Raw genomic sequence first — 51,212 nt, 5'->3', positions numbered from 1 at the left:
GCCGGCGGTGGCCATGCTGACGACGTTCGACATCGACGAGTACGTCAGCCTCGCGCTCCGGTTCGGCGCGAACGGCTTCCTCCTCAAGGACATCGAACCCATCATGCTGGTGCGCGCCATCCGCGACCTCGCGCGCGGCGGCGCGGTGCTCGATCCCGGCGTGGCCGCGCGCATGGTGAACGCCCACCGCGACGGACAACGCGCCTCGGCGCCCGCACGCGAGCTCATCGCGTCGCTGTCGGAACGGGAACGGGAAGTCGTCACGCTCATCGGGCAAGGGCTGTCCAACGCCGAGATCGGTGGACGGTTGCACCTGTCCGAGGCCACGGTCAAGGGCTACGTCTCGGCGGTGCTGTCCAAGATCGGCGCGGCGAACCGGGTGCAGGCCGCGCTGCTCGCCTACCGGGGCGGATTGGTCGACTGACCCCGACCGGGCTGCCTCGTTAAGGACGGTCTCAGCTGCACGGGCCAGACTGGGACCCATGCGCATACTCGTTGTGGACGACGACCGAGCCGTCCGGGAGTCTCTGCGGCGCTCTCTGCAGTTCAACGGCTACCAGGTCGACCTCGCCAGCGACGGCGCGCAGGCCCTGGAGAAAGTGGCCACGGAACGTCCCGACGCCATGGTTCTCGACGTCATGATGCCCCGCCTCGACGGGCTGGAAGTGGCGCGTCGACTGCGTGGCGTCGGCGACGACTTGCCGATTCTCGTGTTGACCGCGCGCGACGCCGTGTCCGATCGGGTGGCCGGACTCGACGCCGGGGCCGACGACTACCTGCCCAAACCGTTCGCCCTGGAAGAACTGCTCGCCAGGCTGCGGGCCCTACTGCGCCGCGCGGGACAGGAAGACACGGGCGACGACACCGAGGTACTCGCCTTCGCCGACCTCACACTCAACCCCAACACGCGGGAGGTCACGCGCGGCGACCGCCAGATCAGACTCACGCGCACGGAGTTCTCCCTCCTCGAACTGTTCCTGACCTATCCGAAGCACGTGCTCGCCCGAAGCCGCATCCTCGAAGAGGTGTGGGGCTACGACTTCCCGACCTCCGGCAACGCCCTCGAGGTGTATGTCGGGTATCTGCGCCGCAAGACCGAGGCGGGAGGGGAACCACGCCTCATCCACACCGTGCGCGGCGTCGGCTACGTGCTTCGGGAGACACCACCGTGAGCGAGCCGCCCACCGAGAACACGGACCCGGACGAGCGCGGCACGCGACGCCGCTTCTCCCTGCGGGCGCGCGTGTCGCTGCTGGCGGCTTTCTGCGTCGCCTGCGCGGTCGCGCTCGTGTCGCTCGGCGCCTACATCACCGTGCACCGCAACCTGTACGTGGCGCTCGACGAGAACCTCATCAACCGGGCGGAAGCGGCCGTGGAAAGCCCGGCGGTGCAGACCCGCCTGCAGTCCATCCCCGGCGCGTTCCTGGTCAGCAGCGACATCCACATCGGGCTGCTCACCGCCAACGGCGAATTGATCTACCCCCGCGCGGGCACGCCACCACCATGGGGGGAACGTGAACTCTCCGTCGCCACGGGTATCAAGGAATCATCGCTGCGCACCGACTCCGCCACCGACATGCGTGTCATCGCCCTCCCCGCGGGCCACGGAGTCGCCATGGTGCTCGCACAGTCGTTGCAACCCACGAAACAAGCGTTGAACGAACTCGCACTGGTGCTGTTGTTCTTCGGTGGGGCAGGCATCCTGGTCGCGGCGGCCGCCGGCACCGCCGTGGCACGCGCTGGACTGCGGCCCGTGGAGAAACTGACGTCGGCCACCGAACGGGTCGCGCGCACCATGGACCTACGGCCGATCCCCGTCAGCGGCGACGACGAACTCGCGCGGCTGACACAGAGCTTCAACACCATGCTGCGAGCGGTCGAGGAATCGCAGGACCGGCAACGCCGACTCGTCGCCGACGCCGGACACGAGCTGCGCACCCCGCTGACATCGCTGCGCACCAACCTGGAACTGCTGCTCGCAGCCAGCAGACAAGGCGCGCCCACACTGTCCGAACGTGACCGCGCGGACATCGAGGCCGACATCCGAGCACAGTTGGACGAGGTGACACAACTCATCGGCGACCTGTCCGAACTGTCACGGGAAGACACAACGCGGGACGCCGCCGAACGCGTGGATCTCGTCGAAGTGGTCGAACGTGCCCTCGACCGAGCTCGGCGACGGACGAGCACCATCGAGTTCGACACCGAACTTCACCCGTGGGTCCTGGCCGGCGATCCCCACAGCCTCGAACGCGCCGTGCTGAATCTGTTGGACAACGCCATCAAGTTCTCACCGGAGGACTCGGTGGTGCGGGTCGTGTTGCGCCCGCTCGGGGACGGCACCGCCGTGATCGAGGTGTCCGACTCGGGCCCCGGCATCGCCGCCGAAGACCTACCCATGGTGTTCGACCGCTTCTACCGCTCGTCCGAGGCGCGCACGCTTCCCGGCTCGGGGCTCGGCCTGGCCATCGTCAAACAGGCCGCGGAACGGCACAGAGGCACGGTGTACGCCAACAACAAATCCGACGGCGGTGCGCTGATGGCGATTCGACTGCCCGGCATCCCCGGGTGAGAACACCGACACCCAATTGATCACTATGAGTATAGTGATTGATCACATAGAGTGTGATAGGTGGCGTAGGGTTCTGTGTCGTTGACGTGGTCGCGGGACGGAGTGGAACGGTGCTGGCGCGGCAACGACAGGCGGTCATCCTCGAGGAGACTCGACGCAGAGGCGCTGTGCGAGTCAGTGACCTCGTGGGGAAGTCGGGGGTCGCCGACATGACCGTCCGCCGTGACCTCGTCTTCCACAACGCCCACGGCATCGCCGAACAAGCCGGGCTCACGGTCCCGAACCTCATCGAAAGGGAAGCCACCGCCGCGACACTGTCCGAGATCGACCTGCTAGCCGGCGACGACAAGCTCGACGACCGGGCCTGCGAGGTGTTGTCCACGCACGTCGGGGAACTCGTGACCGTGTCCGCACGAAGTGGAGGGCGACGTTGAACAAGACGGTGCGACGCCTCGCCGACGGCCGGCGGATCACCTACTACGACGAGGATCCCCGCGCGCACGGCCGCACGGCGTCCGACACCAGAAACCTTCCCCACGTCACCGCCACCTCGGAGGTCCGCCGAGACCCGCTCACCGGCGAAGACGTGGTGATCGCCGCCCACCGCCAGACCCGCACCTACAAACCCCCGGCGGACCTGTGCCCCCTGTGCCCGACAGCGCCCGGCCGGCTGACCGAGGTGCCGGAACGCGATTACGACGTGGTGGTGTTCGACAACCGATTCCCCGCTTTCTCGGGAGGCACCGGGCACGCCGACGTCGTGTGCTTCACCAGCGACCACCACAGCTCGTTCGCCGAACTCAGTCCACGCCGCGTGCGCACTGTGCTGGAGGCACTCGCCGATCGCACGGCCGAACTGTCGACACGGGACGGGGTCGAACAAGTCTTCCCGTTTGAGAACAGAGGCGAGGAGATCGGCGTGACACTGCATCACCCCCACGGCCAGATCTACGCGTACCCGTTCGTGCCGCCACGCACCGAACGCATGCTCACGACCGCCCGCACCCACTACGCCGAGCACGGCACCCACGTCCTCGGCGACGTATTGGCGGACGAACACGCCGACCGGCGGAGGATCGTGGCGCAGGGTGAACACTGGACAGCGTTCGTGCCTCCCGCCGCGCGGTGGCCCGTGCACGTACTCGTCGTACCGCACCGACAGGTCGCCGACCTCACCGAACTGAGCACCCCGGAACGCGACGACTTCGCCGAGGTGTACCTGTCGGTGCTACGCCGCTGTGACGCCCTCTACGACCGCCCCCTGCCATATGTGGCGGGCTGGCACCAAGCCCCCGTGCACCGTGACCGTGACCTGGCATGGCTGCATCTCGAACTGTTCTCCATCCGGCGAGCGGAGGACAAGCTCAAATACCTCGCAGGTTCCGAGTCGGGCATGGCCGTGTGGATCAACGACAGCACACCTGAACAGATAGCCGATAAACTCAGGGCAGCCCGCTGAGAAATCCCATAACTCCCACAGACTGAACTCAGCATGCTTTCAGGACTCCGGACCATCATGGAGATATGACCGACAACGACCCCTCCGCACAGGACAGGCACACCCCGGAGTCGGGAACGCCTGAGCAGCCGAGTCCGGAAGCACACACCGGGTCGTCGGAACACGAGGACACCGGGCGGTACCAGGACGGTGGCCAGGAGACGAACGAGTTCCAATATCCGCCCCGAACCCCCGTCGGCGGTTATGGCCAAGGTGGGTATCCCACAGCGGCCCATCCCCAGCCCGGCTACGCCTCCTACCCGTACGTTCCCTCGCAGCCCTCCACGGGGCGTCGTGGGCTGCCGGGCAGGCTCGTCGCGGGCATCGCCTTGCTCGCCCTGCTCGTCGGTGGGGGAGCGGGCGCTGCGGCCGGTTATCTGGCAACGGACACGGCCAGGGAGCCGTCCGCGCCGAACGCGCTCGACCAGCCACCTCCCGCAAAACAGACCGGAAGCGCCCCCGAAGGCAGCGTCGAAGCCGTCGCCGAGAAACTCAAACCGAGCGTGGTGCAACTCCAGGTCGGGGGACTCGGCTCCTCCAACGAGGGTTCCGGCTTCATCATCAGCGAGGACGGTTACATCCTCACCAACAACCACGTGGTCGAGGCAGCGGCTCGTGGCGGACAGATCACCGTGGTGTTCCACAACGGTGAGGAATCCTCGGCCGAGATCGTGGGCCGCGACCCCACCACCGACATCGCCGTCGTCCGGGCCCAACGGGTCAGCGGCCTGACCACCGTCGAACTCGGGCGTTCCGACGACCTCCGCGTGGGAGAGTCCGTGGTCGCGATCGGATCCCCGTACGAACTCGCCGGCACCGTGACGGCCGGGATCGTCAGCTCGCTGAACCGCCCGGTGACCGCAGGCGGACAAGGCGATCAGACCACCGTCATGGACGCCATCCAGACCGACGCGGCCATCAACCCCGGTAACTCCGGCGGCCCGTTGGCCAACATGCAGGGCCAGGTCATCGGAATCAACTCGGCGATCTACAGCCCCTCGCAGGGCGGCAACGTCGGGATCGGTTTCGCCATCCCCATCGACCAGGCGCGCAGGACCGCCGACGAGATCATCGAGAACGGTCACGCCAACCAGACCTACATCGGAGCCACTGTCGGAAACGCTCCGAACGGTGGCGCGGTCATCGGAGACGTGGAGCCGGGCAGCCCAGCGGAACAGGCAGGCCTCGAATCGGGGAACGTGGTCGTGAAGATGGACGACCGGCGGATCGAGGACGCCAACGGGCTGGTCGCGGCCATCCGCACGAGGGCGCCCGGAGAGAAGACCACATTCACGCTCGCAGACGGCAGCACCGTCGAAGTCACGCTCGGCGGACAACCGGTGCGGGTCAACTAGGTGCCGTTCAGCTCCTCGTCGAGCCGCTCCAGGACCGGTGCCGGACACACACGTGCGGACGGTACCGGCGACGACAGAGTCCTCAACGATCGTCAGGAATGTCGGAAACGAGGGAGCGGGGCCACCTCCCCACACCGCCCATAGCGCACCGGGGAGGTGGCTTACGCGGACTTTCCGATCACTCTTCCGTTTGCGACGGGCACTACGGTGGTGCACATGGAACGCGATGCGCAGCGGCTGGGGCGAGCCCTCGTCGTGATAGTGGACGATCGAATGGCCCAGACAGAACTCGATGACGGCATGGGCCCGCTCGTGACCGAGCTGCTGGAAGAGGCGAACTTCATCGTCGACGGCATCGTGGTCGTTCGTGCGGATACCGTCGAGATCCGTAACGCACTGAACACGGCTGTCATCGGCGGGGTCGATTTGGTGATCACAGTCGGAGCCACGGGAGTGTCCCCGCGCGATGTCACCCCGGACGCCACGGCCGGTGTGCTCGACAGACCCGTGCCGGGCATCGCGGAGGCCTTGCGTTCGTCGGGATTGGCAGCGGGAGCACTCGACGCCGGTATCTCCCGGGGCCTCGTCGGCATCTCGGGTAGCACCTTGGTGGTAAATCTCGCCGGGTCGCGCGCGGCTGTCCGTGATGGCATGGCGACGCTGTCGGCCTTGGTGCCTCACGTCATCGACGAACTCTCCGGCCTCGACCAGTCGTAATCGTGAATGTGACGAGTGAGCACCCGATACCGATGAACCACAACGGCGGACAGAGCGGCAAGGACCGGCGTGAGTCGACGAAACGCCGCCGTCTCCTCGACGAGGTGTTCGGCGAAGTGCTTCCCGACACGACGCGGGACGAACGCCGACTCGGCTCGACCAACACACTGCCGGACGACTGGTACCGCGAGAACAGGCCGCCACACCACGACCGCTGACCCCGCCGGTCATCGGAGCGTCACGGTGATCGGGTGACCGAGCGCGGCAGCGGCCACACGGGGAGCCTGCTCGTCGGGCACGGCCACCAACACCAGTGGCGCGTCCTGCCGAGAGTGCGGGCCGCCGATCTGATCGGACTCCTGTTTCACCACGGTCACCACGGTGGCGCCCTCAGCGAGGACATGCGCTTGCTGCCTGTCCTCGCCCGGCGCCACGACGTCGACACGAGCGCCCGACCGCAACAGGTGCGTGACCTCGTCGTCGGCGAGCCGAAGAGGCACGGTGGTGGATCCAGGCGACCCGTTCCATTCGTCGGCGAATCGCACATCGGTCAGCGGCTCGCCCTCCCGCGCGGCGCCGACGAGCCTGCGACCCACCGCCTGGGCCGGCTCGGTGAGCACGCCAGCCGGGCGGAGCTCGGCGGGCGCCTCAGTCACGCGTACGTCGGCGTCGGACAGGGTGGAGCCGAGTGGAAGAGCCCTCGCCGCGACGAGAACGGGGACGTGCGGCTCACGGTCGGCTTCCGGCACGACCGCCAACACCGCGGCGACCAGGAACAGTGCCGCAGCGAGCGCACGCCGTAGTAGGAGAAGCGGATTCCCGCGCAGGCGAGACCGTAGCCACTTGAGCCGCTCGCGCCATCCACGTACACGCATGGTGTCCATACCGCTTCCCCCGTGTGTGCCAGAGCGCCGTGCGCGCCCTCTCGACGAGAGACGACGGTAGGAGCCACGCGCTCCGAGGGGAAACGACCGATGAGCGACCTGTGGACAACTCCGGGTCTGTGGATAACTCGCCGCCGCGGGTTGTGCTCGGCGGCGAGGTCGGACAGCTTTCGATCAGGACGCCGCGGAGGTGGAGGTGGTGCTGGAGCTGGACGACGAAGCGGACGAGCTGGAGCTCGACTCCGACTTGGCGGAACCCGAGTCCGACTTGGATTCACCGGACGAGCCGTTGCCGGAACCGTTGGACGACGACTTCGCCGACGTGGAACTCGACCCCGAGTCCGACCGGGAATCGGTGCGGTAGAAACCACTGCCCTTGAAAATCACGCCGACAGAGCCATAGAGCTTACGCAGTGGCCCTTGGCACTCGGGGCAGTCGGTCAGACTCGCGTCGGAGAACGACTGGACCACCTCGAACCGGTGGTCACACTCCTTGCAGGCGTACTGGTAGGTGGGCACGAAGACTCCTTCGAGGCTGTGGCACTCCAGACCTGGAACGCTCCTGATCTGGCACTCGATTGCCGAGAGTGCTAACGCAATTCTGCGTGATGGCATTCCGCCAGCGCAATCGAGGTCCGCCTCACACCTCTTCACCCTGTCCAGCGACCGGGAGTTCGATCACACCCCTGCCGGGAGTCAGCACCGAGTGCACACGCACATCATGCGGTTCGGCGGGCAACCGATCCACGAACTCGGTATCTCGGACCACAGCGACAAACCTGGCATCGGACGAGGCGAGCGCCAGCGACCTGTCGTAGTAGCCCGCGCCCTTGCCCAGCCGAACCCCTCGACGATCCACAGCCAACGCGGGCACGAGCACCATATCGGCTCTTGCGACGGCTTCCGGACCCAAGCGTGGCCCGGTCGGCTCCAACACCTGCGGAAACACACCCGCAGCCAACGACGAGGCACCCGTGTACTCGGCCCAATCCAGCGGGCCGCGCTCGGCGGGGATCACGGGCAGCAGCACCGTGCTGCCCCGCTCACGCAACACGTCGAGCATCTTCCGCGAGCCCGGCTCGGCACCGAAAGGCACATAGCAACACACGGTATCCGCGTCGAGCTCACCGACAGCACGCGCCAACGCGACGGCTTCGGCCTCGCGCTCTTCCTGCGACAGAGCCACTCGACCGGCTTCCAACCGCCGCCGCCACGACATCTTGACACTCGCAGGGGGGTTGTCGTTGTCGGTATGTTCCACGAGACCAGGCTAGGCTTTGCGGCCATGACGGGCGCCACGAATGAGACCACGTTCCGGACCGCCATCGTGCCAGCCGCGGGGCTCGGCACGAGATTCCTACCGACCACAAAGGCAGTGCCGAAGGAGCTGCTTCCCGTCGTCGACACTCCGGGGATCGAACTGGTCGCGAGCGAAGCCGCCGAGGCGGGCGCGCAACGCATGGTGATCGTCACATCACCCGAGAAGAAGTCGGTCGTCGGCTACTTCGACAACAAGCCCGAGCTGGAAGCCACGCTCGAACGCAAGGGCAAGACCGACATGCTGGAAAAAGTCCGCCGAGCCCCGAACCTGCTCGAGGTACAGGTGGCGATCCAGGAAGAGGCGCTCGGCCTCGGCCACGCCGTCGCCCAGGCCGAACAGAATCTCGACGACGGCGACACCGCTGTGGCCGTTCTCCTACCCGACGATCTCGTGCTCCCCACCGGAGTGCTGTCCAAAATGGCGGAGGTGCGCGCCCGACACGGCGGCAGCGTGCTGTGCGCCTTCGACATCCCGAAAGAACACATCTCGCCGTACGGCGTGTTCGACGTGTCCGACACCGACGACGCCGACGTCAAACGAGTCCACGGTATGGTGGAAAAACCCACCCCGGAGGAAGCTCCCTCCACATACGCGGCGGCGGGCCGCTATCTACTCGATCGAGCGATTTTCGACGCACTACGTCGAATCGAGCCCGGATCCGGTGGGGAATTCCAACTCACCGACGCCGTCGCCCTCCTGATCTCCGAAGGCCACCCGGTCCACGTCGTGGTGCACCACGGCGGCCGGCACGACCTCGGCAACCCCGGTGGCTTCGTCCGCGCCACCGTGGACTTCGCACTGAACAACCCCGAGTACGGCCCCTCGCTCCGCGAGTGGCTGATCGAACGGATCGGCACCACCGACTGATGGCTGACACCGAATCGACCGTCGTTACGCACCCCAAAGCCCAGCTGCGGTCGGTCGAGGACCACCTCTCGCTGCTGCTCAAGGCGGCGGTGCGGCCGCGCCCCGTGCGGGTCGCGATCTCCGAGGCACAGGGGCTCCTCTGTGCCGAGGAGGTCGTCGCCGAACAGGCGCTGCCAGGATTCGACCAAGCCGCAGTGGATGGCTACGCCGTACGCAGCGTCGACGTGCGCACGGCCAACGAAGAACCCGTCGAGATGCCGGTCGTGGGCGAGATCCCGGCCGGTTCTCGGCAACCCCGCAGACTCCAACCCGGCCAAGCGGTGCGCGTGTGCACAGGAGCACCCCTGCCCACGCTCGCCGACGCCGTCATACCCCTGTCCGACACCGACGGCGGCACCGCCAAGGTCACCGTGCGGCGCGCCGTCCCCTCACACGGTTATGTGCGTAGAACCGGCGAGGACGTCCAAACCGGTGACGTGGCCGTGCGCAAAGGCGACACGATCGGATCGGCGCAGGTGGGGCTGCTCGCGGCCGTGGGGCGGTCGAAGGTGCTCGTGCATCCCAGACCACGAGTCTCGATCATCTCCGTGGGGGACGAGCTCGTGGACATCGACCGCACCCCGGCGGTCGGCCAGGTCTACGACGTCAACTCCTACGCCCTCGCCGCCGCGGCTCGAGACGCCGGCGCGGATGTGAGCAGAGTCGGCATCGTCCCACTCGACCCCAAACGACTGCGGGAGACCGTCGAGGGCAGGCTCCTCATGTCCGAGGTCATCGTCGTGGCCGGTGGTGCGGGAGGCAGCATCGGTGAGGAGGTGCAAGCCGCTCTCGCCGACCTCGGCGACATCGACACCACACGTGTGGCCATGCACCCCGGCTCCACACAGGCGTTCGGCAGGTTGGGGCCCGACGCCGTGCCGACCTTCCTCATCCCGGCCAACCCGCTGAGCGCGCTCGTGGTGTTCGAGGTGATGGTGCGGCCGCTGATCAGAGCGGCACGCGGCACGCGACACCCACACCGGAGGATGGTGGAAGCGCGGCTGCTCTCCCCGATCACGTCGACACAAGGACGTCGTGGCTACCTCCGCGGGCAGCTACTGCGGGACGAGAGCAACGGCGAGTACCTCGTGCAGCCCCTCGGAACCGCCGGCGCGCACCTGCTCACCTCGTTGGCCGAGGCGAACTGTCTGATCCAAGTCGACGAGGAACTGACGGAAGTCGCCGCGGGCGAGCAGGTCAAGGTGGCATTCCTCGCGCAACGTGTGTGACAGGCTGTGGTGATGTCGACCGGACACGACGCAGTCTCTGTCGCGGAGCCGCAGCGTCCCGGTTGGCCGGCCAAGTTGGGACCGATCGTGGTCCCCGCGGGCACGGTGCGTCTGCGGCCCGTCCGGCTGCGCGACGCCCAGGACTGGAGTCGTATCCGCCTGCGCGACCGCGAATACCTCGAACGCTGGGAACCCACACAAACAGGCGACTGGACCGAACGCAACGCTGCATGGGCGTGGTTCTCCCAGTGGTCCACACTGCGAAGACTGGCGAAACACGGCCAGTGCCTCCCGTTCGCCATCACGGTCGATGACGAGTTCGCGGGACAGATCACGATCGGTAACATCGTCAGGGCGTCGCTGCGTTCCGCGTGGGTCGGCTACTGGGTGTCGTCCACGCTCACGGGGGGCGGCGTGGCCACGGCGGCAGTCGCGTTGGCGACCGACCACGCGTTCACACAGGCGGGACTGCACCGGCTCGAAGCCACGGTGCGCCCTGAGAACGTGGCCAGCCTCCGCGTCCTCGGCAAGGTGGGCTACCGCAAAGAGGGACTGTTCCTCCGATATCTCGATGTCCAGGGAGCATGGCGAGATCACCTCTGCTACGCCATCACAGCGGAGGAAATCGGAGACGGACTCGTCACACGACTCGTTGACTCCGGTCGGGCGACCCTGCCTGAGCAGCGTTAACTCACGGTGAAACGTGCTACAGCGAGGCGAGCGAGTCGAAAAACCATCCGGCGAGTCTCCGCGTTTTCTGTTACTCCTGTGACTAGCGTGACGATAGTCGGTATGAGTACGGGGCGAGGGCCAGGACTCCGGTTGTGCCATCCACGGCAGTGGCAGTACTGGCAGTGCTGGTCGGGGGAGGTGACGGGAGATGCCCAGCTCTTTGATCATTGTGGGGCTCGCTGCGGCATGGCTTGCCGTCCTCGTTCCCATGGTCGCGCGTAAGCGCCAGGTCATCACGCAGACCAACGATGCGGCATTGGCCGCGCGGGTCGTGCGTAGCGGGAGTGCGCACAGTGTGTCGAACGGCGAGTTCGAACGGGGGGACACCGATGCGCTGAACGACGGGGAATTGATCGACGCGGACGACGAGGACATGCGGGACGAGCGGGGCGTCTACGACGAGCCGGAGACCACACACGACGACATCTACAGTGACGAACACGACACTTACAGCGACGATCACCGTGACGCCGAGGACAGCGAGTTCGACGAATACCCGTCGAGGCGCGCGCCGGTGACCGAAGAGCGTCCTATGCGTCGTTACCGACCGGGACGTGGCGGATTCGATCCCGAGGCCGCGGCGATGGCTGCCAAAGCGAAGTACGCCTTCCGGCAGAGGGCTGTCTTGGTGCTCCTGCTGGCCGTCGTCACCACGGCCATCGCGGCCGGCTTCGTACTTCCCGTGCTGTGGTGGGTGCACGGCGTCGCGGACGTCCTGCTCGCAGGCTACCTCGTCTACCTGCGTCGACAGGTTCGGATCGAGGAAGAGATCCGACAGCGCAGGCTCGCTCGCCTGCGTGCCGCGTCGCGACGAGCTCCTCGTAGACCAGACCCGCTCGCGGACATCGAAGTGCTGAAGAACGAGCCCGGCGACGTGGTCGGTGCCGAACGCAAGCCGATGCCCACTACACGTGTCCGTAGGCAGGCCGTCGTCGTCGACCTGGAGGACGAGGACCCTGCGTTTCACGAGCTCGACGACCCCAGTCGGTACTCGTACCGACGTGCCGCGGGCGAATAAGGCACCCCCTCGCTCGGTGGGTGTGGTGAGCTTGCTATGCTCACCGAGCAACCAACAAGGGGCTGTAGCGCAGTTGGTAGCGCGTCTCGTTCGCAACGAGAAGGTCAGGGGTTCGATTCCCCTCAGCTCCACTCTAGGGTGCCACACCCTCACAAGTCGTCATATCGAAGACCACCCGCTCGGCGGGTGGTCTTTTTGCTGTCAGGACTACGCAGTCCGTAACGGACCCGGGTCGGCTGCGACTCAGCTCGACCAGACAAGAGCGATCTCATCGACAACACGTGCCGCCTGTGCGTACCCAGCCTTCGCGGCTCCCGCCCGCCGTGCCGGCTTGAGCATCTGCGGCATCGAGCGACCGACCTGCGGACGCGCCTCAGAATCGGGTGCGACGTGGACAACCTGAGACTGCTTCCGCAACTCGGCGACCTCTTCCACGGGCGAACCCATCGCATCACCACCACCTTCAACGGGAGTGAGCACCACGATCCTCTCGTAGCCCTCCGCAAGGTCGGCATTGGACGGAGAACGCAACCCACTGTCGATGAAGCGGCCGTCGCCGATAGTGGACGGTGGGCGCACGCACGGAGACGCGTAGCTCGCGGCGACCGCGGCCACCAGATCGACGCCACTTCCCTTGTCGAACACCATGAATTCGCCGGTTTCCGCATTGACCGCGGTGACCCGCAGGCGTCGGTCGAGCCAGTCGTCGACGCCACCGAGCCACGCCGCGACGGTCTTGCGCCGCACGGCCTCGGTCTCGGTCCGTGCCGCGAGTGCAAGCTCGCCGATGCGCCTGCGCGCGTCCGTAGGGTCACTTGCGCGAAATCCGGCGAGACCGATTCGCACCAGATTGCGCAGCCCGATCCTCCCCACCTTCTCTCCCCTCACACCTTCCAGCTCATTGCGATAGCGCGCGTAGAGATCGATGCCACCGAGTAACTGGGCGCCGACCACCGCTCCAGTGGAGGTTCCGATCACCAGGTCGGCGGACCCGAGATCCACACCGCGCTCGGCGAGCCCTGCCAGTAAACCCAGTTCCCAAGCGATCCCGGTGATGCCGCCCGCTCCCAACACGAGTGTCTTGTCGTTATTCGTCACGAACCCTCCGCAATCAGGGCGATGATCGCTGCGCGGTAGCGTAGCGATCCGGACGCGATGCGCGTGCTCACGCGCCCCGGTGTGTTCGAGCTTCTCCCGGATGTTCGGGGCGACAGCACCGGTTCGGCCGTTGAAGCGGGCTGTTCGAGGCCGGACCCGCTTCAGCCTTCGAAAACGGTCCATGCGAACGGTCGAGAGACACGACCACGTGAGGTTGCGGCGGCTGAGTAATATTCGAAGCGACTCCCAGTACTAGCGGAACGAACGAGTCGTCGGTGGCACCGAAGAGTCGTCGATTCTGCCGCTCCACCGAGCCTCGATCACTTCCACGCATTGTGCCATTTCCTCGACCGTGCGAAAGTAGAAATACGCGAACGGTACCATTCGTGCATTCTTTCACTATTTTCGGGTACTGTGGTGGGTGTGGTGTTCGGCTAGGGTCGATGGCATGGGTGAATTGCTGGGGGAGAAGTCGATTGCCCGTATTCGACGATTAGAACAACGTATTTCCCGACTCCAGTCATTGCAGCTGGAGGAGATCTCTGCTTATTACGAACGCCGTGGCCGCGCGGAGGACGTCGCCGCTGAGCTGGCTCTAACTCTGGCTGTCGGAGAGAACGCGGCGCGGAAGAGACTGGCGCTCGCCAAGGCCTTGACCCACCGACTGCCGAACACGCTAGCCGCTATGCGACGAGGTGAAATCGACGCGTACAAAGCGTCCAAAGTCGCCGAACCGACGGCCGTGCTCTCGGACGAGAAGGCCGCGTACGTCGACGTCCTGGTGGCTGACAAACTCGTCAACCGCGAGCCTTCCCGCATTCGTCGGCTCGTGAACCGAGTAGTGCACCGTGTCGACCCGGAAGGCGCCGAAGACAGAGCACGCCGACGACGTGCACAACGACGTGTGGAACTCATTCACGGCGATCACGGAATAGCCACTCTGCTCGCCGACCTCCCCGCAGAAGTGGCGAGTGCCGCCTACACGCGCATCGACCGAGAAGCACAGGCCCTGCGACGTAGCGGGGAAAACCGCACGACCGATCAACTCAGGGCCGACGTGCTCGCCGACATCCTCCTGGAAAAACACGGGAACCCCCTCGGCCCGGCGAAGGCGGAGGTATACGTCCATGTCGACCTCACAACCCTGATGGGTCTTCGGAACGAACCCGGCGAGCTCGCGGGACACGGACCCATCCCGGCTTCGGTGGCCCGACAGATCGCGTATGACAACGGCTCGACATGGCGGCGCATCGTGACCGACCCACTCACCGGGGCACCGATCGACGCAGGACGTGAACGGTACCGACCTCCCGCGGTGACCGATGAGTTCACACGTGTGCGTGACCGTGAATGCCGATTCCCGGGTTGCCACAGGCCAAGCCAATTCACCGATCTCGACCACAGCGTGGAGTGGAATCGTCACGGGCCCACGAACCCGGACAATCTCGTGGGACTCTGCCGGCGCCATCACCGCCTCAAGGACGTGCCCGGATGGAAGTATCTTTTTGACCCACAGTCGCAACGACTCGACGTGACCACGCCGTCCGGTCACATGCGGAGCAGCTTTCCGGAACCCCGGGACTGAACGACGACGGTGGTCAGGCGCGCAGCTACCGCTCGGCTCCGGACAACCACTGGCCGGCGTGGTGCACCTCACGGCCGAGTCAGGCAGGTGGCAGATATCACGGCGAAACCGCCCCAAGGTGATATTCGCCGTCTTGCCCTGTCGGTCGTCGCGATGTTTCGTTGAGCTTAACGAATTGTTTGTTTGACGAGCTGGGTACTGGAGGCAGGCGTGCCAATACACGAACGGCTTGAGAGCGTCTACGCGGAGGTTCTTGCGCGGAACCCCGGCGAAACCGAATTCCACCAGGCCGTGCGTGAGGTGCTGGAGAGTATCGGACCTGCCGTGGGTAAGCACCCTCAGTACGCGGACGCAAAGATCGTTTCCCGGATCTGCGAGCCGGAACGTCAGATCATCTTCCGGGTCCCGTGGGAGGACGACTCGGGCGAGATCCACATCAACCGTGGATTCCGTATGGAGTTCAACAGCGCACTCGGGCCCTACAAGGGAGGACTGCGCTTTCACCCGTCGGTGTACTTGGGGATCATCAAGTTCCTCGGTTTCGAACAGGTCTTCAAGAACGCTCTGACCGGCCTGCCCATCGGCGGCGGCAAAGGTGGATCGGACTTCGACCCGAAGGGCAAGTCCGACCGTGAGATCATGCGCTTCTGTCAAAGCTTCATGACGGAGCTCCATCGCCACATCGGTGAGTACACCGACGTACCCGCCGGTGATACCGGCGTCGGCAGCAGGGAGATCGGTTACCTGTTCGGGCAGTACAAGCGCATCACCAACCGTTACGAATCCGGTGTGCTGACCGGTAAGGGACTGATCTACGGCGGAGCCCGCGTACGTACCGAGGCCACCGGGTATGGAACCGCGTTCTTCGTCAACGAGATGCTCGCCGCACGAGGCGACTCGTTCGCGGGCAAGACCGTGGTGGTTTCCGGGTCCGGCAACGTCGCGATCTATGCCATCGAGAAAGTGCACCAGCTCGGCGGGCGGGTCGTGGCGTGCTCTGACTCAAGCGGCTATGTGGTCGACGAAAAAGGCATCGACGTCAAACTACTCAGGGAGGTCAAAGAAAACCGTCGGGAGCGCATCTCCGTATACGCTGACCTCGCAAAGCATGCACGGTACGTGAAAGGGCAGCAGGTATGGGAAGTGCCGTGTGACATCGCCATGCCGTGCGCTACGCAGAACGAGATCACCGGTAAGGAAGCCGAGCAACTGATCCGCAACGGCTGCAAAGTGGTCGCTGAGGGCGCAAACATGCCCACCACGCCTGAAGCTGTGCGCCTGTTCCAGGAAGCCGGGGTGGCATTCGGCCCCGGTAAAGCAGCGAACGCGGGCGGCGTAGCGACTTCGGCGCTCGAAATGCAACAGAATGCGTCGCGTGACTCGTGGTCTTTCGAATACACCGAAGACCGGCTCGAGGACATCATGCGCGACATCCACACCCGCTGCATAGAGACAGCCGAGGAATACGGCATGCCCGGCAACTACGTCGCGGGTGCGAACATCGCCGCCTACACGAGGGTGGCTGACGCGATGCTGGCTCTCGGCCTCATCTGAGTGTGACCGTCAACTAATAACGTACTGTCATGAGTGCGGCAGGTTCGCGGCAACGGCGCCTGCGAGCTGCTGTGCCACAGCACACGGGTTTCCTTCACCCGAGTGGAAATAGAAAACATTCACGTCCTCGCTACGCTCGTCATCAATGTGATGATGCGTCCACGTGATCAAACAATAGTCTTCGGAATCACTTACGGCACGCGCTGAGATGCCGTCGAACTCCAACGGTTCGGCATCCTCCGCAGGGGGTGGCCGGGAAAGCCCGGCGCGACACGAACGCGGACGCTGCGGTTGCCGTCCCATTCACAGCCGTGCAAGCCAGACGCTGTTGACGTAGGACCGAGCAGGTCGCGCGTGGTTTCCTCGGCAAGGAGCAGGCACGTGTCGATGCCGAGTGCACTGTTCGTTGGAAGATCACGCAAGACACTGTCATCGCGGAGTCGTTCCAACGCTGTGTCAAGGGCAGCTCTCGGGCCCTTGCATGAAGAAGACGTGGAATCACTGACACTGACGGCGAATTGTGGGTTGTCGGACAGTTGAACCGACGCCTCGCAGCCACCGTGAACAGCAGTGAGCCGAGGGAGAACACGTCGCTGGCCGGCGTGATGTTGCCGCCGACATAGAATATGGCGAGCCGATGAGTGCGTTGGTGGCCGTGAGACCCGACCCGTCGGGTGCGGCGGCCAACAGTACGCGGCCATGCCGCCTTCGCCGAGGGAGCCGAGTACGCGATAGGGGCCGATCTGTGGCGGGTCGTCGGCCGCGAGTGGGTCCCACGGCCGACGACGAATCAGACGACACCGATGGCTTTACGTACCGACGACAGCACCCTGCTCGCGCGTTCCCTTGCCCGTTCGGCGCCGCGTGCGAGGACGTCGTCGAGTTCGCTGCCGGGTTCCATGTACGCGTTGTACTTCTCGCGCATGGGCGCGAGTTCGGAATTCAGTACCTCGAACAGGATGTTCTTCAGCTCGCCCCAGCCCATGCCGCCTTCCTGGAGGCGTTTGCGGGTGTCGGCGACGACGTCCGCGGCGGAGGCGGGTGTGAACTGTTCGAGGATCTGGAAGACCGCCGAGCTGTCCGGGTCCTTCGGTTCCTCCACCGGGGTGCTGTCGGTGGGGATGCGGCGGACGAGCTTTTTGAGTTTGTTCTCCGGCAGGAACAGCGGGATGGTGTTGTCGTACGACTTGCTCATCTTGCGGCCGTCGAGGCCGGGGAGCACGTCGCCGGTGCCGGTTTCCGGAATGATGGCCTGCGGGATCTTGAAGCTGTAGCTGTCGCCGTAGAGGTGGTTGAAGCTGCCCGCGATGTCGGCGGCGTATTCGACGTGTTGCACCTGGTCCTTGCCCACGGGCACCACGTCGGTCTCCATGATGAGGATGTCGACGGCCATGAGGATGGGGTAGTTGTACAGCCCCATGTTGATGCCGACGTCGGGGTCCTCACCGGCTTCGACGTTGCGGTCGCGCGCGGCTTTGTAGGCGTGAGCGCGGTTCATGAGGCCCTTGCCGGTGACGCATGAGAGGACCCAGTTGAGTTCGAATACCTCGGGGATGTCCGACTGCACGTAGAAGGTCGTGCGTGCCGGGTCGAGACCCGCGGCGAGCCATGACGCGGCCACTGAACGCGAGTAGTGCTTGAGCAGTTGGGGGTCGCGGATGCTCGTCAGCGCGTGGTAGTCGGCGATGAAGTACAGGGAGTCGTACTGTTCGGCCAACCGCAGCGCCGGACGGATCGCGCCCACCAGGTTGCCCAGGTGGACTTCTCCGGACGGTTTGATGCCGGTCAAGGAAACCTTGGCTGCGGGTTCTGACATGCGGCCATCCTAGCTCCGCGTCGTCGGCGGCCGGTTACGGAACCCACGCCGGTTGTCATCGTGAACCGGCGTGAACCGGCGTGAACCGGCGCGGTGGATCGGCGGCGTGGATCTGTGCGGCACTGTGTCGGGCGTGAGCGCGATTATGCTTCGTGGGGTGGCGGAGCACATGACGCCGGAGCAGTTCCGGGTTTACGGCAAGCAGGTCGTCGATTGGATCGCCGACTATCTGGCCACGGTCGAGTCGCATCCGGTGCGGTCGAGGGTGTCGCCCGGCGCGGTGCGGGAGGCGTTGCCGAAGCACCCACCGGAGAGGGGGGAACCGTTCGACGCCGTGCTCGCCGATCTTGACCGCGTCGTCCTGCCCGGCGCGACCCATTGGCAGCATCCGAGTTTCTTCGGCTATTTCCCGGCCAACGCCAGCGGGCCCGCCGTGCTCGGTGACCTGTTGTCGTCCGGTCTGGGCGTGCAGGGGATGTTGTGGGCGACCAGCCCGGCGTGTACGGAGTTGGAGACGCTGGTCGTCGACTGGTTGGTGGAGTTGCTCGACCTGCCCGCCCGGTTCCGCACCGATGCGAGTGGTGGCGGTGTCATCCAGGATTCGGCGTCCAGCGCCGCCGTGGTCGCGGTCCTCGCGGCGCGGCAGCGCGCCGGTGAAGGGGCCCACACGCTGTATGTGTCGTCGCAGACGCATTCGTCGTTGGAGAAGGCCGCGCGGGTGACTGGGTGGGTGTCGAGAACGTGCGTGTCGTCGACGTGGACCCGGACACGCTCGCCATGGACCCGGCGCATCTGGACGAGTTGATCGCCGAAGACGTGGAGGCCGGGTTCGTGCCCACGATGGTGTGCGCCACGATCGGGACCACGTCCACCACGGCCGTCGACCCGGTGCGCAGGATCGGCGAGATCTGCCGGGCGCGGGGTGTGTGGCTGCATGTCGACGCGGCTTACGCGGGTGTGGCGGCGGTGTGTCCGGAACTGCGGTGGATCAACGACGGGGTGGCCGACTACGCCGACTCGTATGTCACCAATCCGCACAAGTGGTTGCTCACGAACTTCGATTGTTCGGTGTTGTGGCTGGGGGATTGTGAGCCCATGGTCGAGGCGTTGTCGATCCTTCCCGAGTACCTGCGCAACACCGCCACCAGTTCCGGTGAGGTCATCGACTACCGCGGCTGGCAGGTTCCACTCGGTCGCCGGTTCCGGGCGTTGAAGTTGTGGTCGGTGATCCGTTGGTACGGCGCCGAGGGGCTGCGCGCGCACGTGCGCGACGGTATCGAACTCGCCGACGTCGTCGCGGCGTCGGTGGAGGCCGATCCGCGGTTCGAACTGTGACCGCACCATCCGTTCGGTCTCGTGTGTTTTCCGGCCGGTTTGGCCTTCTTCGTCCACGGAGGAGGCGAACGCGGCCACGATGGTGTTGCTGGAGCGGCTCAACGACTCCGGCGCGCTGTTCTTGAGCCACACGAAAGTGGGCGAGCACGTGTTGTTACGCATGGCCGTCGGGGCGCCCAGCACGCGGCGGGCCCACGTGGAGGCCGCATGGCAGCGCATCTCGGACGAGTACGATGCGGTGCGCGCCGACGTCGAGTCGCGGTTGCCGTGAGGCCGACGTCTCGGTGCCGCCGGCCCCACGGTCGTCACGCGCTGGACGTCACGATTCCCACGGAACCTGCGGTGAGCGATAGAAGTCGACGCCGCGTGCCTCCCAGCGTGGTGCCTGCTGGCCGAGCCGTTCGCTGAACGATGTCCAGTCGTGTGCCTGCTGCGGTGACCAGCCGAGTTCGGCGATGGCGGCGAGCCTCGGGAACGCCATGTACTCGATGTGGTCGAGTGAGCGCAGCGTTTCCGACCACAGCGGCGCCTCGACGCCCAAAACGGCGTCCTCGCCGACGCCGTTGACGTAGTCGGCGGGGTCCCAGCCGTAGGCGTCGCGGACCTCGATGTAGGCCGCCCAGGACAGGCCGAGTGGCGTGTCCTCGTCGTACTTCATGTCGAGGTACGCCTTGTTGGCGGGTGACATGATCACTCGGTGGCCGCGTTCGACGGCGTCGGCGATCTCGTCGTGGTCGGTCGTGGTGTGCCAGTACTGGGCGATGGTGTCGGTCGAGGGTTCGGCCGCCACGATCTCGTTCCAGCCGAGCGGCTGTTTGCCGTACTTCTGGACGATCGGCACCGCTCGTTGCATGAAAGCGCGGTAGTCCTCGGCCGAGGTCTCGTGTGCCTCGTCGCCGCCGATGTGCAGGTACGGTCCGGGGGTCAGTTCCGCGATCTCACGGATGACGTCGTCCACGAACTCGTAGGTGATCTCCTTGTCGATGCACAGGGAGCTGTATCCGACGGCCATGTCGGTGCGTGGGGGCGAAGCGACACCGTCGCAGTTCAGTTCCGCGTACGTCGAGAGGGCGGAGTTGGTGTGTCCCGGCATGTCGATCTCCGGGACGATGGTGATGTGTCGGTCGGCGGCGTAGGCGACGATGTCGCGATAGTCGTCCTTGGTGAGGTAGCCGCCGCCGACGCCGTCCACGCCGGTGCCGGGGCCGCCGCCCACCGTGGCGAGCTCGGGCCAGCTGTCGATCTCGATGCGCCAGCCCTGGTCGTCCGTCAGGTGGATGTGAAAGTAGTTGATCTTGTAGCGTGCGAGTTCGTCGATGTAGGACTTGATCTCGTCGGGTGTGTGGAAGTGCCGCGCGATGTCGAGCATGGCGCTGCGGTACTCGAATCGCGGGTGGTCGACGATGCTGCCGCCGGCCACGGTCCACGTCTCGTGCTGGCGCGTGTCGGACTCGATCGCGGCGGGCAGCAGTTGCCGCAGTGTCTGTGTGCCGGCGAAGAGGCCCGCGGGTTCGTTGGCGCGGATGGTGACACCTCTGTCGGTGACGTCCAGCCGGTAGCCCTCGGACCCCAGTTCGTCGCCCACGTCGTCGAGCAACAGCGAAATACCGCCGGCGCTGTTCCCGTGGGCGGGTACCACCGGCAGCGGATAACCGGTCGCGGGTCGTAGCGTGCCGGCGAGCTGTCGGCCGATGGCGCGGGCCTCGGCCGATCGCGGTTCCGTGCGGATGAGTGTTCCCGGCCCGAGCCGGTAGTCGGCGTCCGAGTCGGGCGTGACTTCGACGGGTGCGGGGATGACGTCGCCGAGGCCGATGTCGGACGGTGTGGTCTGGGGGGACGGTTCCGCCGCCGCGGGTGCCGTCGACACCGCCAGTGCCGTGGTGCATGCCACGGCGGCGGCGAGTATCGCTTTCGTTCCGGATCTGCGCACGAGCACCTCCGTTGACTCAAGGGCACCTACAGGTTCAGACCACCCACTGGTCCAGACAACCACCGTTCGAGTGAGGGGCTCGGACTTGTCGGCCACGACCGTTCGTCGTGGCCGGCGTCTTAGCTGTCATCGCTGAGCCCGCAGCACGTCCTTGAGTCGCTCCAGCACCTCCGGGTCCTCGATCGTCGACGGCACCGCCTCGTCGCGGCCGTCGGCGAGGGCCCGCATCGTCTTGCGCAGCACCTTGCCCGAGCGTGTCTTCGGCAACGCGTCCACCACGGTGACGTCCCGGAAGGCCGCGACCGGCCCGATCTCGGCGCGGACCGCGGCCACCAGTTCGTCGCGCAACTCCTCCTCCGTGACGTCCACGCCCGTCTTGAGCACCACGAATCCCCGAGGCAGCTGTCCCTTGAGCGCGTCGTGCACGCCGATCACCGCGCATTCGGCCACCGCGGGATGTGCGGCCAGTACCGCTTCCATCGCTCCCGTGGACAGTCGGTGGCCCGCGACGTTGATGACGTCGTCGGTGCGTCCCATGACGAAGACGTAGCCGTCGGAGTCGACGTAACCCGAGTCGCCGGTGAGGTAGTGGCCTTCGTAGCGCGACAGGTACGCGTCGACGTAGCGGTCGTCGTCGCCCCACAGTGTGGAGAGCGCACCCGGCGGCAGGGGGAGTCGCACGGCGATCGCGCCCTCCTGGCCCGCGGGTCGTTCCTCGCCGGACTGATCCAGCACCCGCACGTCCCAACCCGGCATGGGCACGGTGGCCGAGCCGGGTTTCAGCGGCAGCGGTTCGAGCCCCCGAGGGTTCGCGGCGATGGCCCAGCCCGTCTCCGTCTGCCACCAGTGGTCGACCACCGGCACGCCCAGTCGTTCGGTCGCCCAGTGGTACGTCTGCGGATCCGTTCGCTCCCCGGCCAGGAACAGGGTGTGAAGCCGGCTGAGGTCGTAGCGCGCCATTTCGGCGCCGTCGGGATCGACTCGTTTGATGGCTCGCATGGCCGTGGGCGCGGTGAACAACGTACGCACGCCGTACTCGGACACCACGCGCCAGAACGCGCCCGCGTCGGGTGTGCCCACCGGTTTCCCCTCGTACAGCACCGACGTTGCCCCCACCAGCAGTGGCGCGTACACGATGTAGGAGTGGCCCACCACCCAGCCGACGTCGGACGCCGTCCACCACACGTCGCCGGGGCCGATGTCGTAGATGCCCGCCATCGACCACGCCAACGCGACTGCGTGCCCGCCGGTGTCGCGCACCACGCCTTTCGGCCTGCCGGTGGTGCCGGATGTGTAGAGGACGTAGAGCGGATCGGTGGCGGCCACCGGAACGGGGTCGGCGGGACGCGCGGTCGCCACGAGGTCGGCCCAGTCGGTCTCCCCGTCGCGCAGTTCGGTGCGCGCCGTGTTCCGCTGGAGCACCACGACGTGCTCGGGCCGGTGGGTGGTGTCCGCCAGCGCTTTCCGCACGATCGGCAGGTATTCCACGATGCGTGACGGTTCGACACCGCACGACGCCGCGACCACGACCTTCGGGCGGGCGTCGTCGATGCGCGTGGCGAGTTCCCTCGGGGCGAACCCGCCGAACACCACGGAATGCACCGCGCCCAGCCGGGCGCAGGCGAGCATGGCGACGACCGCCTCCGGCACCATGGGTAGGTAGAGGACGACGCGGTCGCCCTTACCGACGCCCAGCGAGCGCAGTGCGCCCGCGAACGTCGCCACCTCGTCGCGCAGCTCGCGGTAGGTGTAACGGTGTTTCGAACCGGTGACCGGGGAGTCCCAGATCAGCGCGTCCTGCTCGCCCCGGCCCGCGTCGACGTGCCGGTCGAGCGCGTTGTACGCCGTGTTGAGCTCCCCGTCGGGAAACCACTGGTACAGCGGTGCGGCCGAGTCGTCGAGCGCCCGGGTGGGGCGCCGGGTCCAGTCGATCGCCCGCGCGGCTTCCAACCAGAAACCATCCGGGTCGTCCAGACTGCGTCGATACTGTTCGGCGTACGTGCTCGTGCTGGGCGCCTCCTGGGCCGTGCCGGCGTCGCCCGGGTGGTTCGTGCCGCCCATGTCGTCCATGTCATCCATGCCGTCCATGCCGTCCATGCCGCTGCCTCCTCCACGTCGAGGGTGTGCGTGCTGACGGTAGAACCGGCCGGTACGGCACACCAGTGTCCGAAGGTTCACAAGCGGCCGGTCAGCCAGCGGATCGGGTGGCGGATGGCGCACAACGCGTTCGCCATTCGCAGCACTTTGCGGGCCGCCGCCGTGTTCTCGTCATGGGAACCGAAGACCCGCTCCATGTCGGCGTGAACCTCGCTGGCCAGCTCCCTGGCCTGGCGCACGTGGAACTCGCCCAGCTCGCACAATGCGAGGAGAAGCCGGCTCCACATAACCACAAAGTGATCGCGAGGGAACACGCCGACGGTGTCGTCGAGCAGTTCGGTCGCCGCTGCGTGAGTCCGCTCGAGGTCGTCGGCGGCGAACATCGCCATGCAATGTAGGTAGCGTAGGAGGAGAACGTCGGGATCGGTGACGCTGTACGCGGACAACAGTCGCGGCAGCACCTCGTCGAGCAGCTCGCGCGCGCGGTGCCATTCCTTCTGGAAGAAGAGGGCCATCGCCAGCAGTCCGCGCAGGAACGCCAACCACGGCTCGTCGTCCCTGCCGCAAGCGCGGCGGCAGTCGTCGATCACTTCTTCGAGTAGCCCGATGCCCCCTGCGGGGTCCCCGGCGATGGCCTGGAGCACCCCGAAGCTTGCCCTGGTGAAATAGGACAGTGGGTTATCCTCGCCGAGCAGCGTGACGAGATCGTGGGTGTTTCGGCGGGCCTCGTCGAGTGCTGCGGCCGAGACGCCGTCTGCAGTGATCGTGGAAGTCATGTGGTGATAGCGTGCGAACACGGTCAGCTCGTGCTCGGGTCCGAGGAAACGTTCGCAGTCCACCGCCAGGTCGTTCGAGTTGTCGGTTTTGTCCAGCCGCAGGTGCACGGTTTGCAGCATCAGCCGGGCGGTGAGGGTGGCCTCGTGCCGTGGTCCCAACACACGTTCGTGGTCGGAGACAAGTGCGGTGTAGACATCCTCCGCCCGGCCGAGGTCACCGGCGGCTTCGTAGGCCCAGCCCAGGTTGAGTCGGGCGGCGAGCACCTCGACGTGGTCGGCGCCGAGTTCGGCCGCCAAGAGCGTCACTGCCTGCTGCACGCGTTCGGCCGCATGGTTGCTGGTGGCCCGGAGGCTGCGGAACTTCTCGGCAGCCAGCAGCAGACGTGCCACGTCGACCCGCGCACCGACCGGCACGGACGTCCCGACGAGGTGATCGATGTGTGGCAGCACGGACAGCCACCAGGGCCATTGCCGTAGGTTCGGCAAGTTGTACAAGGTGCTTGATGCGGGCAGTGCCATGGCCAGAGCTCGTACGGCCGATGCGTGTGCATCAGTGAGGACGTCGGGGCCGTGTCGTTCGCCGTCGTCCAGCATCCTGCCGACCACCTGCACGAGCCGGTGCATCTCGACGTGCGTTGCGGTCAACCGGACCATGTTGTAAGCGGCGAGCACGCCGAGTGCCTCGTCGACCTCCGCCTGGTCGTCGGCAACGGTGTACACGACCTCTCTCGGTATCGGCAACGGCGCGTACCACGCGAGCAGATGGGCGAGCCGGGCGGCGAACGGAGAACGGGCGGCGACGGCCTCTTCGGTGATCCGCCACACCCCGGCGACGGTATCCTGTGGATCGGTGTCGTGTGCGCCCGCCCGCAGCATCCGGTCCGGGGTGGCCCGAAGCCGGGCCAGATACCGAGCGACGGGCGTCCGGGTTTCCTCGAGGTAGGCGGCCGCCTGTTCCACGGCCAGCGGAAGGTGCCCGAGGTCGGCTGCCAGCTCTGCGATGACGTCGTCGCTGCCGTCGGGAGAACATCGGCGGAGCAGTTCGCGGGCGGGTTCTGGGGCCAGTACATCGAGGAAGTGGATCGATGCCGCCACTGCCCAGCCGGACGCCCGCCTACTGGTGATCAGGTGCCGCCCCGTCGTCAATGGGCCGACGCTGTCCTCGATCAGTCCCGGGTCTGCCACATCGTCGAACACCAGCAGCCAGTCCCGGTTCGACTGCAACCAGTTCCGCGCCCACTCGGCGGCGTGTCGGGGCGTCATCCTCGCCTGCGCGAGCGCGGGATTCACCCTGTAGGTGAGTGCCGCGAGGTCGGATTCGACTGTCTCCTCGTCGTGCGCTCTGATCCACCAGGCGAACCGTCCCTCGGCGGTGTGCGCGCGGGCGTAATGCAGAGCGAGCGCGCTCTTGCCGACTCCGCCCAGCCCGTGGATGACGTGGACGTCCCCGCGTGCGGGGCCGTTGGTGAGGGACCGATGTAGTCGAGCGAGTTCGGTGGTGCGACCGACCAATGGACGTGGGGTGGTGAGGTTGTGCGTGCCTGGGGCAACGTTGACCTCATCAGGACGTCCCCAAGCCTGCGGGGGCAGTATCCACGAGTTGATGTGCGCATTCGGGCCGGTGCTGACGACGCCGAAGTTCACGGCGACGGCCGCGGCGTTGGCTCCGATCGCCGTGACGTGGTGTGTCGAGCGGCGCGGTGGGCGCTCTCGGTCGTTCAACGCTCGAAAGCGTTTCGCTCAGCGTTTGATCGTTGTGTTGTTCCCCGTGGCGATGATGCCGGTGACATCGCCGCCCACAGCCACCGACCCCTTGCCGGCAGCGGACACAGAAGATCGCTGTTGCAGCAGGGAAGCGAGTTGGGCTGCCAGCGTGTCGTCGGCTTCCAGGGTCTCCTTGACCCGCGCCCGCAGCACCCACTGCCGGCCCTCGTCGTCGGGGTCGCGGGCCAGATCGTCGACCGCCGACTCGATGTCGTCCTTGTTCCCGCCGCTGAGTAGGCCGCGTAGCAGACGTTGCCCGACCCCCACGGTCGCATCCGCTGCCTTTTCCTCGATTTTCGCCAGTACAGCTGTGCCGTAGGCGCCGACGGCAGCGGTGAGGTAGGGCATCATCTCGCCCGACAATGCGACGGCATCCACAGTGCTCACGCTCGCCCCCCAGTTTTGTCGATGCGCTGAGAAAGGAAATGCCCACGCAGCCTACCCCATTTCGGGTCGAGACCACATCGTCTGAACGGCTGTTCACCGCGCCCGCCGTAAGCTCGGTTCACGGCAACCGCCATACTGGGACTTCGGACGATGCCGGGCGACGCGGCGAAGGAGCGAGGGGTGGAATCGATCGCGAGCTCGTTGCTCTCGCTGGCCTATCGGTTGTTCCAACCGGGCTTGTGCCCAGGCGACTGGGCGTGGGCGACGAGCATGGCCGGCGCGTTGATCGCGTTGTTCCCGGTGGGCACAGTCGTGGCGGTCGCGGTGATGCGCAAGTTCACCGGTAACCGCTACCACGGCGGTGCGCTCGCGGCGCTCATCGCGTTCGGTCTCGTGGGCATACTGCTCATCCCCTGGTTGCTGATCACCGGAGTGTCGAGCGTGTTCCGCGCCGCGTTCCGCGGTGATCCCGCCGGGCTGTCGGCGCAGGAGTTCTCCGCCCTCCAGCAGCAGTACTGCTGGGTCGGGCCGCAGGACGAATACCTGGGTGGCAAGCAGAACGTCTACGAGACGTTGTTCTACCCCTCCGGCGACATGCTCGCCTACAGCTACTACCTGGGTGGTCTCGTCGCCCTGCCGCTGCTGGTGTTGCTCGCGGTGCTGTTGCTCGCCCGCATCGCCATGCGCCGCGGCCCCAAGTGGCCGGGCAGGCTGCTGTGGGCGTCGTTCGTGGCGTTGGTGATCGCGTCGGCCGGTGTCGAGGCCAACACGGCCGTGCACCTGTGGTTGGGCTTTCTGCCCACCACGGTTCTCGGGGTGATCCCCGTGGCCTTGGTCGGGCCGCCGAGCTGGTCGACGATCGAGAACTCCGACCGCCGCCCCGAGCGGGCCTTGGAGCAGGAGCCCCCACAGCAGCCGGTGCACGTCAATCCGAGGGAACCGCAGACACCACCGCCACCGCCGCCACCGCCCGCGAAGCAGTACGCGCCCACGTCGGTGGCTCCCACGCCCGAACAACCACCGGAACAGCCCCCGAGGGAGCTGGCGGCCACTCCGGGTCCCGTTCCCGTCCCGCCGGGGTCCGCGCCGGTGGGCAACAGCAGGTTCCGCCGGGTGCGGCGGCTCGGCCACGGTGGTTTCGGCACCGTGTGGGAGGCCGTGGATACGCAACTCGGACGCACGGTGGCGCTCAAGATCGCCCACGTGCCGGACCGCGAGACCGAGGAACGCATGCAGCGCGAGGCGCGGGCGTTGGCCGCGCTGAGCCACCCGAACTGTGTGCACGTGTACGACCTGGTGGAGGAGCCCGACGGGCTCGCCCTGGTGATGGAGTACCTGGAGGGGCAGCCGCTCGCCGAGGTCGTCGACAACGGCGGCCCCCTGGACGACGTCGCCGCCGGGCGGCTGTGGGCCACCATGGCCAGTGCGTTGGCGGCCGCGCACAGCAAGGGCGTGCTGCACCGCGACGTGAAGCCGTCGAACGTGATCATCGACCCGGATGGTGTGGCCCACCTCATCGACTTCGGTATCGCCCGCAGCAAGGGCGACTCCAACCTCACGGCCACGGGGATGATGGTCGGCACCCCCGACTACGTGGCTCCGGAGACGGCTGCGGGCGCGCCCGCGAGCCCGGCGTCGGACGCGTGGCAGCTCGCGGCCACCGTCAGCTACGCGCTGTCCGGGCACCCTCCGCGCGGTACGCGGGAGACTCCGATGGCGGCGCTCATGGCCGCCGCGCGAGCCGAGCCGCCCACACAGCTGCCCCGGCACAGCGTGCACGCGAAGCTGCTCGCGGCCTCGCTGGACCCGCAGCCACGCAACCGGCCCACCCTCAACACCGTCCACCGCGAGGTGGAGGGCTGGTTGTCCAGGGCGGGCACCTCCACGGACGGCCCGGTCACCAAACTGGTACCGCGTCAGCAGTGACGGCACCCACGGCCACGTGGTCGTGGGTCGTCATGGGTCACCGCCACGACGGTAACCACAGTTCCGCCTGCCAACGGTCGTAGGTGATCGGTTCGCCGTTCAGGATCGGCCACAGCCACGCGAAGTTCGCGACCACCAACCCGACGTACAGCGACAGCACCAGCAGGCCGGTGCCGCGTCGTTCGTAGCCGTTACGGGCGCTGCCGAGCAGCTGCCCCAGCACGAGCGTCAGGCCCAGCGCGAGGAACGGCGCCAACGGCGTGGCGTAGAAGTAGTACATCTGCCGGTCGAGGTTGACGAACCACGGCAGCAGCCCCGCGAGGTAGCCCACGAGTACAGCGGCGTAGCGCCAGTCGGTGCGGAACACCGCCCGCCACAGTCCCCACGCCAGCACGGGCAGAGCGAGCCACCACATCGCCGGCGTGCCGATGAGCATGGTGGCGCTCACGCATTCCGACTCGCCGCAGCCCGTCACGTGCTCGCCCGATTCGTAGTAGTACAGCATCGGGCGCAGCCCCATCGGCCACGTCCACGGCTTCGACTCCCACGGGTGCGGGTCGCCGTCCGGTGTGGCGAGGTTGCTGTGGAAGTCCAGCACGTTCGTCGTGTAGAGCACGAGGGAACGCAGCGCGTCGGGCACGAAACCGAACGGCCCGTCGCCGACGTTCTGCATTTCCACGTAGTTGCGGTCGGTGGCGGTTTCGCTGGCGAACCACGCCCACCAGCTACCCAGGTAGGTGAGCACCGAGACGGCGCCGATGCTCCACGCCACCGGCGGTACGTCCTGTCGCAGCACCCCTTGCCAGGGCTTGGGCACGCCCGCCGTTCTGCGGGCGACGACGTCGAAGGCCAGGGTCAGCAGCGCGAAGGCGATCACCCAGTAGGCGCCCGACCACTTCACGGCCGTGGCCAGGCCCAACAGCACGCCCGCGCCGAACCGCCACCAGCGGAACCCGAGCCGCGGCCCGTAGGGGGATTTGTCGGTCCAACCTTCGCGCACGGCGGTGGCCAGCCGTTCGCGTACTTGGTCGCGGTCGAGCAGCACACAACCGAACGCGGCGAGCACGAACAGGGCGAGGAAGATGTCGAGCATCCCCGACCTGGACTGCAGGTGCAGCACGCCGTCGCAGATGACGAGCACACCCGCCACTGCGCCCAGCAGTGTGGACCGGGTCAGCCGCCGAGCGATGCGGACGGTGAGCAGCACGATGAGCGCGCCCGCGACGGCCGCGCTGAACCGCCATCCCCAGGCGTTGTAGCCGAAGATCCATTCGCCGATGGCGATGAGTTGTTTCGCCAACGGCGGGTGCACGACGAGTTCGTAGCCGTGGTTGTCCTCGTAGCCGCCGTTGCGCAGCATCTGCCACGCCTGGGGCACGTAGTGTTTCTCGTCGAACACCGGTGTGCCCTCGTCGGTGGGCACGCCCAGGTTCTGCAGCCGCACCAATGCACCGATCGCCGTCAGCACGAGCGTGACGATCAGCGCGCGCCCTCGGTCGCCGGGCATCGGCCTGCCCAAAAGGGCGGCTTCGCGGTCGCTCGGGGGCTTTCGGACCCGTGGAGCCTGGCCCACGCCGCCCGCCGACGAACGGGTGAGGAGTGCGGTCACGAGCTCCGATCCTACGGGCTAGCCTCTGGCGTTGTGACGCTCGTACTGGCCGCGACCCCACTCGGTGATTCCCGTGACGCCTCGCCCCGGCTGGCCCAGGCACTGGCCGACGCCGACGTCGTGGCGGCCGAGGACACGCGGCGTCTGCGCGCGCTCGCCACGACTCTGGGGGTGACGCCCCGCGGGCGTGTGGTGAGTTTCTACGAGGACGTCGAATCGGCGAGGTTGCCCGCGTTGTTGGAGGCGCTGAGAGCGGGGCAGACGGTGGTGCTCGTCACCGACGCGGGGATGCCGAGCGTGTCCGATCCGGGGTACCGGCTCGTCGCGGCGTGCGTCGAGGAGGGCGTGGGCGTGACGTGCGTGCCCGGGCCTTCGGCGGTGACGACGGCGTTGGCGGTGTCGGGTCTGCCGCCGCACCGGTTCTGTTTCGACGGGTTCGCGCCACGCAAACCGGGTGAACGGCAGCGTTGGCTGCGGGAACTCGCCGAGCAGCCCCGAACGGTGGTGTTCTTCGAGTCGCCGCACCGGTTGGCGGCGACGTTGGCGGAGGCCGCCGACGTGCTCGGCGCCGACCGCAGGGCGGCCGTGTGCCGGGAGCTGACCAAGACGTACGAGGAGGTGCGCCGCGGAGGGCTCGGCGAGCTCGCCGAGTGGGCGCGGCAAGGTGTGCGCGGTGAGATCACCGTGGTGTTGGAGGGGGCGAAACCGCGTTCCGCCGATCTGCCCCGGCTGGTGGCCGAGGTACGGGCCCGGGTCGAGGCCGGGGAACGCTTGAAATCGGCGTCGGCCGAGGTGGCGCAGGCGGCGGGGGTGTCGCGTAAACAGCTGTACGACGCCGTGCTGCGGGAGCGGGACGCCGAGTAGTCGACAGCGTCCCCGTGGGCGAGGGTTTCGACCCGGTCGTCAGTTCGGCGGCTGTTCCAACAGTCGTGTCAACGGCGCGGCCTTGTGCAGGCATTCGCGCCACTCGGCGTCGGGGTCGGAGTCGGCGGTGATACCTCCGCCCACGCCGAGCCGAACGGTACCGTCGCTGATCTCGAAGGTGCGGATCGCGACGTTCAATTCCATTCCCACCACGGGGGAGGCGAGGCCGATCGCACCCGTGTAGACGCCGCGCGGAGCGGATTCCAGTTCCGCGACCAGATCGAGTGCGCGGATCTTCGGTGCGCCCGTGACCGATCCGGGTGGAAACGTCGCGTGCAGCAGGTCGGTGTCATCGCGACCATCAGCCAGCACACCTTCCACAGTGGAATCCAAATGCCACACGCCCGGTGCGGGACGCACGGCGAGCAGTTCCGGCACGCGCACACTGCCCACTTCGCACACGCGGCCGAGATCGTTGCGCACCAGGTCGGTGATCATGACGTTTTCGGCGACGTCTTTGGTGGAGCGCCGGAGTTCGTCGGCCTGGTGATCGTCGTGCGGGCCACGTCGAGGGCGGGTTCCTTTGATCGGTGAGGAGCGCACGCGTCGGCCCGAGCGGGACAGGAACAGTTCCGGTGACATCGACACGAGCGCTCCCCAGTCACCCGCGAGGTAGGCGGAGCGGGCGGGGGCGAGCCGTCGGATCCCTTCGGTGAACAGCGCGGCGGGTTCGCCGTGGAAATCGCCGCTCAGGCGGGTGCAGATGTTGGCCTGGAACAGTTCACCCGCCGCGATGGCGCGTACACAGGCGGCGACGGCGCTGTGGTGTTCGTCCCGGGAGGGCAGCGGAAGTGTGGTGGGTCGCCACGTGAACGCGGTGTCCCGACCGGGGCGGGTGGAGAGCAGGGCGTCGAGGTCGGCGGCGAGAGCGTCGGGATCGGGTGCGTCGTCGGGAACGAGCGCCTCGAACCACCACCGCCCCTCGGAGTCCAGGCGGAGCACGTGGTCGGCCCAGCCCCACGCGGCGCGGGGCAGGGCACAGCGCCGACCGGAGGGATCGGTGAGGTCGTAGGAGAGGTAGCCGAACCACCCGCCTCCGACGACACCCGGCTCGGTGGGTGTGAGTTCGGGTCGCCGAGTCACGGTGGCGAACGCCTTCGCGACGTCCGAGACGGTCTGGATACGCACGGTCGGGGCGAGCACGGCACGTGAGGAGAACCAGTCGCCGCACAGCGCTGCCGGTGGGGCCAGACCTTCCCGGGATGCCCGCCGGTGGAGAAGCGTGACGGCGTCCTCCGGGGTGGGGGTGGCCCGCAGGGCCGTTCTCACCACTCGCACGGCGAACATTCTCGCCCGACGGCGAATGCGACTATCGTCGATGATGTGACGGGTGTGAGCGAGACGACGTGGATCGGCCCCGTGACCGGCGCCGGGTCACCGAGCCGCACCGACGAGCGATTCGGTATCCACGCCACCGACCTCGGTGTCACCTGGGACGGCGCCGACGGGCGTGTGTACGTCGCGTTCGGCGACACCTACGGCGAGGGGTGGGGAGGTAGCGGGCCCGGCCCGGCCGACGCCGACTGGCGCCGGAACACGCTCGCCTACTCCAGTGACCGGGAACTTTCCACGGGCCTGCGGCTGGACGGCGTGGTCGCCCGGCCGGACGGCACCGCTCGCCAGGCGCTGCCCTCGGGAGCCGGAAGCGAGGTCACGGTGATCCCCAACAGCGGTGTCGCCGTGAACGGCAAGCAGTACCTGCACTACATGTCGGTGCGCCGCTGGGGACGGCCCGGCGTGTGGCGCACCAACTACGCGGGCATCGCCGTCTCGGACGACGGTGGGTACACGTGGGACAAGCCCCGGTATGCGCGCTGGTCGAACTGGTGGGGCCGGGACCGGTTCCAGCTCGGTGCGTTCGCGTCGACGGGCGGGCGGGTGTACCTACTGGGCACCACCAACGGACGCTACGGCGAGGCTTACCTCGCCAGGGCGGAACTGGCGGAGCTGCCCGAGACACGTGCGTTCGAGTACTGGACGGGGACCGGTTGGAGCCGTCATCAGGGTGCCGCCGCCGCGGTGTTGGACGGCCCGGTGGGGGAGATGTCGGTCGGCTTCCACACCGTGCTGGGCCGGTGGTTGCTGATGCACCTCGACGAGACGCGTCGCGGCATCGTCCTGCGCTCGGCGGAGCACCTCACGGGCCCGTGGACACCCGGCGAGGTGGTGGTGTCGGGCGACGAGTACCCGGCCGTGTACGGGGGGTTCCTGCACCCGTGGTCGCTCGACGGCCCCGACCTGTACTACCTGGTGTCGCAGTGGGGGCCGTACAACGTCTACCTCGCCCGTACCCGGCTGCTCCTCGACTGATGCGACACGGCTGTTCCCGGGCGTTCGGGCACGCCCCTTTCCGAGACGTCTTCCGCGAAGCCCGGTTCGTGGGTCACCTGGTCCGGTCGAGTTGTCCGCCCTCGTGGACGCGGCGTCGTCTGTCGTCCGGCCCGATGCGGAGCCTGAGCCTCCCTCGCGAGAAATTCACTGGGCCCGATCCGTAGGCTAAATACCCATGAGCACTCCTGTGTTGACCGCGGTGGCCTGGCCCTACGCCAACGGCCCCCGCCACATCGGCCACGTGTCCGGTTTCGGCGTCCCGTCCGACGTCTTCTCGCGTTACCAGCGAATGGCCGGCAACAAGGTGCTCATGGTGTCGGGTACGGATGAACACGGCACCCCGATCCAGGTCCAGGCGGAGAAGGAAGGCCTGACCCCGCAGCAGGCGGCCGACAAGTACACCCGTCAGATCACCGAGGACCTGCAGGGCCTCGGAATGTCGTACGACCTGTTCACCCGGACCAGTACCGGCAACCACGCCGAGGTGGTGCAGCAGATCTTCCTCGCACTGCACCGCAACGGCTACGTCATCCCCAAGACCACCACGGGCGCCATCAGCCCGTCCACGGGCCGCACGTTACCCGACCGCTACATCGAGGGCACCTGTCCCAACTGCGGCTACGACGGTGCTCGCGGCGACCAGTGCGACAACTGCGGCAACCAACTCGACGCCGCCGAGCTGCGTAACCCGCGTTCGCGCATCAACGGTGAGACACCGAAGTTCGTCGAGACCGAACATTTGTTCCTCGACCTGCCCGCGTTCACCGAGACGTTGGGAACGTGGCTGTCCACCAAGACCGACTGGCGCCCCAACGTCCTCAACTTCACCCGCAACCTCGTGGAGGACATGCGCCCCCGGCCCATCACCCGCGACCTCGACTGGGGCGTGAAGATCCCGCTCGACGGCTGGCGCGACCAGCCGATGAAGCGGTTCTACGTCTGGTTCGACGCGGTGATCGGGTACTTCTCCGCCAGCGTGGAGTGGGCCCGGCGTTCCGGTGACCCGGACGCGTGGCAGCAGTGGTGGAACAACCCCGACGCGCGCGGCTACTACTTCATGGGCAAGGACAACATCACCTTCCACGCCCAGATCTGGCCCGCCCTACTGCTCGGCCACAACGGCGCGGGCGACAAGGGCGGCGAACCGGGCCCGTACGGACAGCTGCGGCTGCCCGACGAGATCGTCTCCAGCGAGTTTCTCACCATGAGCGGCTCGAAGTTCTCCACCTCGCGCGGCACGGTGATCTACGTGCGTGACTTCCTGCGCGAGTTCGGCCCCGACACGCTGCGGTACTTCATCAGCGTGGCCGGGCCCGAGACCCAGGACGCCGACTTCACGTGGGACGAGTTCACCCGGCGCATCAACTTCGAGCTCGCCAACGAGTGGGGCAACCTCGTCAACCGGTCGATCTCGATGGCCCACAAGAACAACGGTGGCATCCCCCGGCCCGGCACGCCGACACAGGCCGACGAGGATCTCAAGGCACTGGCCAGGGCGGCGTTCGACACGGTGGGCGGGCACCTGAGCCGGTCCCGGTTCAAACTCGCCGCACAGGAGGCCATGCGCGTGGTCTCGGCGGCCAACAAGTACCTGTCGGACCAGCAGCCGTGGAAACTCAAGGACGACCTCGAGCGCAGGGACACGGTGCTGTACACGGCGTTGCAGGTGGTGTCCGACGCCAACACGTTGCTCACCCCGTTCCTGCCGCACGCGGCGCAGAAGGTGTATGAGGCGTTGGGGGGCACGGGTGTGTGGGCCGCTCAGCCGGAGGTCTCCGAGGTCGCCGACCTCGATCTGCCCGACCGGGTCAATCCGGTCATCACCGGGGACTACACGGTGGAGCAGGCGCGTTGGGGGTCCATCCCGGTCGAGGTGGGGCGTCCTTTGGAGAAGCCGACGCCGTTGTTCGCCAAACTTGACCCGAAGCTCGCCGAGACCGGGCCAGAATGGGCTCCGATTAACGTCGAAGCATGAGTCGTCAGGAACGCCCGCCGATACCGCAACCGCTGCCGGTACCGACGGTCGACGCGCACACCCATCTCGACGCCTGTGGGGCCACCACGCCCGATCTTGTAAGAGCCGCTCTCGGCCGAGCGGCCTCCGCGGGGATCGTCGCCGTCATCACCGTGGCCGACGACCTGGACTCGGCGCGGTGGGTGGCCGACGCGGCCACGTGGGACGAACGGTTGTACGGGGCCGTGGCGCTGCACCCCACGCGCACGGAGGGGTTCGGCGAGACGGAGCGTTCGGAGCTGGAGCGTCTCGCCGCGGCCGACCGCGTGGTCGCCGTCGGCGAGACGGGGCTGGACTACTACTGGGACTACGCGAGCCCCAAGGCGCAGCAGGAAGCGTTCCGCTGGCATATCGACCTCGCCAAACGCGTGGGCAAACCGCTCATGATCCACAACCGGGAGGCCCACGACGACGTGCTCGCGACTCTGGACGCCGAGGGCGCGCCGGAAACGGTGATGTTCCACTGTTTTTCCGGGGACGCCGACGTGGCGCGGCGGTGTATCGACGCGGGCTACCTGTTGTCGTTCGCGGGCACGGTGACGTTCCGTAACGCGCGTGCGCTTCAGGAGGCGGCGCGGCTGGTGCCGGACGAACAGTTACTGGTCGAGACCGACGCGCCGTTTCTCACCCCGCACCCCTTCCGCGGCAGGCCGAACGAGCCCTACTGCGCCGCCTACACGGTCGAGGGACTCGCCGAGCTGCGAGGACAGTCGGTGGAGGCCGTGGCGGAGGCGGCCCGGCGCAACGCGGAACGCGTTTTTCGCCTGCGTGTCACGGAAAACGACGGTGTCGGATCGTCGCCGGAGAGCTCGTGAGGAAAATCACGAGACGACGGGGGGTGTTTGCGCAACCCCTTGGCACTCGTTATGGTCCCGTGACCGTGCTGGGTGGTGGTCCGACATCGATCATCACCCGCCTGGCCCACAGTCACGTCGGTGTACGTCGGGGAGAGCGTCCTGCGGGGCGCATGAGGGCGGCGCTGACTGCGGGAGTCGGTGTACTTACGTGAAGGGATCGACCCTGTGACTGGTAGAGACGGGCAGACGGGTGCCTCCACGGGCTTGCTCGACAGGTCGAGCGAGGCCGACGAACTCGATTTCTCGCCCGAGCCGGAAGTCACACCCCACGACGTGCTGACGGCACTCGGCCCCGACGCCGAAGCCCTCATGGAGCAGGCCGACGTCGACGTCGACGAGCTGATTCGGCTGATCAACGCCGAGACGATGATGCTCCCGCCGATCGCGGCGAGCATCGAGACGTCCCCGGAGGCGGACGGCGGGCAGTCGCAGGCCGACCAGGACGAGGACGGCTTCGTCGGCGCGGTCAAGACGTGGAAGAAGCGTTTCCTGCGGGGCACCGTCCTCGCGGTCATGATCACCCTCACCGGTGGCGGTGCCGCGGCGCTCGCGATGAACAAGAGCGTCACCGTCGACGTCGACGGTGAGCGGCAGACCGTGCGCAGCTACGGCGACACGGTGGGCGAGGTGCTGGAGGACGCCGGCATCGACGTCGGCGCCCACGACGCCCTGTCCCCGTCCCCGCAAGCGCCGGTCGGTGACGGTGGGGTCATCAAGTTGGAGCGTGGCCGCCAGCTCACCGTCGTGGTGGACGGCGAGGCCCGCGAGTCGTGGGTGCGCGCCACCACCGTGCGCGAGGCGTTGGCGCAGCTCGACCTCGACCACCTCAACACCGGCGGCACGTGGTTCTCTGCGCCGCTGTCCGGCGAGGTCCCCCTGGACGGCATGCGCCTGGAGGTCAAGACCGAGAAGGCCGTCACCCTCTACGACGGTGGCGAGAAACCCCGCGAGATCACCACCAACGCCGTCACCGCCCAAGAACTGCTCAACGAGCTGAACCTCGATCTGGGCGAGCAGGACAAGATCGAAGAGGGCGCGGACTTCAAACTCACCGACGGCGCCGAAGTGCACATCAGTCGCACCGGTGTGTCGGTGGTGAACAAGACCGAGACGATCGAGCCCGAGGTCCGGACCATCGAGGACGACTCCCTGGAGCAGGGCAAGGAGATCGTCGAGGACGAGGGCACACCGGGCGAGAAGGTCGTCACCTACCGGGTGACGAAGAAGAACGGCGAGATCGTGCACAGTGAGGAACTGTCCACCGAGATCGTCAAAGAGGCGAAGGACAAGGTCGTTCGCGTCGGCACCAAGAAGCCCGCGGTTCCGCCCGTCGCTGACGGGGCGGTGTGGGATGCGCTCGCCCAGTGCGAATCCGGCGGGAACTGGTCCATCAACACGGGCAACGGCTACTACGGCGGTCTGCAGTTCAACAAGCAGACCTGGGACGCCTACGGCGGTTCCCAGTACGCGGCCTACCCGCACGAGGCCACGCGTGAGCAGCAGATCGCGATCGCGACCAAGCTGCGGGACGCCCGGGGCGACTACGGCGCTTGGCCCGCCTGCTCGGCGCAGCTCGGCCTGTAGAGGCAACGCCCGTCGTCCTGTGCTCGGAGAAGGTCTTTAGGCTGGTCCGGTGACCGACACACCGGGGCTGCTGGGAGCCGCTGAGATTCGCCGGTTGGCTGCGGCGCTGGGTTTGCGACCGACGAAGAAACTCGGCCAGAACTTCGTGCACGACGCCAACACGGTGCGCCGCATCGTGGGCCTGGCGGGGGTCGACCCGGGCGAGGTGGTCGTCGAAGTCGGGCCCGGACTCGGCTCCCTCACACTCGGCCTCCTCCATGCCGGTGCGCACGTGGTGGCGGTGGAGATCGATCCCGTGCTGGCCGCTCGGCTACCCGACACCGTCGCCGAGCACGCGCCCGGCGCCGTCGAGCGGCTCACCGTCGTCGAACGGGACGCGTTGCGGTTGCGTGCGGACGAGCTGCCGACCCCGCCGACGGCGTTGGTGGCCAACCTGCCGTACAACGTGGCGGTGCCCGTGGTGCTGCATCTGCTCGCCGAGTTGCCGTCGCTGCGGCACGCCCTCGTGATGGTCCAGACCGAGGTGGCCGACCGGATGGCGGCGCGGCCCGGCAGCCGGGTCTACGGCGTGCCCAGCGTGAAGCTCGCGTGGTACGGACATGCCCGCAAGGTCGCCTCGGTGCCGCGGTCGGTGTTCTGGCCCGTCCCCAACGTCGATTCCTCCCTGGTGGAGTTCGAACGCTCCACACCGCCCCCGGACGCCGACCGCGACACGGTATTCGCGCTCATCGACGCGGCGTTCGCGCAGCGGCGCAAAACCCTGCGCGCGGCGCTGACATCGTGGGCGGGCTCGGCCGACCGCGCGGCCGACCTGCTGTCTGACGCCGGGGTGGACCCCACCACGCGAGGGGAACGGTTGACCGTCGAACAGTTCGCCGCCATCGCCCGCGCTGCGGCGACAGTGTGATCTCGCCCCAACAGGCTTGTCAACGACCTGTTCGGTCGGGTGTACTCTGGGGGTATCCATCCCGAGCGACTGAGAGACCTGGCTCTACGACGTCGCAGCAACCGCCCACTGTCATCGAGTGGGGGCAGGTGCTAACGCCAGGATCGATGGAGGAACTGTGTATCGCTCTCGATTGCTGACGCAGCGCCGAGTCATCGACCAGGGCCGCCGTACGGCGTCGGCGTGTTGTAGCCACATCGTTTCCGGCTGAAGAAGTCGCTTTCGAGTCACGTCGATCCACTGTCGTTGTTTCTTCGACGTCCGCGCTGGACGTCTGCTTTGAGCTGCCCTGGAGCCGTGGTGATCACTGTCGAGAACGTCAGCAAATCCTTTCCCGGCACGACCGCGCCCGTCGTGGCGCTGCGGAACGCCACTCTTTCCGTGAGCGCGGGTTCGTTGTACGGCATCGTCGGTCCGGCGCGCGCGGGGAAGACGACTCTGGCCCGTTGCGTCGCGCTTCGGGAACGTCCCGACCAGGGCGTGGTGCGTTACGACGGCATGGACATCAGCAAGCTGACGGGCCGCAGGTTGTGGGGTGCGCAGCGCCAGGTGGCGGTGGTGGACCCCGGGTTGCGGCCGGAACGCACCGTCGCGGGTAACGTCGCCGCCCCGTTGGAACGCATGGGCGTGGAGCCCGCGCAGCGTAAGCAGCGCGTGGGCACTCTGCTCGACGTCATCGGGCTGTCTCGGTCGGGTGCGCGCCTGCCGTCCGAACTGTCGCCCGGCCAGCAACGCCGGGTGGCCGTCGCGAGGGCGTTGGCGGTGTCGCCGTCGGTGTTGTTCGCCGACGACCCCACCGACGGGGTGAACGGTGAGGAGTCGGCGGCGGTGCTGTCCGTCCTCGACCGGGCCAGGGCGGAGCTGGGCGCGACCGTGGTCCTCACCACACGCGACGCCGACGTCGCCCGCCGGGTCTGCGACGAGGTGGCGCTGCTGGATCGCGGCACGGTGGTCGAATCGGGCACCCTGCTGGGGCTGTTGGGTAAGCCGGGAAGCCAGCTCGCCGAGGCGATGTTGCCACCGATCAACACGTCCCGCGCTCACTTCGGGGCCTACGACCGCACCGTGGATGTCGTCCTCATCGGGTTCGCCGCCGTGGGCGCCCTGCTGCCCGAGGCCTCGGCCCGGTTCGACGTCGACTTCACCACCATCGGCGGAGGACTGACCAGGTTGGGGGACACGCCCGTGGCGCGGTTCCGGCTCGGTGTGGAGGGCCAGCGCGCCGACGCCGCGCTCGCCTGGATCGCGGAGCGGGGCGCGCACGTCAGCACCCCCATGTTCGGTCTGCGCAACGTCGCGGCCTGAGTCACGGTCCGAGCCACGGCCTGAGCGCGGCTTAAGTCGCCGCCTCGGCTGGGTACGTCCGGGCGGCCAAGTAGGCTGGAACCCGTGCTTGCCGCCGTACCGCCGCCCGTGACCGTGCGGGCGCCGTCGAAGATCAACTTGCATTTGTCCGTCGGTGACGTGCGGGATGACGGCTACCACGAGTTGACGACGGTGTTCCAGGCGCTGTCACTAACCGACGAGGTGACCGCGCTGGTGAGCGAGGCAGCCGGCGTCGAGGTGTCCGGTGAGGGCGCCCGACTGGTGCCGACGAACGAGGACAACCTCGCCGTGCGGGCCGTGCGCGCGCTGGCCGAGTACGCCGGTCGGCCCGAGGAGGCCGACCGGGTGCGCTTGGTGATCCGCAAAGGCATTCCCGTGGCCGGAGGCATGGCGGGAGGCAGCGCCGACGCCGCCGCCGCGCTCCTGGCGTGTTCGACTCTGTGGGGGCTGGAACTGCACCGGGACGAACTCGCCGAAGTGGCCGCCACGCTCGGTAGTGACGTGCCGTTCGCCCTCTACGGCGGCACGGCGTTGGGCACCGGACGAGGGGAACAGCTCGTACCCGTGCTGTCGCGACACACCTTCCACTGGGTGTTGGCGTTCGACCAGCGTGGCCTGTCCACGCCGAAGGTGTACGGCGAACTCGACCGGCTGCGCGAGGCGGGTGATCCGCCCAGGGTCGGCCCGCCCGAAGCGTTGTTGGAGGCACTCGCGTCCGGGGACCCGCATCGACTCGCGCCGCTGCTCGGCAACGACCTTCAGGCGGCGGCGGTGTCGTTGCGGCCGGGTCTGCGCCGCACACTGCGCGCCGGGGTCACGGCGGGTGCGCTCGCGGGCGTGGTGTCGGGTTCCGGCCCGACGTGTGCGTTCCTGTGCTCCGATGGCGACTCGGCGTTGAAAGTGGCCGCCGAGCTGGCGGGCGCGGGTGTGTGCCGCACGGTTCGGGTCGCACACGGCCCGGTGCCAGGCGCACGTGTGCGCGACGAGTGACGGAGTGACACGGGGAAGGGACGAAACGAGCGGATGACCAACCTGGTCAACCTGGAGTCGGTCAGCAAATCCTACGGCGAACGCATGCTGCTCGACGGCGTGTCCCTCGGCGTGAGCGAAGGGGAGCGCATCGGAGTCGTCGGCCTGAACGGCGGCGGTAAGACGACTTTGCTCGAAGTGCTGGCGGGCATCAGCGAGCCCGACTCGGGCAGGGTGAGTCACGCGCGCGGCCTTCGCCTGGGGGTCGTCACGCAGCGCACCGAACTTCCCGAGGACAGCACGGTCGGCGGTGTGGTGCTGGCCGGCTACGCCGCTGAACACGAGTGGGCCTCCGACGCCCGGGTCCGCTCGATCGTCGAGGGACTCGGCATCTCCGCGATCGGTCTCGACACGCCCACCGGGACCCTGTCGGGTGGGGAACGGCGCCGGGTCGCGCTGGCCGCCACGCTCGTGGCTGAACTGGACCTGGTGGTACTCGACGAGCCCACCAACCACCTCGACGTCGAAGGCGTGCGCTGGCTGGCCGACCACCTGTTGTCGCGCAAGACCGCGCTCGTGGTCGTCACCCACGACCGCTGGTTCCTCGACACCGTGTGCGGACGCACGTGGGAGGTCGTGTCCGACACGACGAGAGCGGGGGCCGGCGGGCAGGTGGAGCAGTACGAGGGCGGCTACGCGGACTGGGTGTTCGCGCGAGCCGAACGCGCCCGCCTGGCCGCGGCGGCGGAGGAGAAGCGCCGCAACCTCGCCCGGAAGGAACTCGCCTGGCTCCAACGCGGCGCCAAGGCCCGCACCTCCAAACCCCGCTACCGCGTCGAGGCCGCCGAGGCCTTGATCTCCGACGTTCCCGAACCGAGGGACTCGGCGGAGTTGCTGGCGTTCGCCAAACGACGCCTCGGCAAGACGGTGCTCGAACTGGAGGACGTCTCCCTCTCGGCGGGGGAGCGCACCCTGCTCGACCACGTCACCTGGCGCATCGGCCCCGGCGACCGCATCGGCATCGTCGGGGTCAACGGCTCCGGCAAGACCACGCTGCTTCGGTTGTTGGCCGGGGAGGTCGAACCGAGCACGGGCCGCCGCATCGAGGGGAAGACGGTGCGACTGGCGCACCTGAAACAGGAACTCGACGACCTTCCCGGAGACCTGCGGGTGCTGGAGGCCGTCGAGAAGGTCGCCTCCCGCGTGACGTTGGGCAAACAGGAACTGTCTGCCTCCCAACTCGCCGAGCGGCTCGGTTTCGGCCGCACCCGGCAGTGGACCCCCGTCGAGGACCTCTCCGGCGGTGAGCGGCGTCGACTGCAACTCGTGCGGCTGCTCATGTCCGAACCCAACGTGTTGCTGCTCGACGAACCCACCAACGACCTCGACATCGACACCCTGCAACAGCTGGAGGACCTGCTCGACTCGTGGGCGGGCACGCTCGTGGTCGTCTCGCACGACCGATACCTGGTCGAGCGCGTGTGTGACAGCGTGGTGGCCTTGTTCGGCGACGGTCGTATCACGCACCTTCCCGGCGGCATCGACGAATACCTGGACACCAGGGCCGAACGGGCACGCGAACGCCGGGACACCCGCGGTGACCGTGCCGACCGAGCCGACCGTGCCGAACGGGCGACCGGGGAATCCGCCTCGACACAGAAGCTCAGCGCGGCCGAGTGGCGAGCGGCCACGAAGGAACTGGCCAAATTGGAACGCAAACTCGACGCCGTGCACACACGCGAGTCGCGATTGCACGAGGCGCTCGCCGAAGCCGCCACCGACCCCGATCGGCTCATGGAACTGAACAACGAGCTCAAAGCCGTACTCGCGGAGAAAGACGAGCTCGAACAGCGTTGGCTGGAGACATCCGAAGCACTGGAGTGAAACCGGGCGAGGTTAAAGTTTACTCATGAGTCGGTTCGTGGAGACGATGGTCGCCACCGCGAATGCGGGTGGACGGCAACGTGGAATGGTCACCGGGGAACCCCGGGAACCCGTGCGAAGGACATGGTCCGAGGTGCACCAACGTGCCCGCCACATCGCCGGTGGGTTCGTCGGAGCGGGACTCGAACCCGGTGGGGCCGTCGCGGTACTGGCGGGCGCTCCCGAACTGATCGCCCCCACCGTGCAGGGCGTGTGGCTCGCGGGTGGCAGCGTCACGATGTTGCACCAACCCACGGCCCGCACCGACCTCGCGAAGTGGGCCGAGGACACGCTGCGCGTTCTCCGCATGATCGGCTCGTCACTCGTGGTGCTCGGTGAACCGTTCGACGGTCTCGCCCCCGTCCTCGACGAGCACAAGATCGCCTACCGATCCATCAACGACCTGCTCGCCGCGGAGCCGCTGGCCGAACCCGTCCCCACCGAGGAGGACGCGCTCGCGCTGCTGCAGCTCACCAGTGGGTCCACGGCCGACCCCAAGGCCGTGAAGATCACCCATGCGAACCTGTACTCGAACATCAGCGCGATGATCGAGCGGGCCGAGTTCGACGTCGAGTCCGACGTCATGGTGTCGTGGCTGCCCCTGTTCCACGACATGGGCATGGTCGGATTCCTCACCGTGCCCATGACGTTCGGCGTGGAACTCATCAAGATCACGCCCGTCGAATTCCTCAGCGGCCCGCTGGTGTGGCCGGGACTCATCAGCAAGTACCGCGGCACCACCACGGCCGCCCCGAACTTCGCCTACGCCATCGTCGGTCGCAGGCTGGCCAGGGTCGAGGACGGCGACGCCTACGACCTGTCCACGTTGCGGATCGCGCTCAACGGCGCCGAGCCCATCGACCCGACGGCTGTGCGTACCTTCACCGACGCGGGCGCGCGCTTCGGGATGCCCGCCGAATGCGTGTTCCCCGCGTACGGCCTGGCCGAAGCCACCCTCGCCGTGTCCTTCGCGCCCCTGTTCACGGGTTTGACCGTGGACGTCGTGGAGGCCGAAGCGTTGGAGGCCGACGACCGCGCCGTTGCCGTACCCGAGGACGACCCACGCCGCGGAACCGACCAGGTACGGCAGTTCGCCGTGCTCGGCCGCCCACTGGCCGGCCTGGAAGCTCGGATCGTCGGCGAGGACGGCACCGTGCGCGGTGAGCGCGAGGTGGGCGAGATCCACCTGCGCGGCGACGCGGTGTCGCCCGGATACCTGACGGTGGACGGCCCCGTCGACACGCAGGACGCCGACGGCTGGTTCGCCACGGGCGACATCGGCTACCTCGTGGACGGCCAGATCGTCATCTGTGGGCGGAAGAAGGACGTCATCATCCTCGGTGGCCGCAACGTGTACCCGACCGACATCGAACGTGCCGCATCCTCCGTCCCGGGTGTCCGGGCGGGCAACGCCGTGGCGGTGCGTATCGACGCCGGTACACGCCGGGAACGGTTCGCCGTGGTACTGGAATCCACTGTGTCCGGTGATGCCGACGCGGAACACGCGCTGGCGAACGAAGTCGCCGCTCGGGTGCGTTCCGCCGTGGACGCCCGCCCGTACTCGGTTGTGGTGCTGCCCAAGGGAAGCCTGCCGAAGACGCCGTCCGGCAAGGTCAAGCGCGCGGCGACCGCCACGCAATACCGTGACCTGATCGACTCGCGCGCGTGAGAGCTCACACCAGCTTGCGCCACAACGGCGTGCGCGCGTGACTGTGGTCGAAGGCCGTCGCGACGTACGGCGTGGACATCACCGCGGACTCGCGGGACACGAGTGCCCTTTCCACCAGGCGGAGGAACGAGTCCACGGCAGCGGGGTCGTAACCGTTGCGGCGGCCCAGTGGGCAGAGCGTGAACGCCACTTTGCGCACATCGGCCGCCGTGACGGTGTCGCGTCCCTCCAGTGTGGCCGCGACACGGTTGAGAAAGAGATCCACCTGTAGCTGGTTGTAGCCGCGCGTGCCGAACGGTGCGGGCGGAAACCAGGCCTTGTCGACGTCCTCGGCTGTGATGTCCATCAGGACTCGTGTGCCTCCGCCCACGCCGGCGCGCGGCGCAACGTAGCCGAGTTCGCGAGCTGCTCCTCCACAAGGTCGAGGAACTCGTCTACCTGCTGTTCGTCGTAGCCACGCCGACCCAGCAGCGGGCGTCCGAACTGGACGTGGTGTACCTCGGCGGCGGTCAGGTCGTCCTCGCCTTCCAGTGTCTCGGCGATACGGGCGACGAAGGCGTCGACCTCGGCCTTGGCGTAGCCGCGGCGGCCGATCGGCGCGTTGTCGAAGTGGATGTCACGAATGTCTTCTGCGGTGAACGACATGGGACCTCTCTCGGGGCTTGAGCTGTCGTTGCTACGCGCAACGAGCTAGCCACGGGGAGTAGGTCCGGAAACCTGAAATCGTATGTCGTGACACTGCCGAGTGGCCATGAACACCCTGCAGGGTGAAGAAAAGTCCGCTGTGGACCAAAGGGCGACGAGCCGGTCAGCGGCTGTGGAACTCGTTCTGCGCTGCGGCCAAACCTTTGCCGATCAAGGTTTCCGTCGCGTCCGCACAGAGATCGATGTTGAGCGCCAGCTCGCGCCGTTCAGTGGTGGAGAAGTCCCTCAGCACGTAGTCGGCGGGGTTCATGCGGCCCGGAGGACGGTCGATGCCGAACCGCACACGGTAGTAGTCCTGAGTGCCCAGCGACTTGGTGATGGAACGAAGCCCGTTGTGGCCGCCGGCTCCACCACCGAACTTCAACCGCACCGACCCGTACGGCAGATCCAACTCGTCGTGGATCACCACGATCCCGTCGGGGGCGATCTTGAAAAAGCGCGCAGCGTTCGCCACGGGCCCACCGGAGAGGTTCATGAACGACCGAGGCTTGACGAGGACAACTCTGCGGCCCGCCAGGCGGCCTTCGCAGATTTCCGCACCGCTCTTGTGAGCCTTGAACCGTCCACCGACACGGTCGGCCAGTTCGTCGAGAACGAGGAAGCCGATGTTGTGTCGGTTCCCCGCGTATTGAGGTCCAGGGTTGCCGAGGCCGGCGAGCAGAACCTGCTCGCCGGCTCCTGGCAATTCGTGTCCCACGGTCATGCGTCCGGACGGTCGAGGATCACTGCTCCTCGGACTCCGACTTCTCCTCGACCACGCCGGCGCCCTCGGTGTCCACCGTGGCTTCCATGGTCGCCTCGCTCGGAGCCTCGGACACCGCGGCGATCAGCATCTCCGGATCGGTCACGAGCTCCACCTCCGCGGGAAGTGGGAGCTGCGACGCGAGGATCTGAGTGCCAGCAGCGGCGCCCTCGACCGACACCTCCAGCTCGTCGGGCAGCTTCGTCGCCTCGGCCTGGACCTGGACGGTGTCCACTTCCTGCGTGACCAGGGTTCCCGGTCCGGGCTGGCCGGTGATGGTCACCGGCACGTCGACGACCACCTTCTCGCCGCGCTTCACGACCAGCAGGTCGACGTGCTCGATGTAGTTCTTCAGCGGGTGGACCGCCACAGCCCTGGGGAGGGCCATCTGCGAGGCGCTCTCACCGTTGCCGTTGATGTCGAGGGTGATGACGGTGTTCTGGCCGTGCTCGCGGATCACACGGGCGAACTCGATGGCAGGCAGTGCCAGGTGCCGCGGGTCTGAGCCGTAGCCGTAGAGCACCGCGGGAATCTTGCCGGCGCGACGCGTGCGGCGCGCGGCGCCCTTGCCGAACTCGGTGCGTGGTTCGACCGTCAGACGTACCTCGGACACGGGGATGCACTCCTTGCGGTGGAAATCGAGATCGTTGCTTTTCGGCTGTCCGGCGGCGAGCCCACGACGTGTGCGCACGAGATGGCCCTCGAAGCCGCCGCGTCGATCACGTCGGGCGCCGGCGACACTCGCGGCACCCACCTCGCCGAGACAACCGCTACAGTTTAGGCCAACCGCTTTCTCGCACTCGCAGCCCCCGCTGGTTACCGCGAGTGAGACGGGGATTTCCCGCGTGACGAACTCTGTGCGCTCAGACCTCGGGCCGACCATGCGGTCGGTGTCGCGCGGTCGGCCCGAGTTGTTTACCTCAGCAGGCCCTCATCAGCCTGGCGTCAGACTGGTATCAGGCTGGCATTAGGCACTGCCGTCGAAGAGGCTCGTCACGGAGCCGTCCTCGAAGACCTCCTGGATGGCGCGCGCCAGCAGCGGTGCGATCGACAGCACGGTCAGCTTCGGGATGCGCTTCTCCTCCGGGATCGGCAGCGTGTTGGTCACGACTACCTCGCGGACGGGAGACTTCGCCAGTCGCTCCGTGGCCGGGTCCGACAGGATTCCGTGTGTCGAGGCGATCACCACGTCCGAGGCGCCCTCTTCCATCAACGCGTCGGCGGCCTGGGTGATCGTGCCCCCGGTGTCGATCATGTCGTCGATCAGGACGCACAGCCTGCCCTTGACGTTGCCGACGACGCGGTTGGCCACGGCCTGGTTCGGCGTGTCGGGGTCGCGAGTCTTGTGGATGAACGCGATCGGCCGGCTACCGAGCTGTTCGGCCCACTTCTCGGCGAGCCGGACACGGCCCGAATCCGGGGACACGACGGTGATGTCGTTGTTGCCGTAGGTGTCGCTGATGTAATTGGCGAGCACCGCCTGCGCCAACAGGTGGTCGACCGGGCCGTCGAAGAAACCCTGGATCTGCGCGGTGTGCAGGTCCACGGTCATGATGCGATCGGCGCCCGCGGTCTTGAACAGGTCGGCGACGAGCCTTGCCGAGACGGGCTCCCGACCCTTGTGTTTCTTGTCCTGCCGCGAGTACGGGTAGAACGGCATGATCACGGTGATGCGCTTCGCGCTGGCGCGCTTCAGAGCATCCACCATGATCAACTGTTCCATGATCCACTCGTTGATCGGCGGGGAGAAGCTCTGCAGAACGAACGCGTCCGTGCCACGCACCGACTCCTGGTAACGGACGTAGATCTCGCCGTTGGCGAAACTGTGCAGCGTCTGCGGGGTGATCGTCACATTGAGGTGCTTGGCGACCTCCTCGGCGAGTTCGACATGCGAACGGCCGGAGAAGAGCATCAGGTTCTTCTTCGGCGTGCCGGATTTCGGGCTCATTCTGGCGACTCTCCGTCGATATCGGTTTCCTGCTGTGCGGCGAGTGCCTTCTCCGCTGCCTCCGCCGCGGGTGTGCCTGGCCTGCGCCTGACCACCCAGCCTTCGATGTTGCGTTGTGGCGTCCCAGAGACCGCGAGCGCACCCGGGGGAACGTCGCGGCGAATGACCGTCCCGGCACCACTGTAAGCGCCGTCACCCACGGTGACGGGCGCGATGAACATGGTGTCCGAGCCGGTGCGCACATGTGAACCCACCACGGTGTGGTGCTTGGTCACACCGTCGTAATTGACGAAAACACTGGAAGCACCGATGTTGCTGTGCTCCCCGATGGTCGCATCCCCGACGTAGGACAGGTGCGGCACCTTGGTGCCCCGGCCGATGTCGGCCTGCTTCGTCTCCACGAACGTGCCGATCTTGCCGTCCTCGCCGAGCTTCGTGCCCGGCCGCAGGTACGCGAAGGGGCCGACCTCGGCGCCCTCCCCGATGACGGCTCCCTCGCCGTGGGTGCGGACCACGGTCGCGCGCGGGCCCACGGTGACGTCCGTGAGCGTGGTGTCGGGACCGACGTACGCGCCCTCGCCGACGACCGTGTTTCCGTGCAGCTGCACGTTCGGGGCGATGACCACGTCCCGGGCGAGTTCGACGTCGGCGTCGAGCCAGGTGGTCGCGGGGTCCACCACCGTGGCCCCGGCGAGCTGCCAGCGGCGCACGATGCGTCGGTTCAGCTCCGCACTCAACGTGGACAGCTGCACGCGGTCGTTGACGCCCTCGGTCAGCCACGGGTCGTCCACCGTGAGCGCGCCGACCTTGCGGCCGTCGCCGCGGGCGATGCCGAGCACGTCGGTGAGATACAGCTCGCCCTGGGCGTTGTCCGACGACAGGCGCGACAACGCGTCGGCGAGCACGTCCGTGGCGAACGCGTACACACCCGAGTTGATCTCGGTGATCTTCCGCTGCTCGTCCCCGGCGTCCTTGTGCTCCACGATGCCGACCACGTCGCCCGCGTCGTCACGCACGATCCGGCCGTACCCGGTGGGATCGTCCACGACGGCGGTCAGCACCGTCACCGCGTTACCCCGCTCGTGGTGCGCGGCCAACAGGGCCGACAACGTGTCGGTGTCCAGCAGTGGAACGTCGCCGTAGGTCACGAGCACGGTGCCCGACGTCTCCGCCGCCGGGGACGGCAGTGCGTCGAGGGCACACGACACGGCGTGGCCGGTGCCGTCCTGCTTCTCCTGCACGGCACTGGTGATCGGACGCTCCAGCGTCTTCTCCAGATGCGTGAGGTGGTCGGTCACCGCGTCTCTGCCGTGTCCGACGACCACGACGAGCTGATCGGGATCGAGCCCCGCCGCCGCACGCACTGCGTGCTCGACGAGCGGTCGTCCCGCGATCGGATGCAACACTTTCGGGAGGTTGGACCTCATGCGGGTGCCTTCACCCGCAGCGAGAATGACGGTGCTGAGCGGGCCGGTCACGGCGCTCCTCGGAAATTGATGGGGTTGTCCGACGGCCCACGATCCTACGGGTGGTCGGCAGCGTTCGCCGTCGGGTCGTCCCCCCGGGAGTGGGTGTCGCCACGTTCGCCGCCGCAAGAACCGTCGTCGCTCGACGGACTCGACGCGATCCGGTTACCGCCACGGCGCTTGGCCTGGTACATGGCGGCGTCGGCGCGCGACAGCACTTCCTCGGCGCTTTCCTGGGTCCGCAGGCACACCAGCCCGACCGACAGGGTGACACCGCGGGACAGGTGTTGGGGCAGTGAGGCGACCGAGTTCACCGCTCTGGTCAGCGCTTGCGTCGCGGCGCGCATCGGCGCGCCGGGGAGCAGGATGACGAATTCGTCACCGCCGTAGCGGGCTACGATGTCGTCGCTTCGCAGCGCGTCCCGCAGAGTGCTGGCGACCACCCGCAGCACCGCGTCGCCCTCGGCATGCGAGTGCTGGTCGTTGACGTCTTTGAATCCGTCGAGGTCCACCAGCGCCACCGACAACGGCTCGGACGACGCCGAGGTCACCAGTGTGCGCAGACGCTCGTCCAACACGCGCCGGTTCGGTAGCCCGGTGAGCGGGTCCTGCATGGCCTGCTGCGTGACGGCACCGTGTTCGGCGGACAGGCGCTCGTGCTCCCGACGGGTGTTGAGCGTGGCGATCTGCGACTCACGCATCGACCACAGCTCCGCTTCCAAAGCGGTGGCGTAATGGGCGAGCAGCTCCGTGTGCGAGTGCTGGGAGGCGACGCTTCCCGATTCGTCTCTCGGGGCGTCGACCCCATCGGCCGCGGTCTTCTTCTCGGGTTCGCCGGCCTCCCCCTCTTCCACGGCTTTCGGGGACTTCTCCGACTGCTCCGACTTCTCGGTCTCCGGGGTTTCCTTGCCGTGCTCGGCTCGGTGGCCGCCGCTGAGGACGGCGAGTTCGCGGATGAGGGTGAGGCGCATCGACGGCTGCGACGTGTCCTCGGCCTCGGTGTGGCGTGCCTGCAATAGAATCCGCAGAGCCTCGTCCTTGCGGCCTTCGGTGACGAGACAGCGGGCCAGCGCGATGACGACGAGGATCTTCTCGTGCGGGTAACCCTGTTCGCCGGTGAGCCGGCGCAGACGGTCGGTGTGTGCGGGGGAGGGCGCGGCCAACGCCAGCGACGCGGCCAGGACCCCCACCTGCTCCACGGCGGGCACACCGAGTTTGCGGGGGAACAACGACTCGGCGAACGGGGCCTCGACGGCGATCGCTATCGAAGCGGCGGTACGGAACTTCTCTCCCGCCTCTTCCGTCCGGCCGACGCGTTCCAGTCGCAGCCCCCATCCCAGCAGCATCTTCACGCGGTTCATCAGTTGCAGCGTGATCTCGTGGGGGCCCGCACTGTCCCGGATCGCCTGGTGGGCGCGCGCGATGACCTCCTCGGCGGCCTCGTAGACCCCGAGCTGGTTCAGCACGATCCAGCAGTCGTTCAGCGCGGACGACAGCAGACGGTCCCAGGCGCGTCTGCCGAGGTGCACCTCGGGGCCGGGGAGGTCGTCGAGCAGCGCGAGCGCTTTGGCGATCTCCGAGATGGCCGCGTCCTCCTGCTGTTTGAGCACCAGGAACCGGCCGCGCAGTGCGTGAGCGTCGGCGCGCAACAACGTGAGGCCGTGGCGTTTGGTGTGGGTGAGCATCTCGTCGAGCAGGG

General features: G+C 67.4%; 43 protein-coding genes, 1 tRNA gene, 1 pseudogene and 1 riboswitch. Of the genes and pseudogenes, 27 read left to right on the top strand and 18 right to left on the bottom strand.

The genetic code is table 11. From position 1 onward, the window contains the following. From M7H19_RS00935 to M7H19_RS00900, 8 genes are all read left to right on the top strand, one after another. The coding region (locus tag M7H19_RS00935) for a response regulator transcription factor (RefSeq protein WP_298175858.1) at positions 1–424 on the top strand (424 nt) is incomplete at its 5' end. Between the two features lie 58 nt (positions 425–482). Then, on the top strand, positions 483–1,172 hold the full coding sequence (locus tag M7H19_RS00930; RefSeq protein ID WP_298175856.1) for a response regulator transcription factor: 690 nt from the start codon (positions 483–485) through the stop codon (positions 1,170–1,172). Continuing rightward, complete coding sequence (locus tag M7H19_RS00925; RefSeq protein WP_298175853.1) at positions 1,169–2,572, top strand: HAMP domain-containing sensor histidine kinase; 1,404 nt, start codon at positions 1,169–1,171, stop codon at positions 2,570–2,572. Before M7H19_RS00930 ends, M7H19_RS00925 begins: the two co-directional genes overlap by 4 nt. A 110-nt stretch (positions 2,573–2,682) precedes the next feature. Beyond that, positions 2,683–3,006, top strand: coding sequence for a DeoR family transcriptional regulator (locus tag M7H19_RS00920; protein WP_298175866.1), 324 nt, complete (start codon positions 2,683–2,685; stop codon positions 3,004–3,006). Then, positions 3,003–4,031, top strand: coding sequence for a galactose-1-phosphate uridylyltransferase (galT, locus tag M7H19_RS00915; protein WP_298175851.1), 1,029 nt, complete (start codon positions 3,003–3,005; stop codon positions 4,029–4,031). The genes M7H19_RS00920 and galT overlap by 4 nt, the downstream gene beginning before the upstream one ends. Positions 4,032–4,096: 65 nt before the next feature. Then, positions 4,097–5,425, top strand: coding sequence for a trypsin-like peptidase domain-containing protein (locus M7H19_RS00910; RefSeq protein ID WP_298175849.1), 1,329 nt, complete (start codon positions 4,097–4,099; stop codon positions 5,423–5,425). Between the two features lie 216 nt (positions 5,426–5,641). Continuing rightward, on the top strand, positions 5,642–6,142 hold the full coding sequence (locus tag M7H19_RS00905) for a MogA/MoaB family molybdenum cofactor biosynthesis protein (RefSeq protein ID WP_298175847.1): 501 nt from the start codon (positions 5,642–5,644) through the stop codon (positions 6,140–6,142). A 32-nt stretch (positions 6,143–6,174) separates the two neighbouring features. Beyond that, positions 6,175–6,360, top strand: coding sequence for a hypothetical protein (locus M7H19_RS00900; RefSeq protein ID WP_298175846.1), 186 nt, complete (start codon positions 6,175–6,177; stop codon positions 6,358–6,360). 9 nt (positions 6,361–6,369) lie between these two features. Here M7H19_RS00900 and M7H19_RS00895 read toward each other — a convergent pair whose 3' ends face one another. The 3 genes from M7H19_RS00895 to M7H19_RS00885 form a co-directional block, all read right to left on the bottom strand. Continuing rightward, positions 6,370–7,026, bottom strand: coding sequence for an SAF domain-containing protein (locus tag M7H19_RS00895; protein WP_298175844.1), 657 nt, complete (start codon positions 7,024–7,026; stop codon positions 6,370–6,372). A gap of 174 nt (positions 7,027–7,200) precedes the next feature. Next, positions 7,201–7,545 carry an FmdB family zinc ribbon protein gene (locus M7H19_RS00890; RefSeq protein WP_298175842.1) on the bottom strand — a complete coding sequence of 115 codons (345 nt, stop codon included), beginning with the start codon at positions 7,543–7,545 and terminating at the stop codon, positions 7,201–7,203. Between the two features lie 121 nt (positions 7,546–7,666). Next, positions 7,667–8,287 carry a 5-formyltetrahydrofolate cyclo-ligase gene (locus M7H19_RS00885; RefSeq protein WP_298175840.1) on the bottom strand — a complete coding sequence of 207 codons (621 nt, stop codon included), beginning with the start codon at positions 8,285–8,287 and terminating at the stop codon, positions 7,667–7,669. A 24-nt stretch (positions 8,288–8,311) separates the two neighbouring features. Between M7H19_RS00885 and M7H19_RS00880 the strand changes: the two genes are divergently transcribed. From M7H19_RS00880 to M7H19_RS00860, 5 genes are all read left to right on the top strand, one after another. After that, positions 8,312–9,214 (top strand): UTP--glucose-1-phosphate uridylyltransferase, encoded by a 903-nt coding sequence (locus M7H19_RS00880; protein ID WP_298175838.1) that lies wholly within the window; start codon positions 8,312–8,314, stop codon positions 9,212–9,214. After that, on the top strand, positions 9,214–10,482 hold the full coding sequence (gene glp, locus M7H19_RS00875; protein WP_298175836.1) for a gephyrin-like molybdotransferase Glp: 1,269 nt from the start codon (positions 9,214–9,216) through the stop codon (positions 10,480–10,482). The genes M7H19_RS00880 and glp overlap by 1 nt, the downstream gene beginning before the upstream one ends. Before the next feature lie 12 nt (positions 10,483–10,494). Further along, positions 10,495–11,172, top strand: coding sequence for a GNAT family protein (locus M7H19_RS00870; RefSeq protein ID WP_298175834.1), 678 nt, complete (start codon positions 10,495–10,497; stop codon positions 11,170–11,172). A 190-nt stretch (positions 11,173–11,362) separates the two neighbouring features. After that, positions 11,363–12,232, top strand: coding sequence for a gephyrin-like molybdotransferase receptor GlpR (gene glpR / locus M7H19_RS00865; RefSeq protein ID WP_298175832.1), 870 nt, complete (start codon positions 11,363–11,365; stop codon positions 12,230–12,232). Positions 12,233–12,290: 58 nt separating this feature from the next. Beyond that, a tRNA-Ala gene (locus tag M7H19_RS00860) sits at positions 12,291–12,363 on the top strand. Between the two features lie 112 nt (positions 12,364–12,475). Here the strand turns inward: M7H19_RS00860 and M7H19_RS00855 are convergent. Beyond that, positions 12,476–13,330, bottom strand: a complete 855-nt coding sequence (locus tag M7H19_RS00855; RefSeq protein WP_298175830.1) for a patatin-like phospholipase family protein — start codon at positions 13,328–13,330, stop codon at positions 12,476–12,478. Between the two features lie 448 nt (positions 13,331–13,778). Here M7H19_RS00855 and M7H19_RS00850 point away from each other — a divergent pair, with 448 nt between their 5' ends. Then, positions 13,779–14,915: an HNH endonuclease signature motif containing protein gene (locus M7H19_RS00850; protein ID WP_298175828.1), complete on the top strand. Its 1,137-nt coding sequence runs from the start codon at positions 13,779–13,781 to the stop codon at positions 14,913–14,915. Positions 14,916–15,125: 210 nt separating this feature from the next. After that, positions 15,126–16,469: an NADP-specific glutamate dehydrogenase gene (gene gdhA / locus M7H19_RS00845; RefSeq protein ID WP_298175826.1), complete on the top strand. Its 1,344-nt coding sequence runs from the start codon at positions 15,126–15,128 to the stop codon at positions 16,467–16,469. A 790-nt stretch (positions 16,470–17,259) separates the two neighbouring features. Here the strand turns inward: gdhA and M7H19_RS00840 are convergent. Further along, positions 17,260–18,285 (bottom strand): tryptophan--tRNA ligase, encoded by a 1,026-nt coding sequence (locus M7H19_RS00840; RefSeq protein ID WP_298175825.1) that lies wholly within the window; start codon positions 18,283–18,285, stop codon positions 17,260–17,262. Positions 18,286–18,454: 169 nt separating this feature from the next. Here M7H19_RS00840 and M7H19_RS00835 point away from each other — a divergent pair. Further along, a pseudogene (locus M7H19_RS00835) lies at positions 18,455–19,891 on the top strand (aminotransferase class V-fold PLP-dependent enzyme). A 48-nt stretch (positions 19,892–19,939) separates the two neighbouring features. Here the strand turns inward: M7H19_RS00835 and M7H19_RS00830 are convergent. From M7H19_RS00830 to M7H19_RS00815, 4 genes are all read right to left on the bottom strand, one after another. Continuing rightward, the gene (locus tag M7H19_RS00830; RefSeq protein WP_298175823.1) at positions 19,940–21,550 is read right to left on the bottom strand and encodes a beta-N-acetylhexosaminidase; all 1,611 of its coding nucleotides are present in this window, start codon (positions 21,548–21,550) and stop codon (positions 19,940–19,942) included. A 126-nt stretch (positions 21,551–21,676) separates the two neighbouring features. Beyond that, positions 21,677–23,647 carry a propionyl-CoA synthetase gene (locus M7H19_RS00825; RefSeq protein WP_298175821.1) on the bottom strand — a complete coding sequence of 657 codons (1,971 nt, stop codon included), beginning with the start codon at positions 23,645–23,647 and terminating at the stop codon, positions 21,677–21,679. Between the two features lie 77 nt (positions 23,648–23,724). Then, on the bottom strand, positions 23,725–26,145 hold the full coding sequence (locus M7H19_RS00820) for a tetratricopeptide repeat protein (RefSeq protein ID WP_298175819.1): 2,421 nt from the start codon (positions 26,143–26,145) through the stop codon (positions 23,725–23,727). Positions 26,146–26,163: 18 nt separating this feature from the next. Then, entirely contained in the window at positions 26,164–26,574 is a 411-nt protein-coding gene (locus M7H19_RS00815; protein ID WP_298175817.1) for a hypothetical protein, read from the bottom strand. Positions 26,575–26,754: 180 nt separating this feature from the next. On the opposite strand from M7H19_RS00815, the gene M7H19_RS00810 reads away from it, so the two are divergent. Continuing rightward, complete coding sequence (locus M7H19_RS00810) at positions 26,755–28,500, top strand: serine/threonine-protein kinase (RefSeq protein ID WP_298175815.1); 1,746 nt, start codon at positions 26,755–26,757, stop codon at positions 28,498–28,500. Positions 28,501–28,537: 37 nt separating this feature from the next. Here the strand turns inward: M7H19_RS00810 and M7H19_RS00805 are convergent, their stop codons facing one another. Further along, the gene (locus tag M7H19_RS00805) at positions 28,538–30,109 is read right to left on the bottom strand and encodes a phospholipid carrier-dependent glycosyltransferase (RefSeq protein ID WP_298175813.1); all 1,572 of its coding nucleotides are present in this window, start codon (positions 30,107–30,109) and stop codon (positions 28,538–28,540) included. A gap of 33 nt (positions 30,110–30,142) precedes the next feature. On the opposite strand from M7H19_RS00805, the gene rsmI reads away from it, so the two are divergent. Further along, on the top strand, positions 30,143–30,973 hold the full coding sequence (gene rsmI, locus M7H19_RS00800; protein ID WP_298175812.1) for a 16S rRNA (cytidine(1402)-2'-O)-methyltransferase: 831 nt from the start codon (positions 30,143–30,145) through the stop codon (positions 30,971–30,973). 39 nt (positions 30,974–31,012) lie between these two features. On the opposite strand, the gene M7H19_RS00795 is transcribed toward rsmI, so the two are convergent. Further along, complete coding sequence (locus M7H19_RS00795) at positions 31,013–32,320, bottom strand: aminodeoxychorismate synthase component I (protein ID WP_298175810.1); 1,308 nt, start codon at positions 32,318–32,320, stop codon at positions 31,013–31,015. Positions 32,321–32,356: 36 nt separating this feature from the next. Here M7H19_RS00795 and M7H19_RS00790 point away from each other — a divergent pair, with 36 nt between their 5' ends. The 9 genes from M7H19_RS00790 to M7H19_RS00750 all read left to right on the top strand — a co-directional run bounded on the left by M7H19_RS00790 (position 32,357) and on the right by M7H19_RS00750 (position 44,652). After that, entirely contained in the window at positions 32,357–33,343 is a 987-nt protein-coding gene (locus M7H19_RS00790; protein WP_298175808.1) for a DUF4185 domain-containing protein, read from the top strand. Between the two features lie 196 nt (positions 33,344–33,539). Next, a complete protein-coding gene (gene metG, locus M7H19_RS00785; RefSeq protein ID WP_298175806.1) occupies positions 33,540–35,339 on the top strand; it encodes a methionine--tRNA ligase in 1,800 nt (599 codons plus the stop codon). Beyond that, on the top strand, positions 35,336–36,193 hold the full coding sequence (locus tag M7H19_RS00780; protein ID WP_298175804.1) for a TatD family hydrolase: 858 nt from the start codon (positions 35,336–35,338) through the stop codon (positions 36,191–36,193). The genes metG and M7H19_RS00780 overlap by 4 nt, the downstream gene beginning before the upstream one ends. 207 nt (positions 36,194–36,400) lie before the next feature. Further along, positions 36,401–37,819 (top strand): resuscitation-promoting factor, encoded by a 1,419-nt coding sequence (locus M7H19_RS00775; protein WP_298175802.1) that lies wholly within the window; start codon positions 36,401–36,403, stop codon positions 37,817–37,819. Between the two features lie 49 nt (positions 37,820–37,868). Beyond that, positions 37,869–38,726 (top strand): 16S rRNA (adenine(1518)-N(6)/adenine(1519)-N(6))-dimethyltransferase RsmA, encoded by an 858-nt coding sequence (rsmA, locus tag M7H19_RS00770; RefSeq protein ID WP_298175800.1) that lies wholly within the window; start codon positions 37,869–37,871, stop codon positions 38,724–38,726. Between the two features lie 53 nt (positions 38,727–38,779). Beyond that, positions 38,780–38,879: riboswitch (SAM riboswitch) on the top strand. A 186-nt stretch (positions 38,880–39,065) separates the two neighbouring features. After that, a complete protein-coding gene (locus M7H19_RS00765; protein WP_298175864.1) occupies positions 39,066–40,070 on the top strand; it encodes an ATP-binding cassette domain-containing protein in 1,005 nt (334 codons plus the stop codon). Between the two features lie 84 nt (positions 40,071–40,154). Then, on the top strand, positions 40,155–41,081 hold the full coding sequence (locus M7H19_RS00760) for a 4-(cytidine 5'-diphospho)-2-C-methyl-D-erythritol kinase (protein ID WP_298175797.1): 927 nt from the start codon (positions 40,155–40,157) through the stop codon (positions 41,079–41,081). Positions 41,082–41,114: 33 nt separating this feature from the next. Next, a complete protein-coding gene (locus tag M7H19_RS00755) occupies positions 41,115–42,944 on the top strand; it encodes an ABC-F family ATP-binding cassette domain-containing protein (protein ID WP_298175795.1) in 1,830 nt (609 codons plus the stop codon). Positions 42,945–42,969: 25 nt separating this feature from the next. Next, complete coding sequence (locus M7H19_RS00750) at positions 42,970–44,652, top strand: fatty acyl-AMP ligase (protein WP_298175793.1); 1,683 nt, start codon at positions 42,970–42,972, stop codon at positions 44,650–44,652. A 4-nt stretch (positions 44,653–44,656) separates the two neighbouring features. Here M7H19_RS00750 and M7H19_RS00745 read toward each other — a convergent pair whose 3' ends face one another. From M7H19_RS00745 to M7H19_RS00715, 7 genes are all read right to left on the bottom strand, one after another. Further along, positions 44,657–44,998 carry a DivIVA domain-containing protein gene (locus M7H19_RS00745; RefSeq protein WP_298175791.1) on the bottom strand — a complete coding sequence of 114 codons (342 nt, stop codon included), beginning with the start codon at positions 44,996–44,998 and terminating at the stop codon, positions 44,657–44,659. After that, the gene (locus M7H19_RS00740) at positions 44,998–45,297 is read right to left on the bottom strand and encodes a DivIVA domain-containing protein (protein WP_298175790.1); all 300 of its coding nucleotides are present in this window, start codon (positions 45,295–45,297) and stop codon (positions 44,998–45,000) included. Before M7H19_RS00740 ends, M7H19_RS00745 begins: the two co-directional genes overlap by 1 nt. A 163-nt stretch (positions 45,298–45,460) precedes the next feature. Further along, positions 45,461–46,054, bottom strand: a complete 594-nt coding sequence (pth, locus tag M7H19_RS00735) for an aminoacyl-tRNA hydrolase (protein ID WP_298175862.1) — start codon at positions 46,052–46,054, stop codon at positions 45,461–45,463. Positions 46,055–46,079: 25 nt separating this feature from the next. Beyond that, positions 46,080–46,712 (bottom strand): 50S ribosomal protein L25/general stress protein Ctc, encoded by a 633-nt coding sequence (locus tag M7H19_RS00730; RefSeq protein ID WP_298175860.1) that lies wholly within the window; start codon positions 46,710–46,712, stop codon positions 46,080–46,082. 354 nt (positions 46,713–47,066) lie between these two features. Continuing rightward, positions 47,067–48,047 (bottom strand): ribose-phosphate diphosphokinase, encoded by a 981-nt coding sequence (locus M7H19_RS00725; protein WP_298175787.1) that lies wholly within the window; start codon positions 48,045–48,047, stop codon positions 47,067–47,069. After that, positions 48,044–49,525 carry a bifunctional UDP-N-acetylglucosamine diphosphorylase/glucosamine-1-phosphate N-acetyltransferase GlmU gene (gene glmU / locus M7H19_RS00720; protein ID WP_298175785.1) on the bottom strand — a complete coding sequence of 494 codons (1,482 nt, stop codon included), beginning with the start codon at positions 49,523–49,525 and terminating at the stop codon, positions 48,044–48,046. Before glmU ends, M7H19_RS00725 begins: the two co-directional genes overlap by 4 nt. Before the next feature lie 44 nt (positions 49,526–49,569). Then, complete coding sequence (locus M7H19_RS00715) at positions 49,570–51,210, bottom strand: GGDEF domain-containing protein (RefSeq protein WP_298175783.1); 1,641 nt, start codon at positions 51,208–51,210, stop codon at positions 49,570–49,572. Positions 51,211–51,212: the final 2 nt, after the last annotated feature.

Origin of the sequence: Saccharomonospora sp., from assembly GCF_027317685.1 — a bacterium.
In the GTDB taxonomy this organism is placed as follows: domain Bacteria; phylum Actinomycetota; class Actinomycetes; order Mycobacteriales; family Pseudonocardiaceae; genus Saccharomonospora.
Note: the sequence above shows the minus strand (reverse complement) of the source record. Positions and strands in the feature narration are given on the sequence as shown.

What these genes read in the sequence shown, in the direction of transcription:
- M7H19_RS00755 (WP_298175795.1), top strand. Translation starts at nt 41,115, where the DNA reads ATGACCAACCTGGTCAACCTGGAGTCGGTCAGCAAATCCTACGGCGAA.
- M7H19_RS00850 (WP_298175828.1), top strand. Translation starts at nt 13,779, where the DNA reads ATGGGTGAATTGCTGGGGGAGAAGTCGATTGCCCGTATTCGACGATTA.
- M7H19_RS00910 (WP_298175849.1), top strand. Translation starts at nt 4,097, where the DNA reads ATGACCGACAACGACCCCTCCGCACAGGACAGGCACACCCCGGAGTCG.
- M7H19_RS00740 (WP_298175790.1), bottom strand. Translation starts at nt 45,297, where the DNA reads ATGTCGTTCACCGCAGAAGACATTCGTGACATCCACTTCGACAACGCG.
- glp (WP_298175836.1), top strand. Translation starts at nt 9,214, where the DNA reads ATGGCTGACACCGAATCGACCGTCGTTACGCACCCCAAAGCCCAGCTG.
- M7H19_RS00895 (WP_298175844.1), bottom strand. Translation starts at nt 7,026, where the DNA reads ATGGACACCATGCGTGTACGTGGATGGCGCGAGCGGCTCAAGTGGCTA.
- M7H19_RS00905 (WP_298175847.1), top strand. Translation starts at nt 5,642, where the DNA reads ATGGAACGCGATGCGCAGCGGCTGGGGCGAGCCCTCGTCGTGATAGTG.
- M7H19_RS00725 (WP_298175787.1), bottom strand. Translation starts at nt 48,047, where the DNA reads ATGAGCCCGAAATCCGGCACGCCGAAGAAGAACCTGATGCTCTTCTCC.
- M7H19_RS00840 (WP_298175825.1), bottom strand. Translation starts at nt 18,285, where the DNA reads ATGTCAGAACCCGCAGCCAAGGTTTCCTTGACCGGCATCAAACCGTCC.
- M7H19_RS00780 (WP_298175804.1), top strand. Translation starts at nt 35,336, where the DNA reads ATGAGTCGTCAGGAACGCCCGCCGATACCGCAACCGCTGCCGGTACCG.
- M7H19_RS00750 (WP_298175793.1), top strand. Translation starts at nt 42,970, where the DNA reads ATGAGTCGGTTCGTGGAGACGATGGTCGCCACCGCGAATGCGGGTGGA.
- M7H19_RS00825 (WP_298175821.1), bottom strand. Translation starts at nt 23,647, where the DNA reads ATGGACGGCATGGACGGCATGGATGACATGGACGACATGGGCGGCACG.
- M7H19_RS00870 (WP_298175834.1), top strand. Translation starts at nt 10,495, where the DNA reads ATGTCGACCGGACACGACGCAGTCTCTGTCGCGGAGCCGCAGCGTCCC.
- M7H19_RS00900 (WP_298175846.1), top strand. Translation starts at nt 6,175, where the DNA reads ATGAACCACAACGGCGGACAGAGCGGCAAGGACCGGCGTGAGTCGACG.
- M7H19_RS00795 (WP_298175810.1), bottom strand. Translation starts at nt 32,320, where the DNA reads ATGTTCGCCGTGCGAGTGGTGAGAACGGCCCTGCGGGCCACCCCCACC.
- M7H19_RS00930 (WP_298175856.1), top strand. Translation starts at nt 483, where the DNA reads ATGCGCATACTCGTTGTGGACGACGACCGAGCCGTCCGGGAGTCTCTG.
- M7H19_RS00745 (WP_298175791.1), bottom strand. Translation starts at nt 44,998, where the DNA reads ATGGACATCACAGCCGAGGACGTCGACAAGGCCTGGTTTCCGCCCGCA.
- M7H19_RS00880 (WP_298175838.1), top strand. Translation starts at nt 8,312, where the DNA reads ATGACGGGCGCCACGAATGAGACCACGTTCCGGACCGCCATCGTGCCA.
- metG (WP_298175806.1), top strand. Translation starts at nt 33,540, where the DNA reads ATGAGCACTCCTGTGTTGACCGCGGTGGCCTGGCCCTACGCCAACGGC.
- glpR (WP_298175832.1), top strand. Translation starts at nt 11,363, where the DNA reads ATGCCCAGCTCTTTGATCATTGTGGGGCTCGCTGCGGCATGGCTTGCC.